We start from the raw sequence: 56,775 nt of genomic DNA, 5'->3' as shown, positions 1-56,775 counted from the left end.
AAGACTCTGTTCATGAGCATGGAGTTTGGCCAGTGGAGCGAGTGGAACGTGTGGGGCGACCTGGAGTGGCACCTGCTGCAACACCAGCCCCATGCCAGCCTGAAACACTTCATGGGTAAGCTCAACGAGTTTTACCGCAGTGAGCCAGCCCTGTTTTCCCAGGACTTTGACCAGGCTGGCTTTGAGTGGATTGACTGTAGCGACAACCGCCACAGCGTGGTGTCGTTTATTCGCCGCGATAAGGATAGCGACGACTTTGTGGTGGTGGTGTGCAACTTTACCCCTCAGCCCCACAGTCACTACCGGGTGGGCGTCCCTGAGCAGGGCTACTACAAGGAACTGTTCAATAGTGATGCCCGCGACTTTGGCGGCAGCAACATGGGCAACCTGGGGGGCAAGTGGTCCGATGACTGGGCCTTCCACAACCGGCCCTACTCGCTCGATTTGACCCTGCCACCCCTGGGGGTGATCGTGCTGAAGTGCGATCGCAAAGCATCCCAGCAGATGCTGACGGCTCAGTAGCGACAAGTCGCGGTAGCAGGCGAAACACCGATAGAAATCAAGGGTTTAACGCTTCGGCATAGGGGCAAACGGCCGTTTGCCCCTGCCCACATTCATGCCTCAACTCAGCAATGCCCTTGCGATCGGTCTGGAGGCGGCATCAGGCTTTCATCGCCTGCCTCAGTGTGCTAAGCGCAATGGCCATCGTCACAGTTTTGTACCCTTAGGTTTTCGAGGCCGTCGAGAATGAGATCTAGGCCGAACTCGAAGCTGTGGAGACCATCGTAGCGGCCCTCAATCACTTGGTAAGTGAGTTGGTTGAGGTAGGGGTACTGGTCGGCGGGGATATGGTCTACAAAACTCTTGGCCACCACCGGGTAGTCTGCGGGGTTGAGGGGAAAATTTAGCGCCTGAAGGGTAAATCCGTAGATGTGGCTATCGATCGCATTCCAGCCGTGATCAGCCATTTCGGAGGAAAAACCCGCCTCAACTAGGCAACCCAACGTGGCGTCAACATAGCGCAGCATAGCAGGACCAACATTAAGGCGCGACATCAGCACCAGGGCCGCCCAGGGATGCCGCAGCAGCACTGCGTAGGCCGAGATGGCTCGCCTCCGCATGGCCGTTTGCCAGTCGCTATCAAGCCGGGGTAACTCAATTTCGCTCACCACCCGATCGATCAAGCTGTCGATCAGGTCATCTTTGTTAGCGATGTGATTGTAGAGTGACATGGCCTTGACCCCTAGGGCCTCGGCTAGCTTGCGCATTGAGAGGGCTTCCAGGCCGCCCCGATCGGCGAGAACCATGGCCTCAGCTAAAATCCGCTCTCGGCTGAGGGGCCTGTCGGGGGCAGGGCTATTTATCTCAGACATGGATCTTCATCGGGCTGACGAATTTACTTGGACTAGAAACTCAGCCTTTGGGCGTGTCATCAATGGTGGCTAAAAGTCCGGTATATCAAGCTTTGCCATGCCCGACCCAAACGACAGGCTAGGGGCTGCAACCCTTGATTCCTATGCGTTTAGCGGCTAATTGACGACAGCCCCTAGCCTGATTTTCTTAATCTTTTTCACTTACACTGTAAGCTAAACTTACGGTGTAAGTCGCTCGATGCGCGGCGTTTTTTCCCGAATTGTTGCGTTTGGAGTAGGGCCATGACTGCCTCAAATACACCCACGGTCCAGAATGATGAGCCTTGCCGCCGTAGCCAGATGAGGGCGATCGCTCAGCAGGAGTACGGTGGGCCAGAGGTACTGAGCTTGCAAACGGTGCCCAAGCCCGTTCCTGGGGCTGGGGAGGTGCTGTTGCGGGTGCATGCCGCCGCCGTCGGTGCCGGGGACTGGCATCTGATGCGCGGTAAGCCGCTGTTCATTCGCCCCCTGTTTGGCGGCGTGTTGAAGCCCAGGATTAGAACTCTCGGGGCAGATGTGGCGGGCACTGTGGAGGCGATCGGCGCAGCAGTGACCCAGTTTCAGCCGGGGGATGCGGTGTTTGGCGACCTGTCGGAGTGCGGCTTTGGGGCCTTTGCGGAGTATGTCTGTGTGCCGGAGTTGGCCCTGGTACCCAAGCCGGAGACCGTTTCCTTTGAGATGGCGGCGGCGGTGGCGGGGTCGGGGCTGGCGGCGCTCCAGGGACTGCGGGACATGGGGCAGATTCAGCCGGGCCAGCGGGTGCTGGTCAACGGTGCTGGCGGCGGGGTGGGGTCGCTGGCGGTGCAGATAGCTAAGGGGTTTGGCGCGGCGGTGACGGCGGTGTGCAGTGCAAAGAAGCTGGCGATGGTGCGATCGCTCCACCCCGACCACATCCTGGACTATACCCATACCGATTTCACCCAGACCGACCAACGCTACGACCTGATCCTCGACACCGCCGCCTACCGGTCCCTCTGGAATTACCTACCGGCGCTGGCGCCGGGGGGCACCTACGTACTGGTGGGCGGCGGCGGTGCCCAATTTCTGCAGGGCATGGTGCTGGGGCCATTGCTCGGGAGGCGGCGCAATGGGCAAGGCCCAGCCAACGGCCAACGCCGGGTACGATGCCTCGCCACCCAGCCCAACCAGGCCGACCTGCTGACCCTGCGGGACTGGCTGGTGGCGGGAAAGATTGCCCCCCACATTGGCCAGCGCTACGACCTGAACGGGGTGCCTGAGGCGATTCGCCATCTGGAATCTGGGCAGGTGACTGGAAAAGCAGTGATTCGAATATTGCCCGCAGAATAATTTGTCCTGCGGAAGCCTCGCTAGATCTCGCCCCTGCAGTAGGTAGGTTATCGTTGTGGCAGACTTGGTCCCGTAGCCAGCTCACTGCTGGGGAACACCTGGCCAGCCGTTGCTCCAAGCCCGATCAAAAGCCGATATCGCTCCAGTAGCCCTAGGAGGATCGATGCCCCGTCGCTCCCTAGCCCCTCAGCCCCCGACTGTCTTACTTCTGGCTCTGGTCAGTCTCGCTGCAATTCTGTTCCTCCCAGCCCAAAGACAGGAGGGGCGAACTCAACAGATGGGTAGGGCTGGTTACAACTCGCCACCAGCGGTAGGCCAATGGAGGGAGGGCAGAACCGACGGATGGGATGAGCTACGGGACGCCAAATCGCAGCCGCTGGGCTTAGCCCAGGTCTCCGCTAGATCGGACATCGGCGATGAGGAGGAAACTCCGATATCGCTGTACGACCCAAGGCTGTGGGGGCAATTGCTCTGGTCTATTCTTCGAGAGCTGAAAGACCCACGGCTTTTAGGGCAATTGCTCTGGTTTATGGCTCGCTTGCTGATGCCGTTCTTCCTGTTCCTGGCGGTCTTAGGTGGGACGTTTGTGGGGGTGAAGCGCTGGCTGAAGCAGCAACGTCCCAAATGTGAGATCTGTGGTGTGCTGACCGATGTGTTTAGCTTCAAGGAGGCTAAGCCCTACCTGAATCCGGCCCAGCAGGTAGAAGTGGATCTAGAATCGGTTCTCTATAGCGTGGCCATTTGTCCCCAATGTACCCGTCGCAAAGTTTTTCGCTTTGCGGCCCCCAACCGTTTGGCTATCCGGTGCCCCCGCTGCCACTATAAGACCCTGGCGATCGCCCAACAAACCACCACCACCAAACCCACCGCCAGCCGCCCAGGGGAGGCCATCATCCACCGCACCTGCCATCACTGTGGACATACTGCCACCAGGACAGAGGTTCTGAGTCCGAACGATGAGCGTAAGAGCACCGGAGAATCCGCGTTTTTAGACAGCGATTGGGGCTTGGGGAGTCTGCGAGCGGGGTATCGCCATCCCAGCGAGGTAGAGCCCAGCCCCCCCGATTTCTGCGATGGCGAGAGCGAGATCCCCGTTGATGGCGACGACACCTGCAATTCCGATGGCGACGCCAACAGCTAGAAGAGGAGCGGGCCACTTGAAACATCTAGCCGCTAAACGCTCAAACCCCAGGGGTTACAGCCCCTTGCCTGTCGTTTGGGTCGGGCGTGGTAAGGCTTGATACACTAAGCTTCTGGCCACGATGGATGACAAACCTAAACCCTGGCAGCGGCGTCGTTACCAGCGCATGGCGGCGCTGGCGCGGCAGGTGACGCCATAATGGTTGAGCGAGTAGAGACAGGACCATGGTTCAGACCATCCAGCCCATCCAGGACCAGCGGATTCTCCAGAGCGATCGCATTGGGGAACAGTTTCAGTGGATGCGGCGGGGGGGGAACAACGCCCCTGGAGTAACGCCGTTTCGCCAGGGCATTCAGCCCGCTGCGGGCTAGGCCATGGCCGCAGACCCCTACGGCTGGCTAGACAAGTCTCTGGCGGCACTGCACCGCGCCCACCGCTACCGCTCGGTGCAGATCATCGACGGCATGGCTGGGCCAACTGTGCAGCGGCGGGGGCAGACCCTGGTGAACTTTGCCAGCAACGACTACCTGGGTTTGGCCAGCGACCCCAGGCTGGCCGAGGCCGCGATCGCCGCCATCGGCACCTACGGCACCGGCAGCTCGGGCTCGCGCTTGCTCAGTGGCCACCGCGAACTGCACCAGGAGCTGGAAACCGCGATCGCCAGGCTGAAGGGCACTGAGGATGCGATCGTCTTCAGCTCGGGCTACCTGGCCAATCTGGGGGCGATCGCGGCCCTGGTCGGCACCCCAGACCTAATTTTGGGCGATGCGTACAACCACTCCAGCCTGAAAGCGGGGGGCAAGGTGAGCGGGGCTACGACCCTGGACTATCGCCACGGCGATGGGGCTGACCTGGAAACTTTGCTGGCCAACCACCGCGATCGCTACCGTCGCTGCCTGATTACTACCGATAGCGTGTTTAGCATGGATGGTGACCTGTGCCCTCTACCCGAGATTCTTGACCTGGCCGCCACCTACGACGCCATGGTGCTGGTGGATGAGGCCCACGGGACAGGGGTATTTGGCTCCCGAGGTTCAGGGGCGATCGAGCATCTCGGCTGTGCCGGGCGGCCCCTGGTCACCGTCGGCACCCTGAGTAAAGCCCTGGGTAGCCTGGGGGGCTATGTTGCCGGGTCCGGATCTCTGATCGACTTTTTGCGCAACCGCGCCCCCAGCTGGATCTACACCACGGGGCTTTCTCCTGCCGACACGGCAGCAGCCCTGGCGGCCGTTCGCCTGATCGAAGCGGAACCCCAGCGCCGCACGGCCCTCTGGCACAACGTCAGCACCCTGCGCCAGAGCCTGTCTCAGGTTCTGAAGAATGGCAACACAACGACTCCGCTGCGCCTTCTCGCCTCAGAATCGCCCATTATCTGCTTAGAAACGTCGTCCGCCGCTGCCGCGATCGCCGCCAGCAGGCACCTCCAGGACGCAGGCGTGTGGGTTGCAGCCGTCCGTCCACCCACCGTTCCTACCAGCCGCCTGCGCATCACCCTGATGGCCACCCACAGCCGCGATCACCTGACCTGTCTTATCAATGGTCTACAAAGCTGGTGTCGTACCTAACGCTTTGAACCCCAGCGGCGCTGCTTTTGACGGGCGATGGTTTTGCGCTTGCGCTTTTCGATGGGGGTTTCAAAGTGGCGATTCTTGCGCATGTCCGAAAAAATTCCGGCCCTGGCCACCTTGCGCTTGAAGCGCCGTAGCGCCGACTCGATGTTTTCGTCTTCTCCCAATACAACCTGGGCCATTAATTACTCCTAAGAAACGTCGCTAACGCTGGCTAAGCATGCCGCGCCAGCCTAAAACGCTGGATATCGCGTTTGCGATACCCAGCTTACAGAAACTAGATGCTTCGGTGGGTAGCCGCAAAACCCCTGAGCGAGTCAGAGACTCTAGCGACGGTTGTTCCAACCGCCACCGCCACCACCGCCACCGCGCGATTCACGGGGGCGCGCCTTGTTGACCTTGAGGTCACGACCCATCCACTCGGCCCCGTCAAGGGCTTCGATAGCGGCGTCTTCGTCGGCTTCGCTTTCCATTTCTACAAAGGCAAAGCCGCGAGGACGACCGGTTTCGCGATCGGTGGGCATGCTCACCCGGCTAACGGCACCGTATTCGGCAAAGACCTCGGTGAGTTGGTCTTGGGTGGCGCTAAAGGCCAGGTTGCCTACGTAAATCGACATGGACACATCTCCAAGTAGAGAGAGAAAAAAGCAGAAAGTTATAGGAGATGTACTCAACTAAGGACGACGCCAAGCCGGTAATGCTACTAACAACTTGCTTGTCACACGATAGCACAGGCCCACCTTTTGGCTATGGCTGGGCGATGGCAGCACTACCCGAGCAATGTCGCCTAATCCTCTGGCAGCACCCATTTCGGCGGTTGAGACGCTCGCTCGATCATTTTGCGCCGCACCGCTTCGTCCGCCATTTCGAGCATCTTGTCGAGGGAGGTATCGGCAATAAATTTGGATGCCTCGACGGTGTACTTCAGGTTGGGACAGTCATCTCCCAGAACACAGCCGTCTTTGCAATCTACTGCGCAGTTAACCGCCATTGTTTTTGTTTAACCCCGTAATTCAGCGTCAGGCTACTCCTGGATTAGAAAAGCCCTTAAAAATTGTAACAACCTCAGTCCGGTCCTTAGGGAGGAAATTTTGCCGCAGAAAGAGCTGTAGATCGGGGTAGAGTCGTTGCAGGATGGGTCGTTCGCCGTTTATTTTTGCTCAATCGTTTCACCTCGCACTTCTACCCCATGACCCCACCCCCTTCCCGCTGGCCCCTGTGGCTACTGGCCGGTACACTGCTGCTGCTGCTGGTTCTGGCCGGTCTGTACTGGGTCAATCCCAGTCTGCTCGATCCCCTTTGCTCCTGGAGGACAGCCTCAGTCTAGGGTGTGTCGTTCACTCAGGCCAAAGGCCTTGTATTTCAAGCCCTGCCGCGCCCCTCCCCAACAGCAACAGGCTAGGGGCTGTAGCCGTTGATTTTAGGTTCTTCAAAGGCTGATTGATGTCAGCCTCTGGGGCCGCAACGCCACTGGATAAGCCCCACGAAGGTTTTTCCGGTAGCATCAGGGCAAGAAATGGAAGTTTACCGCTAGAGACTATGGCCAATCGTCGTTTTCGTCTGGTTTTGGGAGCTTCACTGTATTTGGTCCTGGGGGGCGGCTTTCGGGCCCCCCAGGCTGAGGCCGCCCTGACTTCGGCTCTAATGCAGGAACCGGGCTGGTCTAGCGCGGCCGTCGCCCAGGGGTTGCCCAGGCGGCTGCTGCGAGCGCCAGTCAGACTGGTGGCAGGCCTGACCCCAGCGCTGCTGCTGGCCAGCCTGAGTTTGGCGGGGGGAGCATTTATTGCCCTGACCTGGCTGCACATCTACCAGCAGCAGCGGCGGTGGCAGCGGGTCGAGCTGGCTCGCCAGGAGGTGAAGGCCTTCCGCGAGCGACCAGCGGTCAGGAACGTGCTCGACATCCTCGACTATGAGGAGTACCGCACCTTTTATATTTCCCACCCCGAGGATGGCCGTCTGCTGACTTTTGAGGCCCACGACGAACGCCTGCAGCGGGCCCTGCGCCCCCACGACGAGATGGTACGGATGCGCCGGGGGCTCAACGAGATCAAGCGCATGGCCCAGGAGCAGCGGGTCAAGCCTGCCGCCCTGGCCCTGGTGCAGCGCTACGAAAAAGAAGAGTTTGTCATTGAGTTGACCCTGCGGGACTGGTTCGACAGTTTTCTGGGGGGGCTGGAGTACTTTGAAATCATGATCGAGTCGGGCCTGGTGATGGCCGAGGAAATCAAACCTTTCGTCATCCACTGGATTCGGCTGATTGGCGATCGCCGCTACCGCCGTACCGGGGGCTCCGGCTTCTACGACCAGCTCTCCCACTACATCCACTGGTCGGGCTATGGGCGGGTGAAAGCCCTGTTCGAGCGCTATGGCTTCAAGGTGCTGCCGCCCCCCTACGCTGCCGACGACTTCAGCGCGCCCCGGTCGGCCCAGTACCGGGAAACCAACCGCTACGACACCTACCGCGCCCTGTGGCTGGCCAAGGCGGCCCACCTGGTCTACGAGGACCGCGACTACATTGCCGACATTGCCCGCCTGTGGTTGAGCAAGCGGGTGCCCGCCTGGCAGTTGCCCACCACACCCATCCAGAAGTATGCCGTAGAGACCCTTAAAGCCTGGCAGCAGGAGGGCCAGCGGACCACTCTGGGCGACCTGCGCAACAACTATGTCTACCTGGACATCCGCAAGACCAACACCCAGGCATTTCTATTTCGCAAGGACAACAACATTGTGCTGTCGTTTCGGGGCACTCAGCAGTTTGACGACTGGAAGACCAACCTGAAAATTCGCCTGAAGGCGTTTACAGTAGGGGCTGATCAGGAGTCGGTGCGCCCGGTGGGGCGGCTGCACCGGGGCTTTTTGGAGGCCTGGCAGAGTGTCGAGAAGCAGGTGATGTACTGGGTTAAGGAGTGGAACGCGCCCACCCAGGCAACCGTCGAGGCCGGAACGGCAACCATGCAGCTGTGGGTAACCGGCCACAGCCTGGGCGGGGCCCTGGCCGCAGTGGCCACAGTGGCCCTGGAAACCAGGGGCTATGCCGTCAGTGGACTGTACACCTTTGGGCAGCCCCGCGTGGCCGACTGGCGACTGGTCAGCTACATGAATGGCCGCATGGGCGAACGCATCTTCCGCTACGTCAACAACAACGACATCGTGCCGCTGATTCCGCCGCAGATCGTCCCCTGGGTGCCCACCCGGGTCTACGGCCACATGGGCCAGTTTCGCTACTTCAACGACTTTGGCACCCTGCGGCGGCAGTCCTTCCTGTTCCAGCGCTTTCCCGACCGGCTGTTTGGCGTCCTTCGCGCCATCCTCACCTCCGGCAGCCCCGACGCCATCGATGACCACAAAATGGAGTTTTACGTGGCCAATCTGCAAAAGGCGCTGGTCCGCGAACAGGAGGAGGCCAAACTGGAGATCGAGCAGAGCCTGAACGCTGGCGACTTTGTGGAAAGTATGAAGGGACGGATGCGGGCGCGGCGTGTGCCGGAGGGATGAAGGGGTAGGGGGTAGGGGGTAGGGGAGGCCTGGACTTGAAAAAACTTTTTCCCCTTCACCCCCCACCCCTTCACCCCCTACCCCCTACGGCAGCGGCACAAAGTCGAAGCCGGTACCCGAGCGATTGCCCGGCTGGACGCTGACCAGCAGCACGGTGGTGTTGCGATCGCCCGAGGGCAAAAAGCTAATGGCACCCGTGGAGCCATTGGCCGAAAACCCCTGAGCTGCCAGGGCCTGCCCCAGAGCCGAACGGCCCTGCTGCCCCTGGGCGGGGGCCACATTGCCCGCGGTGCGGGCGGAACTGAGCGCCTGAAAGGCATCGTAGCTGAGGGCCGTGCGCCAGTTAACGTCGCCACCCCAGAGGCTAGAGGAGGTCTGAGCGAAGGGCGGAGTCGATTTCAGCGGGTGCCAGGGCACAGTGACCACGGTGCCCGTCAGGCTAGCGCCGCCCTTTTGCAGGGCATCAATGCGGTAGAAGGCGTCGCCCGCCAGCACCGGCAGCTGGCCATTGTTGAGCTGGGCCACGGCGATCCCGGCGTCAAAGGTGGCCGAGTCGGGCAGCAGCACTACGGCATCGGCCCCGCTGCCCTGAAGTTCGGCGGTGGGGTTGCCCTGGGAAAGGTCTACCAGTTTGGCCACCTGCCCCCCCTCCAGTCCCAGGGTGGTGGAGAAGGCCTCCTGCAGCGATCGGCTGTAGGAACTCTGGGAGTTGTAGAAGACAATGGGCCGGCTCTGCCCCTGAGCCAGCATATGGCGGGCCAGGGTGGTGCCGGTGAACTGGTCACTGGGAATCACCCGAAATACAAAGTTGCTGCCGGTGCGGGCCAGGCTGGCCAGCTCGGTGGTGGTGCTGGTGGGGGCAATCATCGGCAGCCCCCCCTGCTGGTAGACGGGGGCGGCGGCCAGGGTAGTGGTGCTGGTGCCGTGGCCAATGACGCCGACCACGGCGGGGTCTTGCACGAGGGCGGTGGCGATCGCCGCCGCCTGACCCGCATCGTTGCGATCGTCGGCGATCAGCACCTTGACCGGGTTGCCCGCCTGGATCGCCTCATCCTGGGCCTGGGCCACGCCCCGCAGCAGCTCCCGGGCGGTGTTGGGGTTGTCACCAATGGGCACCACGGCGGCAATACCCAGGGCAGGGGTAGCGCCCAATCGGGCGTTGTTGAGATAGATCAGCGCCTCGGGGTCGTTGCGGACGGCCTGGCGGGCCGCTTCGAAGCGGGCGGCGGCGGTGGCGTAGTCACCACCGGCAAAGGCGGTGGCCCCGGCCTGCATATCGGCGTTGGGAGCGTCGGTAAAGAGCACCCGATCGCCCCAGCTCAGAGCATTGCTCACGTTACCGGGCTGGCTGGGGGCGTTGGTGGAGGGCACAGCGGCGTTGTCGCCGGGATTGGCTGTAGCATCCATGGGGGGATTGGGGGTGGTGCCCTGGGCCGGGGGCTGGGGGGTGCGATCGCGGAAGAAGGCGTTATAGCCCGTAAAGCCCAACGCGCCTAGGAAAAGCAGCGCTCCCGCCCCGGCAAGGATGGGGGCTAGCGACCCCTTGCCCTGTTTCAGCACCTGGCCGCAGATCTCGCACTTTTTGGCGGTGATGGCGTTTTCTTCGTAGCCGCACTTGGGGCAGGTGACGTGGTTGAAGCTGTCAGTCATGGCAAATGGGGGGATGGGTAGGGAGTGGGTGGGTGGAGGGAAGGTCCCAGGGTTCTTTTTTAGAACAAGCAGGGATTCTGGCGGACGCGCAGAAGAACCCTGGGATCTGTGGCAGCAACAGGTTGAAGCGGAGTGAATCAACTCAACGTTTCGACAGGGGTTGTTTTTACTCTGGGGTTGCCTCGCGCACGGTGCGCTGCACCCAACCTAAGATGCACTGAAAGCTCCTGAAAATTACCAGCGGTTGGGGGTAAACCGGTCATCGTTAAGAATGACAACGCTGTCGCCTGACTGGGTCAGCACAAAGAGTCAAGCCTCGGTCAGTTCGCCGAGCAAGCGCCAAACATCGTCAGCGGTGGTAGCCATGGGATGCCGGGAAGGTGGGTCTGATCTCCCATCGTAGCAAAGCTACAAAAGCAGCCGGTCCAGGGCCGGTTAAGACGTCACCATCGAGGTTTTGGGCCGGGCAAAGATCATGCGTCCAGCGGAGGTCTGGAGCGAGCCTGTGACGACCACCTCCAGCTCCTCGCCGATGTAGTCACGGCCTTCTTCGACCACTACCATGGTGCCGTCGTTGAGGTAGCCCACCCCCTGGGACGGCTCTTTGCCCTCTTTGAGAATCTTTAGATCGATGTCGTCGCCGGGCAGGTAGGCGGGGCGAATGGCCTGGGCCAGGTCGTTGATGTTGAGCACTTCCACGTCTTGAAAGCTGGCCACCTTGTTGAGGTTGTAGTCGTTGGTGAGCAGCATGGCGTTGAGTTCCTGGGCCAGCTTCACCAGCTTGGCGTCAACGGTGGGAATGTCGTCGTAGTCGACGGAGTTGATCAGCAGCCGGTTGGGGTAGGACTCGCGGATGCGGTTGAGCACGTCCAGGCCCCGCCTGCCGCGATCGCGCTTTTGGTCATTGCTGGCGTCGGCCACATGCTGAAGCTCCTGCAGCACAAACTGCGGCACCAGCAGCTGCCCCTCCAAAAAGCCGGTGCCCAGCAGACCTTCAATGCGGCCATCGATGATGCAGCTGGTGTCGAGCACCTTGGTTTTGCTGGGCTTGAGGGTGCCCTCGGCCACCAGGGTTGACTCCAGGGTGCTGGGGCTGATCAGGCGCAGCAGCGATCGCCCGTGGGTGTCGGCCAAATTCATGCCCGAGACCGCAAACAGCACGCTGCCCAGCACCGCCGTCATCGGCTTGATGAAGCCAAACTCGGCGGGAATCGGCAGCAGAAACAGAGGGGCCAGCATCAGGTTGGCGATCAGCAGGCCCAGCACCAGGCCCACGGCCCGGGTGAGAATGCGATCGGGGGGCAGCTCTTTGATCTGGCGCTCCAAACGGCGGTAGCTGGTCTGCATCACCAGGCCTAATCCGGTGCCAATCAGGCCGCCAAACACAGCGGTCACAGTGCCCAGGGCCTCGATATTAGTCACCTGCTGCAAAATCGGCTCCGGCAGCAGGTCAATACTGTAGAAGCCAATCCCCGCCCCAGCCAGGATGAATGAAAATACGATGAGTGCGTCTAGCATAGGTGATCGGCGGTTCGGGCTGGTGTTTTGCAGCGGCTAGAGGCTGAGTATCTTACCCCTATACAGTGTACTCCGCCCAGTTAAAAGCGCCAGATGAGGGGTAACTGGGCAAGAGGATTTGGCAAAAGTATACCGCTAATCCCCCTTTCCCTACCCGCCCGGCTGGCTCTGCAATAATGGGGGGGTTACTGCACTTGCATTCTCCATGTCTTTGCCCTTTTTGCGATCGGCGGTGGTTCAGCTGGCGGCCTATACGCCCCACGTTGAGGCGGCAGACGCCCCGTCCCCAGCCAGCCTCGACATTCTCGACACCAATGAGTGCCCCTACGATTTGCCCGAGGCACTCAAGGAAAAGCTGGCCTGGCACCTGCACCACGACATCGCGGCCAACCGCTACCCGGACGGCGGGCACGGGGCGCTGAAGGGGGCGATCGCCCAGTACGTGAGCGAAACCGCAGCCCCATCGACCTTTGGTGCCGACCACATCTCCGTCGGCAACGGCTCCGACGAGCTGATTCGATCGCTGCTGATTGCCACCTGCGCTGGTGGCGAAGGCTCAATCCTGGTGGCCGACCCCACATTTTCTATGTACGGTATTCTCGCCCGCACCCTGGGCATTGACGTAGTGACAGTAGGCCGCAGCGAGGACAGCTTTGAGGTCGATTTGGCTGCGGCGCAGCAGGCGATCGTGCAGCCCCAGGGAGCCCCGGTGCGCGCGGTGTTCATGGTGCATCCCAACTCGCCCACCGGCAACGCCCTTGCCGCCGCCGAACTGGTCTGGCTAGAATCCCTGCCCGCTGACATTCTGGTGGTGGTCGACGAAGCTTACTTTGAGTTCAGTCAGCAGACCACCGTGGCCCAGGTGCTCCATCGCTCCAACTGGGTCGTCCTGCGCACCTTCTCAAAGGCGTTTCGCCTGGCCGCTTTTCGGGTGGGCTACGCGGTGGCCAATCCAGCCCTGGCCCAGGCGTTGGAAAAAGTGCGGTTGCCCTACAACCTGCCCAGCCTCACCCAGGCCGCCGCCCAACTCGCCCTGGCCCACCGTCAGGAATTGCTGGCCGTGGTGCCCGAAATTCAGCAGCAGCGGCGAGAACTGGCGACGGCGATCGCCCAGCACACCCCCCTGCGCCTGTGGCCCAGCGACGCCAACTTTCTCTACGGACGCCCCCCCGCTCAGCCGGGACCACCCCAAAAGCAAGAACTGGAACGCTGGTTCAACCATCTGCGGCGGCAGGGAACCCTGGTGCGCCACACGGGGGGCGGCCTGCGAATTACCGTTGGCACTCCGGCAGAGAATCAGCGCACCCTGGCCCACATGCAGCAGTTGTAGATTTCTCCGTAGGGGCACGGCATGCCGTGCCCCTACACCAGGGCGCGGGCGCGACGGACGGTGTAAGGTAGCACCCCCACCAGCAGGGCAAAGGCCTCATCGGGCACCTGGTCGACAATGCTCTGATCGAAGTAGCTCTTGAACTGCTCCAAAATTAGCTGGGCGCGATCGATGGGCACCGGCTTGTCGGTAAAGTTTTGGGTCAGTCGCACCCACTGCAGGCGGATTTTAAGCGCTTTTTGCTGAGCCTCGGCCGACTCCGGGGCAATCAGCGACAGGCTACCCAGCGGAATCACCGCGCGACAGTCCGTATCGAGCCCTCCTCCTACGGCAGCTCCGGGACCGGCAAATTCGGTGTAAAACTCTTTGTGAATGATCAACCCGTTGCGACGGCGACTGTTGACGACCCAGAGTTCGCCCCCGCGAATTCTGGCCAGAATGTCATCGTCTTCTGACAGGCGCAAATCAGACTTAAAGAAAGGACTGGGGAGACGGCTCACAGAATTCAAAAGGGGATGTTGGCCTGTTTGAGGGACCTCAAATAGACCGGGAGAACGTAGGGGGTTTCCGGGGCCCGAACCTGAACTGTTCTGCTCAAAATTAGAGATCATCCCCGCCACATCATAGCGACAACGGCTCGACCGGCCAAAATCTGTACCCGTTTCTGCGGCCTATGGACTGTCGATTGGCCTTAGTGCCTCAGGTCTTCATTCTAGGGTAAACAGCTAACCGACCCGTTTGGAAGTATTTAGCTGTGCTGAAGCAGGGATGAATTTCTACTGCAAAAGTTTAAGGTTTGTATGAAGTTGTCCGGTTCAAGGCCAGGGGGCAAGCGGAGGGATTGTTTTGCGCAGCAGCAGCCGACGGGCCTGGAGCCCCACCCAGGAGGCAGGGGAATCCTCGGTTTGAAACAGACTGAACCCGGCTTTGTGATAGAGCGCCTGAGCCGCTACATTGTCCTCCATGACGTGGAGGTGCAGGTCGTAGACCCGCCACTGCTGCGCCAGCTGCTCGCAAGATTGCAGCAGGGCACTGGCCACACCCTGCCGCCGAAAGTCCGCTTCTACCGCCAGGTTTGAAATGTAGACGTGGCGATCGCCCTGCCAGGGCCAGGGCTGGCGCAGGGAGGCCTCGACCGTCCCGGCGATCGCGGTATCGTCTAACGGTGCCGCTGCGGTAGCCGCGATCGCCATCAGGCAGGCGTAGCGGGGCGACTGGGTCTTCAGCCGCTGTCTCAGGTCCTCTTGAATGCCGAGACGAATGAAGGGATACACCCAGTACCGCCAGCCCGAGCAGTCGTAGAAGCTGGAGGTGAGCACCTCAGTGAGCCGATCGATGTCCTGCAACCGGGCGGGGCGAATCAGCGGCTGGCCCGCGCCCACCGTCGGCAAGGGAGGTGAATTTGAGTCAATTTGTACCATAGGCCCCAGCAGCAGACTCCCAAAAACGACGCCCGACTTTAGTCAGCCCAGGCCCTGGGAGAGTCGCCCCTAGCAGTCAATATACCCTCCTCTCCCCGGTCAGCGGGTAGGATCGTGGGGGTGAGTTTTGCTCCACCGCCCATTTTTTAGCTTATTGGCCCATCTCGGCCCCACCGCCCATGGCGACTTCCCCGTTTCTAACCACCTTCGTCCGCCACCGCGATCCCCGGCTGCTGTGGCCCGCAGCGGCGGTGGCCTCGGTCGTGGCCCACGGGGTGGCCCTGGTGATGGTGCGCGCCCTGGCGATTCAAACTCCAACCCTGCCGGCGGGCGAAACGGCCCCGCTGCCGATTCAGCTGGTGGATTTGCCCCCCGACCTACCGGCTCCCGACGAGGCGGCGATCGGTACACCGGAGCCCGCCCCTGCCGAACCCGCCCCTGCTGAACCCGCTGCCCCGATCGCCAGTCCCAGGGCCGCAGAGGCCGTAACTCCGCCCGCCCCGCCCCGCCCGCCGCTGGCCCCCTTCTTGCCCCCAACCCAGCCCCAGGCTGCGCCCCCGGTGGCCCCTGTCCCCTCTGCGGTTGCCCCGGCTCCACCCCGCCCAGCGGCCCCAGCCCCAGCGGCTCCAGCTCCAGCTCCCCCGGCCCCAGCCCCCCCGACCCCTCCGACCCCTCCGGCTCCCCCCGCCGTAGAACCGCCGCCGCCCAACCCGTCGCCGCCCTCGCCGCCGCCCCCTGCGCCAGGTCCGTCAGGGGGGCAAGGGCAGGGGGGGCAGGTCGTACCCCTGGGCATTCGCCTCAATCCCAGCGGCCGCGATATTCCTGAAACAGCTCCGCAGCTGCTGGGCGCGGCGGCGATCGAGCTACAGCCCCTGGCCTCGGCCTGTGGCTTTGCCAATTTGGAGGCGCTGCTGACCGGAATAGTGGCGACATCCGTGCAGCTGCAGATTCGGGTGGAGACCAGCGGCGAAATTACTCAGGTGAGGCCGCTCCAGGGAACCGGCAGCAGTGCTGTAGACGATCTGGTCGGCTGTGTGATTCGGCAGCGGCTACGGCTGCAACCGGCCAGCTCGGCGGGGGTGGCGCAGCTGACCGATGCGTTTATCCTGGATGCCCGCATTCAGTTTTGAAATTCAGTTTCGAGGCAGTGGGTGCAGTCGTTGAAGCGTTTGATTTGCCACAGCTCGGTATTGAGGCGGTTGACGCCGGGCTGCTCCCAGCGATCGCGGTCCAGCCAAAATTCAAACCGGGCGGTGTGCCCCATCGCCAGTCCCCAGGCGCGATCGCTGCCCAGCAGCCCAGCGATCAGCTGCTGCAACAGCCAGTGGTGGCTGATCACCAGAATGCGATCGCCGTTGCCGTGCCGGGCCAGCACCTGGGCCAGGAACCGCTGCGCCCTGGCCCGCCCCTGCTCCGGGGTTTCGGCCCCAGGAATGGGCTGCCAGTCGAGGCTGGTTTCGAGCTGCTGGCACAGATCGGGGTAGCGATCGCAGGCCTCCGCCCAGGTCAAGCCATTGAAAAGGCCGGCGTCGTACTCGCTGAGTTCAGGGCTGATGTCCACCGCCACCCCAGCTTTGGCAATCAGATTAACGGAGTCGAATAGCCCTGATTCAGCAGAACCCTCCGAGGGCTTGGCGTGCAGGGCCGGAGTCGGGATGCCCAATCCCTGCCCCAGCGCAGTCAGCGTCTCCGTGGCTCGCCTGAGCGGGCTGGAATAGATATGGGTCGGGTGCCAGCCCGTGGCGGCCAGTTCCTGCCCTAGCCGCTGCGACTGCTGCCGCCCCAGGGCAGTTAGCCCGGTCGAGCTAATTCCTTCCATCCGGCCAGCGGCATTGCCTACAGACTGACCGTGACGCACCAGCAGCAACTTCAGCGGAGTCATGGCGGTGGCACAATCGGTACAGGAACGGCTGGGTACAGGAACGGCTGTGGCCCCGAGAGGCGGAACCCATATCCCAGAGTATGAGGGGTGACCGGCTGAGGCGGCTGACCCCAGCCCAAGCTTAATTAACGTAACCGATCTAGCGGTTTAAGCGGATTTCGTGGTGATTCATGGGCAAGCTCAAGACATAGGAAACAGCCCCAAAACTGTCTACCGGCCAGTCCAGAATGCTGGAACCATGCCAGAATGCGTAGGCAAATACCCCTGCTCTGTGGTTTGCGATTGATGACATTTTCGGTTCATTCGGCTTCACCCCTGCCCTGCCGCTGCGGCCTAGACGCCAGCGATCGCAAACGGCTGGGGCTATTCCTCAGCCTGGTGCTGGGGTTTGCGGTGGTGGAGTGGCTGGTGGGCAGCGCCAGCCATAGCCTGGCCCTTCAGTCGGATGCGGGGCATATGCTGACCGACGTGGGGGCGATCGCCCTGGCGCTGTCGGCCAGCTGGCTGACCCGGCTCACCCTGGCTCGACCGCGCCCAGGGCAGCCGCACCTGGAGGCGATCGCCGCCCTGATCAACGGTGTTGGGCTGCTAGCGATGGCGGGGCTGATCTCTCTGGAGGCCTGGCAGCATCTGGTGGCGCCCACCACTACCCTGGTCAGCGCGCCGATGGCGGGTACAGCCCTGGTGGGCCTGGGCATCAACGGCTTTGGTGTATGGCTGCTCCACGGCCAGGGCGACACCTCGTTGAACCGCCGGGGAGCGCTCTTGCACGTGATGGCTGACCTGGCCAGTTCGGTGGCAGTCGTGGTGGGGGCGCTGTGCATGGCCCTGTTTGAATGGGTGTGGGTCGATGGGGCCCTGAGCCTGGCGATCGCGCTGTTGATCGGCAGTAGTGCCCTCCCTCTGATCTACCAGAGCTGGGGCCAGATTGCCGCACCGCCCAACCCTGCAGAAGCCGACCTCAACCTCAGCCGGCTAGGCTTTTTAGAAACGGGCCGCACTGACCTGAGCACCCTGCTGGGCAACCCTCTGACTCTGCCTGCCACCGATAGGGCCAGAGCCATGGACCAACCTGCGCTCCTGAGCGACAAAACTGCGCCATATCGGCCATTCGATTCTAATATTCATACCTAGGTGGCGATCGCCGCATAGGCCGCGCTGCACTGTGTCTACGGGAGTCAAACCATGGGTACCTGGGTTAAGGAAACCGATGAAGCTTTTTATCTGATGCAGGGAAACCAGTGGATTTCCCGCATTCAGAAGCGCCCCTCCGCCTCCAACCCCAGGGAGCAGGTGCTCAACGTGGAAGGGATGCGAGATTGGTTTCTGCGATCAGATGCGCCCCTGGCCATGACGGTTTCGGTAGGAACCGGTGGCCCTGAACCCGTACAGGCCGGAAGTGGCGGTGAGGTCGCGCCGCCGCCCCCGCCGCCGCCGGAAGGGGTGGCACCGCCGGATGGAGAAACCCCACCCCCTGCGGGAGGCGGTGACCCCGAGGGGCCTGGTGCTGGCGGAGAGCCTGCCCCCGAACCGGCCAAGAACCTGACCCTGCGTGTCAAAAGCACCACCTTTTTTAAGCTGCAGCCCAAGCTGGCCAGCGAACTGACTGAGGCTGAGAAGGTGCTGGTTACCAACGGCACCACCTTTAACATTCAGTACTATCTCGACGTGGGCAAAAACCATTGGCAGGTGCAGCTGCTCGAACCCACCCTGGGCGATAAAACGAACCGCACCTGGTTTGTCTACACCCCCGATATTGACGTGCTGACCGGCGTCAGGCTGCGGGTGATCAGCGACACGTTATTTAAAACCGAGCCCAAGATCTCGTCGCAGCTGAGTGAGTCCCAGAAGGTGTTTGTCAAAAACGGCACTCAGCTCAGCCTGCTCTCCTTTAAACCAGCGGCGGGCGACCACTACGAGATCGAACTGGCCGATGCCATCGTCGGCGCCGAAGTCAATACCAAGTGGTATGTCTACAGCCCAGACACCAAGGTGGACGGCAACCGCCAAACCCTTGAAGTGACCGGCGACACAATTTTCAAAGCTCGCCCCGTGCAGTCCAGCCAACTGGCCAACGCCGACAAGGTGCTGGTCAAAAAGGGAAGTGTCTTCCTGCTCAACTCCTATGCTCAACCGGAGAACAACCACGTGCGGGTGGCGCTCCAGGGAGCCTTTCTGGGGCCCCAGAACCGCACAGCCTGGTACGCCTACATCCCCGATATCCAAATTTCGGGCACCGAAATTGGCAACCGCCCTGGCGACCAGGGGCCGGGGAACCCGAGCAATCCAGCCGATCGGGGGATAGCGCTGACGTTTCCTGGGTTTACGGGCACTTACTACTCTAACGACCCAATTCAGCCCAAAAACCGCTACGGGGTGCGCGGTAACTTCACCTGGGGTGAAGCGCTGCACGTCAACCGCAGCACCGGCAGATACCGCCGTCCGGCCAACTCTGCGGTTGTCTACAACATTTTGAAGGTGGCCGACGCAATGGAGGAAATTCGCAAGATGTACGGCGACAAGCCCCTCCGGATCAACTCCTGGTACCGCGACCCGGCCACCAATGCCGCCGTTGGTGGGGCCTCCATGTCTCGCCATATGTCCGGCGATGCGGTGGACTTTGTAGTGCCCGGTGTGCGCTGCTCCGATGTCTACGCGCGGCTAAACGGCTGGTGGGGCAACCGGGGTGGGCTGGCCAGTTCTTCTGTGTTTACCCACATCGATGTGCGGGGGTATCGAGCCCGCTGGAGCTACGGCTATTAGGCCAGGAGCATACCCCACTCAGCCCCCAGGAGCGAGCCTGCACCAGCACCGTCCTGGGGTCAGGAGGCTGATTCAGTTTTGGGTTGGGCTGGGGTTGGGCCTGGTGCTGAGCTTGGGGGGGCTGTTGCCATCGGGAGCGGCTCTGCCTCCGCCCAATTCAGCTGTGGGGCCAAATCTGGCCGATTTTCCCCTGGTGGTGTCCTACGACCTGGGCACTACTACCCTGGACCAGACGGGGGTAGACCCGGCCCTGGAGGCGATGCCGATCGCCCTGACGGGGGCGATCGCGCTTCCCCCTGGCACCGCCCCGGTTCCCTGGGTGGTTGTGCTGCACGGTCGCCACGCTGGCTGCCACTTTCAGCCCGAGGCCACCAGCCAGTGGCCCTGCGCTGGGGAACCCCGCTTTGACCTGGGCTTTGCCTACCTGGCCCAGGCCCTGGCCGAGGCGGGGTATGGTGTGCTGGTACCGAACCTGAACGCCGCCTTCAGCGAGACCTATGGGGCTAGCGCTGAAACTCGCAACGCCTTTGCCGACCAGCGCAGTGGCCAGATCATCGACAATCACCTGAATCGATTGGCGCTGGCCCACCGGGGCGAAGAACCTGGGTTTGGGCTGCCCCTGGCCGGACGGGTTGACCTGGCCCGACTGGCGCTGGTGGGACACTCCATGGGCGGTGGCGCGGCGGCCCGCCGCGCCCTGGAACGGCTGGGCAGCGAGTCGGCGGTAGCCCTCCAGGGGCGCATTGCGGCGGGGGGAGGACCCGTCTCGGCCCTGGTGCTGGTCAGCCCCACCCGCAGCCTCCCCATAGCTGAGCGGCCCGATGCGTACCAGCTGCCCGATGTCCCCACGGCGGTGATTGCCGGGGGCTGCGATCGCGACATTTTCGATCTCAGCAGCCTCTACTACGTTGAGATGGCCCGGTCGCAGCCCCGCACAACCCCGGTATTGGGGCTGCTGCTGCCGGGAGCCAACCACAATTTTTTCAACGCTACCGTGGCGGAGGACGACTACTACCGGCAGGCCAACCACGGTTCTCTGTGCAACCCGCAGCGATCGCGCGATCGCCTGTCGCGGGTGGCCCAGGAAACTTTTCTGGCCCAGTACACCGCAGCCTTCTTGCAGACAGTGTGGTCTCCCCCTGGGATCACTGCCCTGGCCACAGTGGGCCTGGCCCCCCAGCGCAGCTCTCCGGCGCAGCTGTTTGGCCAGGCCGTGCTCACCACGCTGGTAGCTCCCAATAGCCAGCGCCGCACTCTGCTGGAGGCCGATGGGGCCTCAACTCCAGTCCTTAGCCCTGGTCTCAGGGCTGCTTTCTGCCCGGCGATCGCGCCGTGCGAGTCGTCGCCACGGCCCCATCCCCATTTCCCAGCCCGGCTCACCCTGACCTGGGACACGGCTGCCGAGGGGCTAAAGGTTCCTCTGGACCCCGTCGATGTCAGCCGCTTTAGCAGTCTGGACCTGCGCCTTGCCCCCGATCCAGCCTGGGCACTACCCCAGGGGCAGCCCGCGTTTGCGGTGGTGCTGCGCGACGGTCAGGGGGGCGCGGCCCGGGTCGAAATTCCCTCCACGGTGCCTGCGCTGCGCCAGTTTGAGGCCGACCCTAGTTCTGGCGACACTGCGCTTGTGTACCCCAGCAGTCTGCGGATTCCCCTGGGGCAGTTTGCAGGGGTAGACCTGACAGCGTTGACCCGCGTGGAGTTGGTGTTTGACCAGGTGCCCCAGGGCCAGCTACACCTGACCAGTATTGAGGTGGTGGGGCAGAGGGATTTTGGCTTTTAGATGGGTGATTTTGGATTGGGGGTAGCCAAGACTTGATAGCGGTTCAAAAATCCACAATTCAACTAAATGCCCTCAAACTGTGGGTGCCGAAAGCTATACCCCGCCGCCTTGAGCTTCTGGTTTGACACCCGCACGTTGTAGGGGCGGGCGCTGGGCTGGGAGGGGTCCCACTGGACTGGGGCGAGGTGGTGGGCGGTGCAGACGCGATCGATCAGCTCACGCACGGTGGGGATTTCGTCCTGCACCAGGTTGTAGAGGCCGCTGAGGTGGTGGGCCTGGGCAAAGGCGATCGCCCCCACAATGTCGTCCAGGTGGACCCAGTTGCTGGCCTCGTGTCCAGCCCCAGGGCGGGTCTGACCGGCGGCGCGGCTGTAGATCTTGGCTAGCTCTCGTCCGGGGCCGTAGATGCCGCCGAGGCGAAAAATGCAGACCGCCCGATCGCCCGTGGCCGCATTCAGCAGGGTTTGCTCTGCCTCCGCCATGGTGCGGCCGTTGTCAGTGGCGGGTTTGGCAGGGTCGTCCTCTCGCACCCAGGCGCCTTCGTAGTTGCCGTAGACCGAGTAGGTGCTGGTAAAGATGATTTGCTTCAGGCTCGGTGCGCGATCGAGCGCCCCTACGACGGTTTTGGCGGTGTTGAGGTAGACCTCCCGGTAGTCGGCCTGGCGACCGGCTCCCACGCAGATCAGCAGGGTGTCCTGGTTTTGCAGGAGTGTCGCGATGCCCTCGGCGTCTGATCCGTTGACCACCTGAACAGCATCAGCTATTGCTCGCAAATCATGCACCCGATTGGGGCTGGTCGTCGTTGCCGTTACGCTGATACCCTGGGATTTCCACAGTTGCGCTACGGCTGTACCCACATAGCCACAGCCAAGAATTGCTGCTTTCATCGCTTAACCCTCTTAAGTGCTTCTAAAGCAGCGTTTTTCTTCGCTTCTTTCTTACTGTTACCTCGACCAGCACCATATTTGGTAGACTCCACCCATACTTCAAGGGTGAAGACCTTAGCATGATCGGGACCACTGGCTTCTAAAACACGATATTCAGGCAGCACAGAATTACCAATGTGGGCCTGTACGTACTCCTGAAATTCGCTGACTGGATCTGTTGCTCGAAAATCTAACGCCATATCGACTAGTGGCCTGAAGATATCTGCCACATACTTATAAGCTGCGTCTAAGCCAGCATCCAATCGATAAGCACCTACCATAGCTTCAAAAGCATCGGCTTGAACACTAGGATTATCGCGCTCATGCTGCGCCCCAGATCCCAACCTCAGCAGTGGTGGAATACCTAACTGAACTGACAAAGAGGCTAAAAAGGATTTACTCACCAGGCGATCGCCACGCTTCGACATTTCTCCTTCGCTCATGCTGGGGTAACGAGCAAACAACAAATCTCTAACGACCAGTTCTATAATGCTATCGCCCAAGAATTCCAAACGCTCATAATCAGAGTTTTCCATATTAAGGCCTTCGGTAGGATGCTCATAGGCGTAGCTGCTATGGGTAAGAGCTTGGCGCAGAAGTCGAGAATTACTAAAGTCAGGAATAGGCATACGTCTTAATGATCAAGCTTCAAGAAAGCTGACTGGAGGTTATGCTTAGATAGTTGTGCCTAAGGCCTTTAAACATAACCTCAAAAAGTTGAATCGTGAAAACCTAGGTTAAACCAGGGAGTGCATTACGGAGATTCTCAACAAAGAGTATTCCCTTAGGCAACAATCGTCGCAATTTTTGGCTCATGTTGCTTTTATAGCCAATGACAATGACCTGCCGACCCGGCTTTAGATATGGCCTAACCATTTTTTCAAAATCACCATCGTTGGTAATAAGAACAAGAATGTCAGGCTCTCGAAACCGACAAAGTTCCACAAAATCTTTCATCAGGTTCTTGTCTACTTCATTCTTGGCAATGGTAGGAATATCAACACATCGCCAGGATTGAGATTGAAGTTTCTGCTCTTTTTTTAGAGGGACGGAACGCCAATGATGGTAGGCGTATAAACAAGGTACATCACCCAAACTATTTACGAAATCGAGAATGGCGGTGCTGTGTTTGAAAAGATTGACGTTTTGGGCGTCAGCAAATACGGCAACAGTGGGCCGATGAACCATTTCGAGTGTCATATTTTACCCAAAAGATAAACATCAGATCACTCGGAGAGAAACAGGGCAGTGGTAGTTTCTTGCTCTTGAGCTCCAAACTCAAAGTTGTGCTCGAAAACGATACGAGACACTGGCAAAGAATTGGAACTAGAGCTACATAGCAATCACACAAAAGCACAACCTGACAGAAAGTCAAAAGTTAACTGATATAGCAAGTAGTCAAGGATTGAGCCGCTTGTTACATCGTGCAGACTTGCGATGGCTATGTAGACCTAGTTAGAAAACTAGCGATAACTCCTGTACATCCGAGTTTGTATAAAAGGTAACTCACCTACTTGCATCAGTCAAGTACCTAGGCTTATTAGTCTAAATATTGTTTCCTGCCGTCCTGTATCCTAAACCCAGTCCAGCTTCCCTGACTCCCTTGTACCTGACTCACCTATCGCTGAGGCACTTTCGCAACTATGGCGAGCAGCAGATCGACTTTGCCGCTCCCAAGACCATTCTGGTGGGGGAAAATGCCCAGGGCAAGTCGAACCTGCTGGAGGCGGTGGAGCTACTGGCCACGCTGAAATCGCACCGGACGGGGCGCGATCGCGATCTAGTGCAGCAGGATCAGCCGATGGCCCAAATCACCGCTGCGGTGCGTCGGGATCTGGGCATGGCCGATCTGTCTCTGGTGCTGCGGCAGGCGGGGCGGCGCACGGCCATTCTCAATGGCGAAAAGCTGCGCCGACAGCTCGACTTTTTGGGGGCGCTCAATGCGGTGCAGTTCTCCAGCCTTGACCTCGACCTGGTGCGGGGCGGGCCGGGGGAGCGGCGCACCTGGCTCGATACCTTGCTGGTGCAGCTGGAGCCGGTCTACGCCCACATTCTCAGTCAGTACAACCAGGTGCTGAAACAGCGCAACGCCCTGATTAAAAAGTCCTACACCGACGACGAGGGAGAAGCTGAACCCATCGACGCTACCGAGTTTGCCCTGTGGGATGCTCAGCTGGCGGCACTGGGCACTCGGGTAATTCGGCGACGGGCCAGGGCGATCGCCCGACTGGCCCCAATCGCCCACCAGTGGCACCAGGCCATCAGCGGCCAGCGGGAAGACTTACAGATTCACTACCAGCCCAACGTGCCGATGACGGAGGATGACCCCCAGGCGATCCAGGCCAGCTTTTTGGAAAAGATTAAGCTGCGGACCGTGGCCGAACAGCACCAGCGCACCAGCCTGGTTGGCCCCCACCGCGACGACATCGAGTTCGCCATCAACGACACCCCCAGCCGCCAGTACGGCTCCCAGGGGCAGCAGCGCACCCTGGTCCTGGCCCTCAAGCTGGCGGAACTGCACCTGATCGATGAGGTGATCGGCGAACCGCCCCTGCTGCTGCTCGACGATGTGCTGGCCGAGCTGGACCTGAATCGCCAAAATCAGCTGCTAGAGGCGATTCAAGACCGATTTCAAACCATTATTACCACCACCCACCTTGGCGCTTTCGGCAGTCAGTGGATGAGGTCATCGCAAATTTTGACGGTGAGTGCCGGACAAATTGAGAACTCCTAAACGGATCCAAGGCCTAGGGTACCGATTCGGTATGTCTAAAAATCTCGCAGTTGCCGCCCCAGGGTCTATAGATCCCTACCCACTCCCTTGCAGGACAGCGGTTTAAACCGATGATCGGCCAGTCCTTTCCGTGGGGTGAAGGGCGGCCAATGATTGCATTGCGCCCCAGTAGGGGCGACGCCCCTTCTCGACGGGGGTCTTGGGCCAGCGAAATGGCCCCGGCGGTAAGTCCGGCTTTCACCGACTGCCGTTGCTTGCGGACCCTTAGCCCCACTACGGTAGGAGTACTGTACCGGCGTTCTAGGGCATGGCATCAATTGTGGCCACAAGGCTTTTATTTCCACCTCTGCCACGCCCAACCCAAAGATCAGGCTGGTGCAGCGTCACGGCTAAAATTCTGGAGTTCTCGTAGATGGGATGAAACGCAGGGTCATCCAACGTCGGTAAGCCCTGTTGGGGGCAACTTCGTTTCACCCCATCTACAAATTTAGGAGTGACAGCCTCTAAAATCCCTGGCGAGAAATGATTTTCTCAATGTCGGCCTGGGTTTGATGTAGCAGGTTGTTGCGGCTATCGCCGGTATTGCTGAGGGAGGGCACCAGGTTGCGAGCCTGAAGTGCCATGTGAAGCTGTAGGTGAGCGACGTATTCGGAAAAGTCTTCGCGGGTTGCGGTCAGAGCCGGAGCGGTTTTGTCTGCCAGAGCCATGGGACTTCTCTAGATAAATACAGGTGATGTTTGTAACGTTTTTGAACGTAACATAGCCTCCAGGCGCTTTATGGAAACGTGCAACGAAGCTTAACGGTGCGTAACACCTGACACAATTCTCAGCAAAGTGCTGGGGGCACGTGCTTGGCCAGTCCACTCCAACATCTACTGAGGTATTTGCATTTACCCCGAAGACTGGGGACGAGTCGATAAAATATGCAACCATATCGAAACTGCCCCGCTCCGCAGCCTGAGGAGGCCGTAGGACGACGCTGAACGCTAGCCGCTAATACCCCTATGTCTGGTTCCTCCCCCACCGCCGACCCCCAGCCACCCATCCCCGAGCGCCTGGCCAAGCACACCGTCCGCTACGCCGACCACCACGCGGTGAACTGGGACGACCTGACGCCGATGATGCGCCACTACGTGGAGATGAAGGAGCAGTATCCCCACGCCCTGGTGCTGTACCGGGTGGGGGACTTTTTTGAGACGTTTTTTCAGGATGCGATCGCGATCGCCCGCGAGCTCGAACTCGTCCTCACCAGCAAAGACGCCGGTAAGGCCATTGGGCGGGTGCCCCTGGCGGGCATTCCCCACCACGCCCTCGATCGCTACTGCACCCTGCTGGTGGAAAAGGGCTATGCGATCGCCATCTGCGACCAGGTGGAAGACCCCGCCGTAGCCCAGGGCCTAGTCAAGCGCGAAGTCACCCGAGTGATCACCCCCGGCACCGTGATCGAAGAGGGCATGCTCAGCGCCAGCCAGAACAACTTTCTGGCCTCGGTGGTGGTGGCGGGGCACCACTGGGGACTGGCCCACGCCGATGTCTCCACCGGGGAATTCCTCACCACCCAGGGGGAAGACCTGGATCAGCTCGCGCAGGAATTGCTCAGGCTCCAGCCCGCCGAGGTGCTGTTTCCGGTGGATGCGCCTAATTTGGGGGCGATGCTGCGGCCTGGCGACCAGTCGGACCAATTGCCCGATTGCCTGCCCCGGCAGTTTTGCTACACCCTGCGCCCCCAAGGCCCCTATAGCCAGAGCGAGGCCCGTCAGCGGTTGCTGCAACGGTTTCGGCTGAGGTCACTGGAGGGCCTCGGCTGCGACCACCTGCCCCTGGCGGTGCGGGCGGCGGGGGGCCTGCTGCACTACGTCGAAGAAACCCAAAAGACCGTGCAGGCCCCGCTCCAGCCCCTCTGCACCTACACCCTGGCCGCCTACCTGGTGATCGACCACCAAACCCGCCGCAACCTGGAGATCACCCAGACCCAGCGCGACAGCACCTACAACGGCTCTTTGCTCTGGGCGCTGGACCGCACCGTCACTGCCATGGGCGGGCGTACCCTGCGCCGCTGGCTGCTGCAACCGCTGCTGGATGTCAAGGGGATCCAATCTCGCCAATCCACCATTCAAGAACTGCTGCGGGACGGCAACCTGCGCCAGATGCTCCAGCACAAGCTAAAGCAGATCTACGACCTGGAACGGCTGGCGGGTAGAGCTGGGTCGGGCACCGCCAACGCGCGGGACCTGGTGGCCCTGGCGGAGTCGTTTCTGCGGCTGCCGGAGCTGGCGGCCCTGGCGGAGCAGGCGAAATCCCCCTACTTGCAAGCGCTGCAGTACGTGCCGCCGGAGCTGGAGCAACTGGGGCAACTGCTGCGATCGCACCTGGTGGAAACCCCGCCCCTCTACCTCACCGAGGGCCACCTGATCCGCGATGGGGTGAACGGCCAACTCGACGACCTGCGCCAGCAAGCCAAGGACGACCAGAAGTGGATCGCGGAGTTGGAGCCCGCCGAACGGAAACGGACCGGCATCTCGACGCTCAAGGTGGGCTTTAACAAAGCCTTTGGCTACTACATCAGCCTCTCCCGCGCCAAGGCCGAACTGGCCCCCGACGACTACATCCGCAAACAGACCCTCACCAACGAGGAGCGCTACATCACCCCCGAACTGAAGGAGCGGGAGGCGCGGGTGTTCAACATCGAGTCTGAAATTAACGCCCTGGAGTACGAGATCTTTAACCAGCTGCGGGAAAAAGTGGGCGAACAGGTGGAGCTGATCCGCAAGGTGGCCGCCGCCGTGGCTGCCGCCGATGTGCTCTGCGGGCTGGCGGAGGTGGCCATCTTCCAGGGCTACTGCTGCCCGGAGATCGATGAGAGTCGGGCGATCGCCCTGGAAGCGGGCCGCCACCCTGTGGTAGAACAACTGCTGCCCGCCGGGTTCTTTGTGCCCAACTCCACGTTTATGGGCACGACTCCGGGCGATCGCCCCGCCACCGATCCCCAGGATTTGATCATCCTCACTGGCCCCAACGCCAGCGGCAAGAGCTGCTACCTGCGCCAGGTGGGGCTGATTCAGCTGATGGCCCAGATGGGCAGCTTTGTACCGGCGAAGGCGGCGCGGCTGGGGGTGTGCGATCGCATCTTCACCCGCGTCGGGGCCGTGGACGACCTGGCCAGCGGCCAGTCCACCTTCATGGTGGAGATGAACGAGACGGCGAATATCCTCAACCACGCCACCCCCCGCTCCCTGGTGCTGCTGGACGAGATTGGCCGGGGCACCGCCACCTTCGACGGGCTGGCGATCGCCTGGGCCGTGGCCGAGCACCTGGCGGTGGACATCGCCGCCCGCACCATTTTTGCCACCCACTACCACGAGCTCAACGAGCTGGCCGCTCTGGTGCCCAACGTCGCCAACTACCAGGTCACGGTCAAAGAACTGCCCGACCAGATCATCTTTCTGCACCAGGTGCAGCCCGGCGGGGCCGACAAGTCCTACGGCATCGAGGCGGGGCGACTGGCGGGGCTGCCCCCTTCGGTGATCCAGCGGGCCCGCGACGTGATGCGCGAGATTGAGCGCAACAGCACCATTGCCGTGGGCCTGCGGGGGGAAGTACCCAAGGCCAGTCGGCCCCGCCGCCGGGTTAAGGATGCCGCCGCCACCTACGCCCCCTCCGACCAGCTAGATTTGTTTGGTAAGCCGTGACCTGAAGTGACAAAATGTTTTCTCAACCCACCCGCAAGCGCTTTGGCCAGCACTGGCTCACCGACGAAAAGGTGCTCCACCGCATGCTGGAGGCCGCCGCCGTCACCCGGCAGGATACGGTGCTGGAGATTGGCCCCGGCACCGGGGCGCTGACTCGCTGGCTGCTGCCGTTGGCAAAGGCCGTGGTGGCGGTGGAAATCGATCGCGACCTGATTCGCAAGCTGAACAACCAGTTCGCTAAGCACGACAACTTTCGCCTGGTGCCCAGTGACATTCTGGAGCTAGATATCGCTGCCGCCTCGCGGGATAAGTACTTTGACTACGGCCTGCCCAACAAGGTGGTGGCCAACATTCCTTACTACATCACCGGACCCATTTTAGAGAAGCTGCTGGGCACCCTGGCCACCCCAAACCCGGAGCCCTACGACGCGATCGTGCTGCTGGTGCAGAAAGAAGTGGCCGAGCGACTCTACGCCAAGCCGGGGAAGAAGGCCTTTGGGGCGTTGTCGGTGCGGGTGCAGTACCTGGCGGACTGTGAGCTGGTCTGCCCGGTGCCGGCGCGGGCCTTTCAGCCGCCGCCCCAGGTGGACTCGGCGGTGGTGAAAATCACGCCGCGTCCCCCCGCTAAGCCATCCGATGACCTGGCCGGGTTCGATCGCCTGGTGAAGCTGGGCTTTGGCAGCAAGCGCAAGATGTTGCGCAACAACCTCAAGGGGGTGATCGATCGCGACGAGTTAGAAACGATCATGACCGACCTGGGCATTGAACCCACCGCCCGTGCCGAAGACCTCAGCGTTGAGCAGTGGGTGGCGCTGAGTAATACAATCCTGAAGCAGTCGTCACCCTCGGATTAGATGGTCTGTTGTGGCGCTAGCCAAAGGGGTGGTGGGTAGTGCCTACCCTACGACTCCCCTACGATTACTGGTGGGCGGTGCCCACCCTACGCCGGACCCTAGGGAATGGGTTAGGCAAGACGCCTGACCTCCGGCTACTCAACTATTCACTAAGGATCGCTCGATGCGCCTCTACACCCTGCTGGCTGCCGCCAAAATCAACCTCTATCTCGAAATTGTCGGCAGTCGCCCCGACGGCTTCCACGAGCTGATCATGGTGATGCAGAGCGTCAGTCTGTGCGATCGTATTACCGTTCGCAGCATTGGCGTCGATGCCATTCGGGTGCGCTGCGACCACCCCCTGGTGCCCGCCGACGAAACCAATCTGGCCTACAAAGCGGCGGCCCTGGTTTCCCAGCGCTGCCCTGGGATGATGGCCAAGCTGGGCGGCGTCGAAATCACCATCGAAAAGCAGATCCCGGTGGGGGCGGGGCTGGCCGGGGGGTCATCCAACGCCGCCGCCGTGCTGGTGGGGCTCGACCTGCTGTGGAACCTGGGCCTGACCCAGAGCGAACTACAAGAGCTGGGGGCCGAACTGGGGTCGGATGTGCCCTTTTGTGTGTCGGGGGGCAGTGTGATCGCCACGGGCCGGGGTGAACAGCTCGACCCGCTGCCCGGCATCGACAGTCTGCACCTGGTGCTGGCCAAGTATGAGTCCGAGTTTGTCTCTACCCCCTGGGCCTACCAGACCTACCGGGCCCAGTACGGCGACACCTACCTGAGCGATACCCAGAGTTGGCAGGAGCGGCAGTCGGCGGTGCGATCGGGGGCGATGGTGCAGGCGGTGGCCCAGCGGGATACCCAGGCCCTAGCCAGTCACCTCTGCAACGATTTTGAAAAAGTGGTGCTGCCCGCCCACCCCAAAACCGCAGCTTTAAGGGAAACTATGGCTGGACTGGGGGGCCTGGGCACGCTGATGTCGGGCTCTGGTCCCTCCGTGTTTACCCTGGTGGAGACCGCCGCCGAGGCCGAAACCCTGGCCGACCGGCTGCGATCGGCCCTGCCCGCCCCCGACCTGGGGGTGTGGACTGCCCGATTTAGCTCCAGCGGAGTGCAGCTCGAAAGCTAGCCGAAAGGCTGAGAATAGGGTGGCGGGGCTGAGTCCAGCCTTGAGAGACCAGAAGCAGCGCTAGAATAGGGAAACTGTTCTTAACCTATCGGTTCTGTCTATGTCGGTTTTAGCTGCGATCGCGGTCATTGCCCTGCTGGTAGCCGTCCACGAGGCGGGGCACTTCATGGCCGCTCGGCTACAGGGCATCCACGTCAACCGCTTTGCCATCGGCTTTGGCCCCATCCTGTGGAAATTCCAGGGGGCCGAAACCGAGTACTCCCTCAGGGCCATTCCCCTGGGCGGCTTTGTGGGCTTCCCCGACGACGACCCCGATAGCGAGATTCCAGCCAACGATCCCGACCTGCTGAAAAACCGCCCCATCCTCGATCGCGCCATTGTGATCAGCGCCGGGGTGATCGCCAACCTGGTGTTTGCCTACCTGGTGTTTGTGGCCCAGTTCAGCGCCGTCGGCATCCCCGAAACCTTCAACCCCCAGCCCGGCATCCTGGTGCCCCAGGTGATCTCCGACAGCTCCCCGGCGGGCCAGGCGGGCATTCGCTCCGGCGATGTGCTGGTGGCGGCCAACGGCGAACCCCTGGGAGCTGGGGAAGAGAGCATTCCTCCGTTCATTCAGCTGATCAAAGACAGCCCCAACCAGCCGGTGCGGCTCACCGTGCAGCGGGGCGATCGCGAGCTAGAGGTCTCGGTCACCCCTGAAATTGGCACCGATGGTTCGGCGGTGATTGGCGTACAGCTTCAGCCCAACGGCGACTTCGGCTACCGCCGCCCCAGCAACCCCATCGAAGTGTTTGGCCTGGCGGCCCAGCAGTTCCAGGACACCCTGGTGCGCACGGTGCGCGGCTTTGCCATGCTGATCACCAACTTTGGCGAAATGGCGGGCCAGGTGGCCGGGCCGGTCAAAATCGTTGAGCAGGGGGCGGGCCTGGCCCAGTCCAGCGCCGCCATGCTGTTTCCCTTTACCGCCATTATCAGCATCAACCTGGCAATCATCAACATTTTGCCCCTGCCTGCCCTCGATGGCGGTCAGTTGGCCTTTTTGCTAATTGAAGCCCTGCGCGGCGGCAAGCCCCTGCCCGATCGCATCCAAGAAAACGTCATGCAGACCGGCCTGGTGCTGCTGCTGGGCCTGGGCGTGTTTTTGATCGTGCGCGATACCACCCAGCTCGAAATCTTCCAAAACCTGCGCTAACCCGCCCATCTACCCCCTACCCATCCACCCCCCATCCCATCCATGCCCAACCAGCGGCGTGCCTCCAAAAAACAGCGGGCGCTAGAAATCCTCATTCGTCTCAAGCGGCTCTACCCCGAAGCCCCCTGCTCCCTCGACTTCAAAAACCCCCTGCAACTGATGATCGCCACCATGCTGGCGGCCCAGTGCACCGACGAGCGGGTGAATTTGGTCACGCCAGCCTTGTTTGCCGCCTATCCCGATGTCTACGCCTTTGCCGAGGCCGACATCGCCGATCTAGAGCAGCTAGTGAAATCCACCGGGTTCTATCGCAACAAGGCCAAGAACATTCGCGCTGCCTGCCAGCGAATCATTTCTGAGTATGGCGGTGAGGTGCCCCCCCGCATGGATGATCTCATTACCCTGCCAGGGGTGGCCCGCAAAACCGCCAACGTGGTACTGGCTCACGGCTTCGGCATCAACGGGGGGGTCACCGTCGATACCCACGTCAAGCGCATCACCAACCTGCTGGGGCTGACCCAGCACAGTGACCCAGTCAAAATCGAGCGCGACCTGATCAAGCTGCTGCCCCAGCCCGACTGGGAAAACTGGTCAATTCGCCTGGTGTACCACGGGCGGGCCGTCTGCAATGCCCGCAACCCCCAGTGTAGTCGGTGCGATCTGGCGGATCTCTGCCCCTCGGCCAAGGTGGTGCCGGTCGCCGCCCCGCTCGAAGCTCCGGCCCATCCGTGAGCATTCACCGGGGCCACTGTGCTAACACTGGTTTAGGTCGCCCTCAATCAGCGGAGGTGGTCTGATGCCTGACCTCTACGAAACAGACTTCCACGCCTGGACCCAAGCCCAGGCTAATTTTCTGCGCCAGGGAAAGATTGACCATCTGGATGTGGCCCATTTAATTGAGGAAATTGAGTCCTTGGGCAAGCAGCAAAAGCAGGAATTAAAAAATCGGCTGGGGGTGTTGATTGGCCATCTATTGAAATGGCAGTACCAGGCCGATCGCCGCAGCAAAAGCTGGAAATACATGATTCAGGAGCAGCGGCTACAAATTTTAGACTTGCTCGACCAAAACCCCAGCCTCAAAGCTTACCAAGACGAAGCGATTGCCAAGGGCTACCAGCTGGGCTTGCTGTTGGTGGGGCGAGAAACACCCCTCGATCCCAAAACCCTGCCGGAGCAGTGCCCCTTTACCCCGGAAGCGCTTTTCGGCGACAAATTTCCCGAAGATCTAGATGTCCTGTAGGGGATAGGAATACGGTGCTGAGGCGATCGCTGCCCTAGGAAGGCTTGGTCAGGCTGAGCAGGCCGACGCTCACCGTCACCAGCAGCACCCCCAGCCCCTGCACCACAGAAAGCTGCTCCTGCAGCACCCCCCAGGCCAGCACCGCCGTCAGGGCCGGGTTGGCGGCCCCAATCATGGCGGCGGCGGTGGCCCCCACGCTGCGAATGCCCAGGTTGTTGAGCACATGGCCGGTGAGGGTGGCGATCGCCGACAGCAGCCCCCCCACCCACAGCGCCGGCCACAGCAGCCCCGCCAGTTCCCCCGGCCACAGCAGCAGGCACGCCGCCGACAGCACCAGGGTGACTGCAAAGCTAATGGCCGTAAACGGCACCGGGTGAAAGGTTTCGAAGGCTTCCTGGGCAACCACGGTGTAGAAAGCGTACACTACCCCTGAGCCCAGCCCAAAGGCGACCCCCAGCCAGCTCTCAATGGCCGCTCCGGTCATGGGAATGGTCAGGGCGCTACCGACCAAAATCAGCCCTAAAATCGCCCAGCGGCTGAGGTTGGGGCGGTGGCCAAACCAGTACCAGGCCAGCAGCGCCGTGTAGACTGGGAAGGTGAAAAACAGCGTCAGCGCAATGCCCGCGGCAATGCGGCCCACCGACACGTACAACAGCGCCAGGTAGGCAAACATCAGCACGCCGCCTACCAGGGCCAGGTAGAGTTCGCGGCGATAGGTCACCGAGCCCAGGCGGCGCAGGTCAGTCCACAGGGGAGGATAAACCGGCGGCAGGAGCACCGCCATCAAGGGCACCCCCACTGCCATCCGCATAAACATCAGCAGAAATGAGTTGGGCAGCGTGGGGGCCACAAAGCCACCGGTTTCCACCAGACCCAGCAGATCAGAGGGGGTAAACAACACCCGCGTAATCAAATTTTGGGCCCCAAAGAAAACCGTCGCCAGCAAAATTAAGACATAGCCGAGCATGGATTCCCCCTGGTGTATGTGAGGGAGGCCCTGGGTCGTGCACTCCATTTCAAACGCATTCTACGGTAGTCGATAGCTGGCCACCCGCACCACCAGATCCCCCCCCTGGGGGTCGTGGGTAAAGACAAAGCTGCCCGCCTTGGTTTCGTGGCCCGAGAGAAAATCAATCTGCTGCTCGCCCGTCTCGTCGTCAGATCCTTCCAGGTTGAGTTCGGCGGTGACCTGCACCATACGGGCAATGCGGCCACCGGTATTGGTAATGGCAAAGGGCACGTAGTAGCGGCCATCGGTGACCCGCACCGCCTCGGATACCGCCACCGCGAAGGCGGGCGGGCGGTCCTGGTTGGTTTGCCAGTCGAACAAAATCAGTCCGACCAGCCCCAGCAAAATCACTGAGGCGGCCATGAAGGTCACCCACTCGGCGGCGGACCGCTGGGTAAAGCGACCGGCGGCGGACGTCACCTCGGGGGATTGTTCGGAGGGGTGGGCGGAGGGGTTGGGCAGATCCATATCAAATTAGGATACGTCCTGCGGCCCCCCCAATGGAGGCGGGCAGGCCCAAAACTAGCACATCGCTGAGCCATTCCGACCAGGGGTCGCTGGGGTTGAGCTGCTGAAACAGCACCAGCATCACCACCGAGGCCACCAGGGCCACCAGGTAGGCCACCAGGGTTTCCGTGACGGGGCTAAACAGCAGCCCCCGCTGCCGCCGTTCGGCGCGATCGGTAAAGCCTGAGGCAAACACAATGGCGTAGGAGAGGCCCAGGGAGGCGGCCATAATCAGCAGCAGCCACAGGGGCGGCAGGGAGGCCGCCAGCAGGGGCACTTCTTCGGTGGGAGCAATGCTGAAGGCGATCAGCACCGCGCCGATCAGGGCGGCGTCGAAATCGACCAGGGCATCGCGCAGGTTGGCCAGGGTAGGCGAGGTGAGCCGTCGCGACAGGGGCGTGGTGGTGCGGCGATCGCGCCCCCGCTTGCCCTGCAACGTCGATCGCGCCAGGGCCACCCCCAGGGCAAAGGGCACCGCCTCAAACACCACCTTGCCCAGCACCTCCGCCAGGGGTGTAGCCAGGGTAATGCGGCGCAGTAGTCCCAGGGCCAGAGCCGCACACACCACCCCTATGGCAACCGCCTCAATGCTTTCGAGCAGGGCTTCCACAGGATGCAGGCGGAGGGTTTGGCGAAACCCTTCAACCTGGGTGAGCAGCCCTACCCCAACCAGGGTGGCCGCCAGCACCACTAGCAGCCAGTGGGGGTCGGTGGCGGCCCCAATGGACCACACTTCTACGGTGTAAAGCAGGGGAATGCCAAACAAAAAGCCCCCCACCGCGCCCTGTAAAATGGCCTGAAATTCGCTCAGCCAGATGTTGGCCTCGCCTTGGGGACTGGAATTATCGATGGAGGCAGCCATCGTGGAGATCTCGGTTTCAGGCCGGTGGATAGGACTCTACCTACAGCATATCAAGGGCTGCGCCGATCGCACTGGGCTGCCTGAGGGCGTCTTCACCCCTGCCTCAACGTCGAAACCTTAGGAAAATCTCTAGTATTGCTGGGGTTCAACAAAATGCCCGTTAGCGTGAACGGGACAGCGTCCACAACTCCATGAAAACCCCTAGTGCATTGCAAGGATGGTTCTATGACCCAGGCAAAATCAGGCGACAGCGTTGCCATTCACTACACCGGTCGGCTTGAAGACGGCACCGTGTTTGACTCCTCGCGCGATCGCGGTCCGCTGGAGTTTGCCATCGGCAACGGCGAGGTAATTCCAGGCTTTGAGGCGGCGGTGGTGGGCATGACCCCCGGCGACGCCAAAACCGAAGTAATTCCAGCGGAAAAGGCCTACGGTCCCCACCGCGAAGAAATGGTAATGGTGGTTGAGCGCCACCATATTCCGGCCGACATCCCGCTCGATGTCGGTCAGCAACTGCAAATTCAGGGGCCCCAGGGCCAGATTGTGCCGGTGATGGTGACCGATCTCTCGGAGGCCGATGTCACCCTCGATGCCAATCATCCCTTAGCAGGAGAAACCTTGATCTTCGACATTGAGCTGGTGGAGATTCAGGCCTAGGGTAGCGTCCTTGGCTTTGGCTACAAGCCCGATTCCATCGGCGTTGTCCTGTTCAATCTAAAGCATTAGGTTAGGGGTTTTGAACGACAAACTGTTCGCACAAAACCCCTGACTTGAAGCCCATATCTATCTGAAGGCCCATTTTACGATGGCCATTTTGCCTATCCCCCTCCACCCCAGGGGGATGGTTTTTGCAGGGGGTAAAGATTTATCATGCCCAAGGCCTTTACTCAGGAGCCCCATGGCCTACGAATTACCCCCCCTTCCCTACGCCTACGATGCTCTTGACCCCTATATTTCCAAGAGCACGCTGGAATTTCACCACGATAAGCACCACGCCGCCTACGTGAGCAAGTACAACGACGCCGTCAAAGGCACCGACCTCGACAGCAAACCGATTGAGGAAGTGATCAAGGCGATCGCAGGCGATAGCTCCCAGCAGGGTCTGTTCAATAACGGTGCCCAGGCCTGGAACCACACCTTCTACTGGAACTCGATGAAGCCCGGCGGTGGCGGCATGCCCTCTGGCGATCTGGCCAGCAAAATTGACGCCGACTTCGGCAGCTTTGACAAGTTTGCCGAAGCGTTTAAGACGGCTGGGGCCACCCAGTTTGGCAGCGGCTGGGCCTGGCTGGTGCTCGACAACGGCACCCTCAAGGTGACTAAAACCCTCAACGCCGACAACCCCCTCACCGCCGGGCAGGTGCCCCTGCTGACCATGGACGTGTGGGAGCACGCCTACTACCTTGACTACCAGAACAAGCGTCCCGACTACATCGAGACCTTCCTCAAAAATGTCGTGAACTGGGATTTTGCCGCCAGCAACCTCGCCGCGGCTTAACCGGACGGCACCAACAGTCGTGCTCCGCGACTCATAGAGGTGGGCCTCAGCTCACCTCTTTTTTAATTTATAGCGATGGCCATTGCGCTGAGGACATTGGCCTCAGCCAAAGGCAAAAAACTGGGACGGCGCAGTGGCGTATAACCATCGCTGCAGGAGCATGGGTCATGTCCTAACGGTTCTGGCGATGGCTATAAGTACAAGGCCGAAGGTCCAATGTTGCCCCATACTCCTTGCAAACCCATACCCTTCCCCTATGCTGTTTACCGACCCAGACTACCCCCATGTGGTGCTGTCGTTTACCTACCGGGGATTTCACCTTGAGCTTGACCAGAGCACCCACCACGGGGTGCCGATGTATGCGGTTTGGGCGACCCACGATCGCGGCTGTGCCGTAGCCGTACCCGGCGCTGTCAGCCGCACCGAGGCCATCTACCGAGCCAAGCGCTGGGTGGACGATCGGCTCAGGCGAGCGAACGTGGACGATAGTAAGCGGTAGCCTGGGCTAGCCAGCGCTCGATTTCGGCCGCGGGCTGGGGTTTGCCAAACCAGTAGCCCTGACCACAGTCACAGCCCATCCGTTTGAGCGCGTTGACCTGCTCTGCGGTTTCAATCCCCTCGGCGATCGCCCTGAAGCCCAGCTGCCGCCCCAGGTTAATGATGGTGTGCACAATCCGTTCGTGGCTGAGGCTGGTTTCCATCTGGCTGACAAAGGAGCGATCGATCTTGAGCGTATTGATAGGGAACCGGTACAGATAACTCAGCGATGAATAGCCGGTGCCAAAGTCGTCAATGCTGAGGGCAATACCGCGCTGACGCAGGCTGTTGAGCACCACAATAGTGTCGTCAATGTTGTCAATCAGCATGCTTTCGGTAATTTCTAACACCAGGCTGCGTGGCGACAGCCCCACCCTGTGCAGCACCTCATCCACCCGCTCCAGTAGCTCCTTGCTGTGCAGCTGCAGGGCCGATAGGTTAACGCTGACGGTCAGCGCCAGTGCCCGTGGGTAGGCGCGCTGCCAGGTGGCCATTTGGCGGCAGGCCAGTTCCAGCAACCAGTGACTCAGAGGCACAATCAGCCCGGTTTCTTCCGCCACCGAAATAAACTCGCCCGGCATCACCAGGCCCCGCTCCGGGTGCTGCCACCGCACCAGCGCCTCAAACCCTCTCACCTCCGCCGTCGGTAGGTCAATGATGGGCTGGTAGTAGAGCACAAACTCTTCCGGGCTGTGTAGCAGGGCGCGGCGCAGTTCGGTTTCCAGGGTCAGTCGGGCGATCGCGCGATCGTGCATACCGCTGTCAAACACCCGATAGCCGTCCCGCCCGCTGGCCTTAGCTCGGTACATGGCCGTATCGGCGTCGCGAATCAGTTCCAAGGCCGACTGGTAGCGGGTATTGCCCATCACCAGCCCCAGGCTGACCGTGGCAAACATCTGGTGGCTGCTGAGCTGGAAGGGCTGGCGCAGCATATCCACAATTTGCTCCGCTATGGCCTTAGCCTGCTCAAAGGTATCGATCTCCTCCAGCAGCACCATAAACTCGTCGCCCCCCAGCCGCACCGCCAGGTCCCTCGAACGCAGCACGGCCATCAGCCGACTGGCCACCTCCATCAGCAGCTCATCGCCAATCAGGTGGCCCAGGCTGTCGTTGACCACCTTAAAGTGATCGATGTCTAAAAACAGCAGGGCAAACCGGTAGCCGTCATCCTGGCAGATGCGGGCCAGGGCGGCCTCCAGCCGATCTTGCAGCTGCTTGCGGTTGGGCAGTCCGGTCAGGCTATCGTGGCAGGCGTCGTGCTCGAGCTGGCGGCGCATTCTCACCTGGTCGGTGACATCGCGGGAAGCGGTTTGAATCTGCACCACCGCCCCAGCCGCATCCACAATTGGTCGCGTAAAGGTCTCGAGCCAGATGTAGTAGCCCCGGTGATGGCGCATGCGGCAGACCACGGGCTTCGGGGCCTGGGGCTGCCCTGCGTAGGGTGGATAAAAATGCGGATGCCCCTGGGGTACATCGTCCGGGTGCATCAGGCTGTCGGGGTGGAGGCCCAGCAGCGCCTCGGGCTGATAGCCCAGCAGCCACTCCACCGAGGGGCTGACGTAGCGGTAGGTGCCGTCCAGATTGTGCAGGCAGATTAAATCGCTCATATTTTCGGCCATCAGGCGAAACAGAGCGGCCTGCTGCTGAATTTCACCGTTAGCCCGCTCGACATCTGCCTTGGAGCGTTGCAAATCGCTAAACGACGCCTCCAGTCGGGTGGCCATCTGGTTAAAGGCTTGGGCCAGGCCATCGAGTTCCCGCAGCCCGGTGGGGCCAATTTTCTGCTTCAGGTTGCCGCTGGCGATCGCCCTGGTGGCCGCGCTAAAGGCCTTTAGCGGTCGCGTAATCCAGCGGCTGGTGTACAAACCAGAGACAATTGCTGCCGCCAGCGCCAGCCCGCAGAGGGCAATCGTATTGCGACGACTGGCTTTGATGGCCGACATGAAATCATCTTCGGGCATGATTACCACAATCAGCCAGTTGAGATCCTCGCTCTCATTCAGGGTAGACACCTGCATAAACTGGCGCTTGCCGTTGAGCATAAACTCAATCTGCTGCGGCTGGACGGTAGACCAATCGCCCCTGGACTGGTTGAGCAGCAGTTGGGCGCTGGCCCGAATCAGCGGATTGGGACTAAGGACGGCATAGGAGCGCCGGGGGCGGCCATCGACCACCTCGTAGGCGGGCGTGTCGGTTGAACTGGCTACCAGCAGGCCCGATCGCTCCAGTACAAAGGCCTGGCCGTGCTCACTAATGTCCGTTGTCCGTAAAAAGTTGCTGATGTGGTCCAGGAAAAAGTTATTGCCCAGCACGCCTAGCAGTTCACCGCTGCCGCTATACACCGGCCTGGAGCTCGAAAGCGCCAGCACAGGCAGGGCATGGTAGGGAAACACCTCGCCCCACACCGGTCCCCCGGCCCGCACCGCCGTCCGGTACCAGGGACGTTCCACGGTGTTCCAGTTGGGGGTGGAGTTGACCAGCTCAACGGGCTCCCCCGTAGCGGCATCGAGCTGCCAAAACTGAATGTAATCATTTCGGGAAGGGCCGCCCACCATGGCCTGTTGGGCCCGTTGGCCCAGGGTCGTATAGCCGACGAATTCGCCGTTGGCCTGGCCCCAAAACATGGAGTCAATGTGGCCAAACTGCTCCGACTGCCGTCTGAAGTGGCGCACAAGCTCTTCGTCGTTAGTCGGATCGAGCTGGCCTAGGGCAAGGGCATCGTAGTTGAGCTGATTGACCAGATGGGAGGTCGCCAGCAGGTCCCTCAGCTTGTAATCAAGGTGGTGGGACACCGAGGCGCTCAGTTGGCTGGCGACCTGGTTGACGGCCAGCTGCCCCTGGCGCATGGACAGCCACCCGGTCAGCCCTACCGCCACCGACACCTGCAGCACAAAGGGTACGACAACCAGCAGCCGCAGCGACATCCGGCTGGCCAGGTTGCGATGTAAGAACAGGAAAAAGCGATACCCCATGTAGCCGGCAATACGATCTTTTGATTAGTATTCCTGCTGGGGCTGCAAACTAAGCCTCCGACACGACAATTCATACAACGGTCATAGATTTGTTGCGCTCTATGTCACAGCGATCGCTAGGGGGCTGTAATCGCTGGTTTAGGGCTTCAATGGTTAATGGATGGCAGCCTCTAGCCCAAGCGGGCGGCCACAAACGACTCCAGCCGGTCCATGCCCTCCAGAATAGTGTCCATTCCCGTTGCGTAGGAAATGCGAATGGTACCCTCAGAGCCGAAGGCAATGCCGGGAATAGCCGCCACGTATTTCTCATCCAGCAGCTGGGTACAGAAGTCGAGGGAGGGCAGCCCGATCGCACCGATGTCGATGTAGAGATAAAACGCCCCCTCCGGTTCGCCGCAGCTAAGGCCCTTGATCGCGCGACAGCGATCGATGATCGCCTGTCGCCGTTCGGCAAAGGCTTTCCCCATGGTGGCAATGCAGTCCTGGGGGCCTTCCAGGGCCGCGATCGCGCCGTACTGGGCAAAGGTACAGACATTGGAGGTGCTGTGGCTCTGGATCGTGCTGACCGCCTTGATCAACTCCGTCGGCCCAGCCAGGTAGCCCACCCGCCAGCCCGTCATCGAGTAGGCCTTGGCAAAGCCGTTGCTAATAATCGTGTGCTCAAAGGCCTCCGGCGACACCGCCCCAATGCTCAGGTGGGTAGCACCATCGTAGAGAATTTTTTCGTAGATTTCGTCGGACACCACCCAGATATCGGCCTCCACCACCACCGCCGCCAGGGCGGCAATTTCGGCCGGGGAGTAGACCATGCCCGTGGGGTTGGAGGGGCTGTTGAGAATAAATAGCTTGGTTTTGGGCGTGATCGCCTGGCGCAGCTGGTCGGGAGTGATGCGGTAGTGCTGCTCCGCCGTGGTGGGCACAATCACCGGGGTACCGCCCGCCAGGGTCACCATCTCTGGATAGCTCAGCCAGTAGGGGGCGGGGATAATCACCTCGTCGCCCGGTTCAATTAGGGCCATCATCAGGCCGTAGAGGGAATGCTTACCGCCATTGGTGACAATCACGTTGTCAGTGCCATAGCAGAGGCCGTTGTCCTGCTGAAGCTTGTGGGCGATCGCCTGCCGCAGCGCTGGTTCACCCGCCGCCGGGCCGTAGCGCGTTTTGCCCGCATCGAGGGCCGCTTTGGCCGCCGCTTTGATGTGGTCGGGAGTATCGAAGTCGGGTTCTCCGGCGCTAAAGCTACAGACTGGCAGCCCCTCGGCTTTCATGGCCTTGGCTCGGGCCGAAATGGCCAGAGTCATCGAAGGGGCTACGCGGGTTACACGATTTGCCAGAGCTAATGGGGGCACGACCACACCTCAACGAACATGGGCTACAGGCTGACCCCAAACAGGACGTCAGGAGACCAGGCCTCTCATCTCAGCTCAGGCCTGCTGGCAGCCCCAAGCTCAACTACACAACCACATTCCCCATAGATTAGATCGTTTGGTCAGTTCTGACTATTGCACTGCCAGGTTTTTCCACGTTCGCAGACATTTGCCCAATCACTCACGGCACGGCCAAGGCGATCGCCCTGGTCGCCCAACGATGCCAATCAGCCTCCCTCCCTTAAAGATTCTGTAAACTGCCCCCCCGGTCCCAGCGGCACCCGATGGCCTCTGCCACCGTTGCTCGGCTATCTCAACCTGTCTCAGGCCGGGCCATCTGGCGACTCGGCAGCGGTTGGCGACAACCCATAAAGCCGTACCGGGGACTACTAATTTTTGGAGATCCGCAGATTTACGGATAAAGATTTTCCTGACTGATAGGGCCCAGGTTTGTAACTAGGACTTAGAAGCGCTAACAAGGCCATGTCCTATGCACCCTTCCTCCAACCGTTCCTTGATGACTCATGTGGCCTATGCCGTTAGCCTGGGCCTGATGGTGGCATCTCCTCCCCTAGGATTGATCGCCACCCGCCAATTTCACCGACCGTCTTCCCCCCGGGTTGCCACCCGCGCTGAGGACGACCGGGGCAGCGGTCGGCTCAGTCGAGTTCCAGCCATTCCTGGTCCCCTGAGCTTTCGCGGCAGTGGTCGGGTCACCCCCTTGCCCCCACCGCCAGGCTCAGCTCGACCAGAGGCTGTGGTCTACCGTGGCAGCGGTAGAATTCAGTCCCTTCACACCACCTAGGCTCTGCTGGCGAACCCCAGGGGAGCCCTGGCCGGGTGCCCTGGTGCCTCAGAGCGATCACTCTAAAAAAACTAGTATTTAGTAACTTGCTGGGGCGCGAGGGCGGAAACTTGCAATGCAAGTCAGAGGCCCAAGTTACCCTCTCTGGAAACTTATCCCTGGGTTTTCCAGCCTAACTGGGCCCAATCTACCGCTAAGTTGCCAGAACCCAGTACTAAGCTTTATCAACTCGCAAGAATTTATCTCAAATTTACAAGCTTACAGATTCTGCCCAGGCATTTAGATTAAGCTGTATTGCATATTTCCGGCGATTTTCAACGGTTTCGCGCCCTTAGCAGCGTGGGTCGCGCTACCGCCTGTTGTTTTGAGTTTTCCAAGTCCGATGGCTGAACCCATGGTCTCTACGCCCTTATCTCCCCTAGCGGCAGAAGACGAAGCACTCATTCGCCGCCTTAGCCCCAGTGCCATCGACCAGATACTGCTGTATATCGCCTTTAGCGCGATGCGCACGGGTGGGCATCGCCACGGGGCCTTCCTGGATGCCGCCGCTACCGCCGCCAAGTGCGCCATCTATATGACCTACCTGGAGCAGGGCGAAAACCTGCGCATGACTGGTCATCTGCACCACATCGAACCCAAGCGGGTTAAGGCCATTGTCGAAGAAATGCGCCAGGCCCTGACCGAGGGCAAGCTGCTGAAAATGTTGGGATCCCAGGAGCCGCGCTACCTGATTCAATTCCCCTACATGTGGCTGCGGCGCTACCCCTGGCAGGCGGGGCAGTCGAGGGTTTCCGGTACCTCCCTCACCAGCGAAGAGAAGGCCATTTTAGAAAGCAAGCTCCCCACCCCCTGTCCCGACGCTCGGATCATCAATTCCTTTCAGTTTCTGGAACTGATCGAAATCCTGCACGAAAAGTCGCAGGATGACCTGCCAGAGGATCACCGCGTGCCGCTGAGTGAGGCTCTGGCCGAGCACATTCGGCGACGACTGATCTACTCAGGCACCGTAGCCCGCATTGATGCCTCCTGGGGAGCCTCCTACTACGGACTGGTGCGGGCCTCCTACGCCCCGGTGGATAGCCAGGAGCGCATGTACGCCATGGTGGACGATACGGCGCAGTATTTTCGGATGATGCGCGAGTGGGCCAACGGCATTCCTGGCACAATGCGGGTTTTAGAAGAACTGGATATTCCCGCCGCCGACCGGGAAGCCGCCTTCAAAGAGCTGGACGAAGTTATCCGCACCTGGGCCGACCGGTACCATAAGCCCGGTGGTGAACCCACGCTTCTGCAGATGGTGATTGGCCACCACTGGAAGTAGTCAGCCCGAAGTAGTCAGCCCTGAGAATGGCGGTACCCGGCTTCGCCCCGGTACCCGCCCGCTGCGGTTGAGCGACCTATCGCCGCCGTACAGTGCGGCCAAAGCTGGGGAGTTCAACCGCAGCAATGGACTTGATCTTTTTCTGCGATCGCAGCGGGTAGACCAGCGGCGAGGGCGAGGCCTTGGCACTGGCGCTGGCCGTCAGGTAGGACGGCAGGGAAGGCGCGACCGATGCGGGGGCTGTTACAGCGGCTCTGGCTGCGATCGGAGCTTGAACCACCGGGGCCTGATGCACCGGGGGCAGGGGCTCTGGCTCGACTGGCGGCGCGGTCGGCGCGGCTGGAGGAGCGATCGGTTCGCCCCAAGGGGAGGGCTCAGTAAATAGAGATTCAGGGGCCGCAGGTTCGGGCATCGCAGGCTCAGGGGTCGCAGGCTTCTCCCAGGGGTCGGAGGCTGCGGCCTCAGAGGCTACAGGCTCCTCCAGCCACGGATCGGGGGCGGGCCGGGAGGCCTGGGGGACCGCCGGAGCTGGAGCGGGCATGGGTTCGGGTTCTGGGGGGAACGGCACGGGGGCCGCAGGGCTGGGTGTCTCAGCCAGGTCTAGCAGAGGCAACGGCGCCTCAGACCGATCGCGCTGAGGTGCGGCCGGCTGAACCGGAGTTGGGCCTACCCCCCGCAGGCCCCGCAGCAGGTGGGTGAGGCTGGGGTTGTCGGCCAGCGACCCAGAGCGGGCTGACCAGGGCTGAATCTGCGGCGATCGCGGCAGGGCTACCGGGGCTCCGGGCTCCTCGGCGGCTGAGGGACCCAACAGCTGCCCCTGCACCACGCTGGGGCTGGTTGCAGCGGCTCCGGGAGCCATATTCAAGCACTTTTCCAGGGCGGCCTTGAACTGCAGGGTATACCGCTGCTGGCGGTGCAGTCGCGCCTTCAGGTCGCGGCAGGTTTCCTCCGCCTGGTGCAGGGCGGTATTTTTTTCGCTAAAGCGCTGCTGTAGCAGGGTACATTCGCGCTCTAGCTGGGCCACTCGCTGCTGACTCACCTCCAGTTCGGCCTGGAGGGTTTCATTGTGAATAGTGGTTCGCCTGAGGCCGTCGTTGGCAATATCCAGCTCGCTGAGCAGCTGGGCGATCTGCTGCTGTACGGGGCCAGGGGTGGCCTCCAGCGGCAGGGAGCCCCGATGGGGCTGGGCCTGATTGCGCTCAATCTCGGCCTGGAGGGCCACCTGCGATCGCTCCAGGTCCTCCTCTAGCTCGGTGACCCGTAGCAACAGGGCATCGTTGCACTGGTTTAGATCTTGAATGAGCTGCACCAGATCTTCGGGCGCAGGCTCAACCGAGTTTACTGATGCGCCAACCTGGGCCGCCGCCATCAGATCGTTCCCTTGCAGCGAGGGTCGGTGGGGCTCGGGCGGTGTTGCGACGGTGGCTTCATTCTCTAAATTTTCTAGCTCTAAATGCTCTAGATGGCTTGGCTCCCAACCCTCAGGTCCCAGACCCTCGGCTGCCAACACATCTGCCAGGGGCAGCTGTCCAGGCAGGGGCACCGTTTCCCAATCACCGGCCTGGTCCCCAACCTGAGCCAGAGGCTGGGCATCAGCCGCCGCCCCGTCGTCAGTGACGAAGTGAAGGTCTTGGGGCTCTGGGGAAGCACTCGAAGCCGTAGTGTCAGTCATAATGGTGCCTGATCCTGGTCGCGTAGTCTCACACTCAACACTCAACCACCTGAGGGGCTGTTGACCCCAAGAGTAGCTAATTTTGCCAACTAATTCACTTTTTTATCGCTGATTTAATGACAAAGGGCGCATATTTATGCTTTTAGTCTATCCTTTACTATTTCTTTTTCTTCACCCCCTATGGTCATAGACAGACCGCCGCACTGAAATAGGGCATGGCAGCAGCCCTGGCAACCCCGCAATTTGTCTGGCGATCTATCCGCAAGCACCCCTCTGTCTCCCCACTCAAACACCATGACCTCGGTTGGGCCATTCTGCGAACCATCAGCCCTTGCGATCGCCACCCTCAGCTATGGCCCCGACTACGATCGCTGCCAGCTCCTGGTGGAGAGCATCAGCCGTTTTAGCCAAACGCCGGTGCAGCACTACCTGATTGTGGACCAGCGCGACTGCGCTCAATTTCAATCGCTGGCCAATGCCACCACCACGATTGTGGCGGTCGAGTCCTTGCTCCCCGGCTGGATTCATCGCCTTTCCCTGATTGGAAAAGCCTGGTTCAGCTTCAAATCACCGCCCATTCGCAACTGGATTTTGCAGCAGATCGTGAAGCTCAGCTTTGCGGAATCTGCCCCTGCACCCAATATTGTTTTTATCGACTCAGATGTAGCCTTTGTTCGCCCCTTTGACCTGGCGGCGTTCAGTCGCCAGGGGCAGCTGCGGCTGTTTCGAACGCCCCCAGCCCACATCCCCGACTTTGCTCCACTCTACGCCGCCGCCTACCATCTGCTGGGGCTGGAGGAAGGGCAAGCTGGGACTGTGCAGCCCAACTACATCGGCAATTTGATCAGCTGGCGACGGGGCAATGTTAAGGCCCTACGCGATCGCCTGGAGTGCCGCTGGGGCCGCCCCTGGATCGAGACCCTGGCCCGATCGCGCACCCTGTCTGAGTACCTTCTCTACGGAGTCTTTGTCGAGCAGGTGCTGGGCGATGCCGCAGGGCATTTCTACGACTGTACGCCCCTGTGCCACGAGTACTGGCGACCCCAGTCTCTGAATAACCAGCAGCTAGACGATTTTTTTGCGGCGCTTCAGCCTGGCCACATGGCTGTCATGGTGTCGGCTAAGGCGGGCATGCATCCCAGTCGCTATCGGCCCTACCTGTTTCACGGTCAGGTCATGGATACTCCCCTGGGCAATAGCCAACTGGCGGCGGAGTGAGCCTGGCAGAAAGTTTCCGGGAACCCGGTGCCCGCTCTTGATAGACATAGAGGGAGCGGGAAACCTTGGCTTAAACCAGCGCGATCGCCCCTCCTGCTGCGCCTCAAGTCCTGCACTGTCCCCCCGGTCAGAGGCACCTAAACCGTCGACTGATTGTCTACCATAGGGGGCGGGGGTGAAGCTGGCAGCACTGTCGTTTTGAGATGAAACAGCGTTAATTCATGAGCAGATCAGGGTTTCGTACCGTTCTTCTGGTGGCCGCCGCCGGTTTGGCCCTAGCCACCACGGTTACCTGCAGTCAATCTACCGAACTGGCCACCGCTCCAACCGCCGAGCCTGCAGCCGTAGCCGCCCCCGAGCGCGATCCGCAGACCCTGCGACTGCTCTACAGCCGCTCTGCCGTTACCCTCAACCCCCATCTGGCGACCGGCTTTCAGGATTTTGAGGCGGCCCGCATTGTCTACGAGCCCCTGGCCAGCTACAACCAGGCGGGGGAGCTAGTGCCCTTTCTGGCCGACGACATTCCCTCCCTGGAGAACGGCGGCGTTGCGGCCGATGGCACCTCCGTCACCTGGACCCTGCGCCCCGACGTCACCTGGTCTGACGGCGAACCCTTCACCGCCGACGATGTGGTGTTTACCTTTGAGTTTATTCGCAACCCGGTGGTGGCGGCGGCCACGGCCCAGTACTACGAAGGAGTAGAGCGGGTTGAGGCGATTGACAACTACACGGTCAAAATCACCTTCGCCACCCCCAACCCAGCCTGGTCGGTGCCGTTCACCGGGCAAATCGGCCTGATTTTGCCCCGCCACATTTTTGAAGAGCACAACGGCCCCAACGCCAGAGATGCCCTGGCCAATCTCCAACCCGTCGGCACCGGCCCTTACCAGGCCGTGGGGTTTGAGAGCGGCACCGTGATCTACGAGCCCAACCCCAGCTACTGGGGCGGACGGCCTGGGTTTCAGCGGGTAGAGCTGGTGGGCGGCCTGGCCCCCTACGCCGCCGCCCGCGAGGTGCTGCAAACCAATGAGGCCGATTTTGCCCACAACCTGCAGGTGGAGGCCGAGGCCCTCAGCCAGCTTGAGACCGACGCCAGTGGTCATGTGAGCCATCTGTTTGGCTCCCAGGTAGAGCGGATTATGCTGAATTTTGCTCACCCCTTTGCCCGCACCGAAGAGGGGGAACGATCGAGCCCTCAAATTCCGCACCCCTACTTCAGCGACCTGCGGGTGCGCCAGGCCATCAACCTGGCGATCGATCGCGACACCATTGCCAAAACCCTCTACGGCACCGCCGGAAAACCCACCGCTCAGCTGCTGGTAGCCCCCCTCGACTACCAGTCTGAGGCGATCGCCTACACCTATGACCTGGAGCGGGCCAAGGCCCTGCTGGATGAAGCGGGATGGGTAGACACCAACGGTGACGGCCTGCGCGAAAAAGATGGGATGGCCCTGGAGGTCCTGTTTCAGGCGGCGGTGAACCCGGTGCGCCAAAAGACCCAGGCTATTGTCAGCGAGAGCCTCACCGAGCTGGGGGTAGACGTGCAAATTGCGCGGGTGCGGATGGATGAATTTTTCTCCGCTGACCCCAAGGATACCGGCAGTCTGAATCACTTTTTTGCCGACATGCAGGTGTATTCCATCGGCAACGAGAGCCCCGACCCCAGCACCTATATGGGCTGGTGGACCTGTGCCAAAATGGCCTCCCAGGCCAACCAGTGGCAGGAGCCCAACAACGCCCGCTACTGCAATCCCGAGTACGATCGCCTCTGGGCCGAAGCCCGACAGGAACTCGACCCCGATCGCCGCGCCGAGCTATTTCAGCAGATGAATGAACTGCTGGCGGCGGATGTGGCGGTGATTCCAGTGGTGCATCGGGCCATGACCAATGCGGTCAGCGATCGCCTCACCAATGTCGAGTTCACCCCCTGGGACGCCAGCACCTGGGCGATCAAAGACTGGCGTCCTCTCCCCAGCGATTCCTGAGGGTTTTTGGGGCGGTAGCGTGCTCTCAGGTGCCCCCCAATCTTTTGTGGCAATTTTGTCGTTTTCTGAGCCAGCCGGGGCAGAATGGTAACTTGTAGCAAGCGACCAATCCTATGACTTCAGAACCCGCAGCCCCCAGCTCGGTGGTATCTCCCCTAGCCGCGATCGCCCTCAAGGTAGCTGGCGCGATCGCCATTTTGTCAGCTCTGTTAGACTTTTTCATTCTGCTCATTCCCCCCAACCTGACCAATGTGCAGTGGCAGCTGGCAACCACAACTCAGCTGGTCGATCGCGGCATTGTTCCCCTGATTGGGATTGCCCTGCTGCTGGTGGGGCTCTGGGTCGATAACTCCGTTGGCCGCACCCCTCAGCGCAAGAGCCTGACCAGCGATCTGCGGTTTTGGGCCTGTGCTCTGGCCAGCCTGCTGGGGCTCGTCTACTTGCTGCTCATTCTGCTGCACCTCAACGCGGTGAGGCTGTCCAGCCAGCAGGCCTTGGCCCAGGTCAGCACCGAAGCTGGCGAAGCCGCCGCCCAGCTTCAGCAGCGCCTGTCCGCCGAACTCACTCAGCAGCAATCCCAGCTAGGGGCCATCCTCAACAATGAAGATCTCCTGGCTCAGGCGATCGAAGGCGGACAGCTGCCCCCCGACATTCAGCAGTATCGCAACAACCCCGAAGGGCTGAGCCAGTTTCTTCAGCAGCGGGCCGACCAGGCGCAGCAGCAAATTGAAACCGAAATTGGCACCCGCCGGGTTGCCGCTGAGCGCCAGGTTAGGGTCGAAGCCTGGCGATCGGGTATTCGCATTTCTGTGATCAGCCTCCTGCTGGCCGCGGGCTTCTCCATCGTCGGCTGGCTGGGACTCAGACGGCTGCTCTCGCTGACGCGATCGGCCTAGGGCAGCGTCAAGGCTAAAAATTGGGGCTCTTGTGAATTGGGTAAACCGTAGTGAAACCCAGCAGCAGTAAGCCTGACTGGGTTACGCTCGCTCCGCTCCACCCAGCCTACAAGAACTGTCAGCGGCTAATCGGTGACGGCCCCTAACCCAAAGCCTGCATCATCGCCTGTTGGGCCACCGCCTGGTAAATGTCTTTTAGATGCCCCATCACCACCGGGGCATCCTCTGGCGGTAGCGGCATTTTGCCCAGCACATCCAGCACCGTTGTCTCGGTCGGGGTAATCACCACCAGCTCTGAGTCCAGGGGTTGATCATAGGCCCAAAACCGCTGTAAGTCAGGGCTGCTAGCCACCGCTTTAGGGGCAATGTCCGTTTCAGGCTCATCGGCCAGGGGAACGGTGGCCTGGGCTGTACTGCTCTGCCGCCGCTGCCGCAGGGCGTCCAGGATACTGTCGCGGCTGCGGCCCCGTAGCTGAAACAGCACAAAGGGATCTTCCCGAAAGAAATCGCCCAGCTGGTAATACACCGCCGCAATATGTTTGCAGGGGTTTTTAGGGTCGGGGCAGCTGCACTTCGAGTGGACTTCTGACAGGTTGAAGGGATACAGGCTGAGCCCATTAGCCGTAAAGACCGCTTCGATTTCAGCCGGCATCTCACCAGCCAGGAGTTGCGCTGAATAAATCGCCTGCTCCGATAGCGAGTCAATGACGTAGTTCCAGTCTTCGTCGCTAAAGGCATCGAGCCAGATAGAGAGTTTGTAAGGTTCTTCGGCGGTCCCCTGAACCAGGGCCGTCACCTTCGACCCCTTGTACTCCAGGCTGAGGATATGGCCCTCGCGGGCGTAGATACGTCCCCGCTCCAGCCGCTTTTTGAACCGGTAGGTATTGAGCAACTCAACCCAGCGCTGCACCCACCAGGCTTCGTCTTCAAGGGCGTAGGCTGGCGCAGAGGAAGACTGGTAAGAGGTCATAGCACAGGAAACCCAGGAATAATGGAGCTAGGGTAGTTGATCGCAAGTCTGGATGGCGCAGTCCCTTCGCTGGGTAGCCACCTGTAGCTAAACAGTCCGCCGATAGACGACAACCAGACAGCGGGATCGGAACGCTAACTATCTTTAGTTTATCGCTCCAATGGCGTGAGCCCCGAGAAACGACAGGGTTCCCCAGGGCTCACGTCGCTTGTCTATCGCTCAGTCAGAGTGACCTAACGGCCAATGCCGTGGTATTGGAAGCCAGCCCGAACCAAAGTCTCCCGGTCGAGGAAGTTGCGGCCGTCAATCAGGATTGGGCTGTTCATGCGCTGGGCCATATCGGCATAGTCCAGCTCCTGAAACTGCTGCCAGTCGGTCACCAGCACCAGGGCATCGCAGTGATCGGCCAGATGGGTGGCATCGGTTTCAACAATAACCCCGGTTAGCCCGTGGCGCAGCCCGCTCTGGGACACAATCGGGTCGTAGGCTTTGACCTTGGCCCCCAGGCGATTGAGCTGCTCGATCAGAATCAACGATGGCGCATCGCGCAGATCGTCGGTGTCCGGCTTAAAGGTTAGCCCCAGCAGGCCCACGGTTTTGCCCTTGAGAATTTTCAGCACCTGCTGAAGCTTCTCCAGGGTAATCTGGCGCTGGCGGTTGTTGACATCAACGGCCGCCTTGAGCAACTGAGCCTCGTAGCCGTAGTCGTCAGCGGTGTGAATCAGGGCCGCCACGTCCTTAGGAAAACAGGAACCACCCCAGCCAATGCCCGCCTGCAAGAACTTTTTGCCAATCCGAGAATCCAGACCAATGCCCTGGGCCACCTGGGTGACATCGGCACCGACGCGATCGCAGATATTGGCCACTTCGTTGATAAAGCTGATCTTGGTCGCCAAAAAGGCGTTAGAAGCATACTTCACCATTTCCGCCGAGCTGAGGTCGGTCACCAGCACTGGCACCGGGGCTGCGCCAGGATCTTCGGCAAACTGTCGCTCAACGATGGGGGTGTACAGCTCTTTCATCAGGGCAATAGCGCGGGGGCTGTTGCTGCCCAGCACAATGCGATCGGGGTTGAAGGTGTCGTACACCGCCGAGCCCTCCCGCAAAAACTCAGGATTGCTGACCACATCAAAGTCGGCCACCACCTCAGGGTGAGTGGTTTCAGGAATACCACCGGCCGGTACTGGGACAAGCTGGCGCTCGGCCACCCCATCGAGCACAATCATGCGGACCCAGTCGCCAGAGCCAATGGGCACCGTAGACTTATTCACAATCACTTTGTAACCGCCGTTGAGATGGGTGCCAATGCCCTTAGCCACGGCTTCTACATAGCGAGTATCGCTTTCGCCAGTGGGCAGGGCTGGCGTCCCCACGGCGATAAACAGCACATCCCCATGCTCAACCCCAGCCTTCAGATCGGTTGAGAACTGGAGATGGCCCGCCGCCATCGACGACTTCATCAGCTCAGACAGACCAGGTTCAAAGATGGGCGACTGCCCGGACTGCATGAGCTTAACTTTTTCCTCATTGACATCAATACAAACAACATCGTGGCCCACGTGAGCCAGACACACGCCAGTCACCAGACCGACATAACCAGTGCCAATCACACATACCCGCATAGGAAATACTCCTTAACTTAAACTTATGTCCTATCAATAGTTCCCTGGCAGACGAACCAGGCTTGAACCCATTAGGGATAACTAGGTGGTCACAGGCCACAGCTAAACTGTGGCCAATTTACCCTATCAGCCCGCCATAGAATGTACGGTCGATTGCAGGTCCGCAGTTGTTCCTTGCCGGGTTAAGCGATCGCGGAAATCGTCGATGGTCAGCTTCAGTCCATCCTGCAGGGGCACCGTTGGGCTCCAGTCCAGAAAAGTTTTTGCCCGGGTAATATCGGGCTTACGCCGCTGGGGGTCATCCTGGGGCAACGGCTTATAAATCAGCTCAGCGTCAGGGTTGACCATCGACTGCACCGCCTGGGCCAGCTGCAAAATCGTGTACTCATCGGGATTGCCAAGGTTTACCGGGCCAATGTAGTCACCATTCATCAGCCGCATCAGCCCTTCTACCAGGTCCGAGACATAGCAAAAACTGCGGGTCTGCGCACCGCTACCGTAAACCGTAAGGGGATTGCCCTGGAGCGCCTGCACGACAAAGTTGCTCACCACGCGGCCATCGTTTTCCAGCATCCGGGGACCGTAGGTGTTGAAAATGCGCGCTACCCGAATATCGACATTGTTTTGGCGGTGGTAGTCAAAGGCCAGAGTTTCGGCAACGCGTTTGCCTTCGTCGTAGCAACTGCGAATGCCAATGGGATTGACATTGCCCCGGTAGTCTTCGGTCTGGGGATGCACCTCAGGGTCGCCGTAGACCTCGGAGGTTGAGGCCAGCAAAAACCGAGCTTTAACCCGTTTCGCCAAGCCCAGCATATTGAGGGTGCCCATCACGTTGGTTTTGATGGTCTTAACCGGGTTGTACTGGTAGTGCACGGGTGAAGCCGGACAGGCCAGATGATAAATTTGGTCTACCTCAAGCCGAATGGGCTCTGTAACATCGTGGCGAATGACCTCAAAGTAGGGGTGGTCGAGCCAGTGAAGCAGATTGTGCCGATGGCCGGTGTAGAAGTTATCCAGGCAGATAACTTCGTGGCCAGCGGTCAGCAGGCGGTCAATTAAGTGGGAGCCAATAAATCCAGCTCCACCGGTGACTAAAATTCTCATAGGTAATTTAACCAGAGCAATACTTCGTATAGACGACGAGGTGCAGTCCCCTATCTAACTTTACTTTTCCCAGGCCGGGCCAGCCTGAGATCAGTCAGATTCAGCCTCACTTTTAATCAGTTCCCTAATACTTCATGAAGTTTATGCCCGGTACTGGCATTGCGATGCGTCTGACCAGCGACCTGCCCCCCTGTAGCAGCGGTGGTTCTTACCGATGAATACTCCCTGCCACTTGTTTGTTTACGGCACGCTAAAACCTGGGGAAAGGGCATTTGAGCCGTTCTGTGCTCCTCACCTGGTGGCCAGCCAGCAGGCCCTGGCAATGGGTCGACTCTACCATTTGCCCCTGGGTTATCCGGCCATGACGCGGGAAGCGGGCTGGGTACAGGGAGTACTGCTGACGTTTCCCAGCGCCGCCTGCCTGCAACCCATTGACGCCTTTGAAGACTATGACCCCGATCGCCCCGCAGCCAGCGAATACCAGCGCGATCGCCACCCGGTGTTTACACCGCAGCGGCAACCCCTGTGCACCGCCTGGATTTACACCATGACCCGCGATCGCGTCATTGCTCTAGATGGGCAATGGTTACCCGATGGATACTGGACTGACGCCAACCCACGATGAACTGAATCCCAAGCGAAAAGGCTCCGTCAAACCTGACGGAGCCTTTTCGCTTAGCAATCTAGCAAGCTAGAGAGTTGCCAGAATCAACCTAGAACCGGAAGGTGGCCCGGAGAGCACCCCAGAAGCCGGTGGTGTCGCCACCAGCAGCATCGCGGGTGTCGCCGTAGAACAGCGAGGGGGTCACGGTCAGGAACTGGTTGAAGGGGATCTCGTAGTAGCCTTCCACGAAGAAGGGCTTGTTGCCAACAGACGGAGCTTCACCAACATAGACACCCAGTTGGGTACCTTCAGCCAGGAAGTTGTTGAATCCAGCACCAGCACTCCAGCTAAAGGTGTCGCCACCTTCGAAGCTGGTGAATGCCCCGTGGCCAGCCAGGAAGAACCCACCGAAGTCAAGGTTAACCAGACCAGCAAAGGTATCGGTAGAACCGGGAACACCGATGGCAACGCCATCACTGTGCAGGTAGGTAGCAGCGGCATTGAAGAAGCCATCGGTCAGCAGGTTGAGCTGAGCGATGTAGCTCTGGTTAGCCGCAGCGAAGAGACCCACACCAGGACTGGTCGCACCGGCGTTGCCAGCGGTGTAGCCAGCGTCCAGAATCAGGCTGTCGGTGAAGGCAATGCTGACGCCCAGACCAGCGCCGTTGGAAGAGCTGCCGCCGAAGTCGTAGAAGAGAGGACCACTGGGATCAAACACACCAGGACCATCGTAGGGCAGGATTGTGCTGGTAACCCAGTCATCGGCTGCCAATCCGCGAGCAGCAGCGGTCACAGTGACGCGGTTGCCGAGGGGGAAGCTGTAGTAGAAGTCATCGACGGTGACGTTATAGTCAGCACCACCAGCATTGGCAAGACCAAAGCCGGTAGCAGCATCGCCCTGGCCAGACTGCAGACGAATCCGCAGGCGGTCGTTGCCGGTGAAGCTGGAGTCAAAGTTCAGGCGAGCCCGAGCAGCAACGCTGGTGCTGGTGTCGGTGGGCAGAGTGTCAAAAGGGGTCACCAAGTGGAAGTCAGCCTGACCACGCAGTTTGGTGGTGGTGGAGAACTGCTGGGCACGCAGGGTAGCGGTCTCAGCTTCCAGGGCGTCAACGCGACCGCGCAGGGTAGCTAGCTCAGCCTGGAACTCTTCTTGCAGACGACGAATGGTGGCCAGGTCGTCGGGGTTGATGCCGGACTGGGCGATCAGGGTGGCGATCACGTCCAAGCAAGCATTCAAACCGGCGGCGAACTCGAAGCGGGTGAGGCTGCGCTGACCGCGGAAGGTGCGGTCGGGGTAACCCTGAATACAGCCGTAGTTCTCAACCAGACTTTGCAGCGCCTGGAAGGCCCAGTCGGAGGGCAGTACGTCGGTCAGTTCTGAAACGCTGGTGATTTGAGCCAGCTGGATGGGCTCTTGATCGAAGTTGCTGACCTGGGTGGTGACAGCGGATTCAGCCGCGATCGCAGAGCCAGAGACGGCGACAGCCGCGCCCAGAGCAGCGGGCACAGCTAGCAGAGATTGCCAAAATAGTTTAGCCATTCGATATTTTCTCCTCACACCTTATATAAGGCTTAATGTGTACCTGCCAGCGGTTTGGCCGAAGCCATTCCTATGAATACGGCACAGACTCGACCCATGAATAGGTCAAAGTAGATGAGCCTCACGTACATCCAAAACCGATAGTAGCAGATATGCTCTGTGCCGGCTAGATGAGTTTTGGCTAAAGTCGCCAATGTTGACTCACCGGCACAAAGACGAGCACTGCTGTCCTAAGGTTCCCAAGATTTACGAGGGCTCAACACCTGCGCTGGAGGGCTGCATTGAGGAGAAAATTGAAATTTTCCGTGGGCTATGGACTCCGTAAATTAATGAACTAGGTCAACCCCTGGGCCAATCCTTATGGGCCAATCCTTAAATCGGGGGCTGGGGCTGTTTGAGCTCCAGCCCCCGTAAATGGTCAAAACCCAGTCCCTAGAACTGGGTTGGAATCGGTCCTAGAACCGGAAGGTGGCTCGAATCGCGCCCCAGAAGCCAGTGTTGTCGGTAACGCCAGCCAGCTTGGCATCGCCGTAGATCAGCGACGGAGTGACCCGCAGGAAGCGGCTAACCGGGACATCCCAGTAGCCTTCCACGACGAAGGGATTGTCGGTATAGGTAGCCAGCTGGGGCAGCTGACCGCCATAGACGCCAAACTGCGACCCTTCGACCAGGAAGTTGTTGAAGCCGACCCCGGCGTTCCAGCTGAAGTCGTCACCGCCGTTAAAGCTCTGGAAAGCCCCATGACCAGCAATGAAGAACCCGCCGAAGTCAAGCTTCAGCAGGCCAGCAAAGGTATCGGTGGCTCCGGCGGGAGCGGCAACGCCAGTGTTGTTGAGGGCAAAGATCGAGGAGCGATCGTTGTGCATGTAGGTGACGGCGGCATTAAAGAAACCGTCGGGAATGAAGCTGAGCTGGGCGATGTAGCTCTGGTTGGCAGCGGCAAAAAGACCCACGGCAGGGTTGGTAGCCCCGGCATTGCCAGCGGTGTAGCCCGCATCCAGCACTATGCTGTCGGTCAGGGCAAAGCTGATGCCGAGACCAGCGCCGTTGGAGCTGCTGCCGCCACTGCCGTAGAACTGGGGACCGCCCGCATCCAGTACGGAGGGACCGTCGAAGGGCACGATGGTGCTGGTTACCCAGTCATCGCCGGACAGGCCCCGAGCAGCGGCGGTAACGGTGATGCGGTTACCCAAGGGGAAGCTGTAGTAGAAGTCGTCCACGGTGACGTTAAACCCGGCGGGGCTGCTGGCATTGGACAAACCGCTCAGGGGTTGA

52 protein-coding genes (2 of these 52 cut by a window edge) are annotated in these 56,775 nt (G+C 60.6%); 28 read left to right on the top strand and 24 right to left on the bottom strand.

Annotated elements, in window-relative coordinates; all coding sequences use genetic code 11:
• Positions 1 to 522, top strand: partial view of a 1,4-alpha-glucan branching enzyme gene (gene glgB / locus NF78_RS12710; RefSeq protein WP_035986866.1) — the 3' end only. It extends 1,776 nt beyond the left edge of the window; the window shows 522 of its 2,298 coding nt (coding positions 1,777-2,298); its start codon lies beyond the left edge, outside the window; it ends in the stop codon at positions 520 to 522.
• A 167-nt stretch (positions 523 to 689) separates the two neighbouring features.
• On the opposite strand, the gene NF78_RS12705 is transcribed toward glgB, so the two are convergent.
• On the bottom strand, positions 690 to 1,373 hold the full coding sequence (locus NF78_RS12705) for a TetR/AcrR family transcriptional regulator (protein WP_081972601.1): 684 nt from the start codon (positions 1,371 to 1,373) through the stop codon (positions 690 to 692).
• A 282-nt stretch (positions 1,374 to 1,655) separates the two neighbouring features.
• Between NF78_RS12705 and NF78_RS12700 the strand changes: the two genes are divergently transcribed.
• The 4 genes from NF78_RS12700 (at position 1,656) to bioF (ending at position 5,426) form a co-directional block, all read left to right on the top strand.
• Entirely contained in the window at positions 1,656 to 2,720 is a 1,065-nt protein-coding gene (locus tag NF78_RS12700; protein WP_225885287.1) for an NAD(P)-dependent alcohol dehydrogenase, read from the top strand.
• A gap of 529 nt (positions 2,721 to 3,249) precedes the next feature.
• Positions 3,250 to 3,861, top strand: a complete 612-nt coding sequence (locus NF78_RS12695; RefSeq protein ID WP_035986863.1) for a hypothetical protein — start codon at positions 3,250 to 3,252, stop codon at positions 3,859 to 3,861.
• A 224-nt stretch (positions 3,862 to 4,085) separates the two neighbouring features.
• Positions 4,086 to 4,232 (top strand): hypothetical protein, encoded by a 147-nt coding sequence (locus NF78_RS31135; RefSeq protein WP_156119750.1) that lies wholly within the window; start codon positions 4,086 to 4,088, stop codon positions 4,230 to 4,232.
• A 3-nt stretch (positions 4,233 to 4,235) separates the two neighbouring features.
• Complete coding sequence (gene bioF, locus NF78_RS12690) at positions 4,236 to 5,426, top strand: 8-amino-7-oxononanoate synthase (protein WP_035986860.1); 1,191 nt, start codon at positions 4,236 to 4,238, stop codon at positions 5,424 to 5,426.
• On the opposite strand, the gene rpsU is transcribed toward bioF, so the two are convergent.
• The 3 genes from rpsU to NF78_RS12675 all read right to left on the bottom strand — a co-directional run bounded on the left by rpsU (position 5,423) and on the right by NF78_RS12675 (position 6,420).
• On the bottom strand, positions 5,423 to 5,611 hold the full coding sequence (gene rpsU / locus NF78_RS12685) for a 30S ribosomal protein S21 (RefSeq protein ID WP_017299199.1): 189 nt from the start codon (positions 5,609 to 5,611) through the stop codon (positions 5,423 to 5,425). The genes bioF and rpsU overlap by 4 nt on opposite strands.
• Positions 5,612 to 5,755: 144 nt before the next feature.
• Entirely contained in the window at positions 5,756 to 6,046 is a 291-nt protein-coding gene (locus NF78_RS12680) for an RNA recognition motif domain-containing protein (protein WP_035986857.1), read from the bottom strand.
• Positions 6,047 to 6,216: 170 nt separating this feature from the next.
• Complete coding sequence (locus NF78_RS12675) at positions 6,217 to 6,420, bottom strand: hypothetical protein (protein WP_035986855.1); 204 nt, start codon at positions 6,418 to 6,420, stop codon at positions 6,217 to 6,219.
• 198 nt (positions 6,421 to 6,618) lie between these two features.
• Here NF78_RS12675 and NF78_RS31130 point away from each other — a divergent pair, with 198 nt between their 5' ends.
• On the top strand, positions 6,619 to 6,756 hold the full coding sequence (locus NF78_RS31130) for a hypothetical protein (protein WP_156119749.1): 138 nt from the start codon (positions 6,619 to 6,621) through the stop codon (positions 6,754 to 6,756).
• A 212-nt stretch (positions 6,757 to 6,968) separates the two neighbouring features.
• Positions 6,969 to 8,924, top strand: coding sequence for a lipase family protein (locus NF78_RS12670; protein WP_035986853.1), 1,956 nt, complete (start codon positions 6,969 to 6,971; stop codon positions 8,922 to 8,924).
• 84 nt (positions 8,925 to 9,008) lie between these two features.
• Here the strand turns inward: NF78_RS12670 and NF78_RS12665 are convergent, their stop codons facing one another.
• Positions 9,009 to 10,574, bottom strand: coding sequence for an ABC transporter substrate-binding protein (locus NF78_RS12665; RefSeq protein WP_052050290.1), 1,566 nt, complete (start codon positions 10,572 to 10,574; stop codon positions 9,009 to 9,011).
• A gap of 435 nt (positions 10,575 to 11,009) precedes the next feature.
• Positions 11,010 to 12,092, bottom strand: a complete 1,083-nt coding sequence (locus NF78_RS12660; RefSeq protein ID WP_035986851.1) for a PIN/TRAM domain-containing protein — start codon at positions 12,090 to 12,092, stop codon at positions 11,010 to 11,012.
• 205 nt (positions 12,093 to 12,297) lie between these two features.
• On the opposite strand from NF78_RS12660, the gene NF78_RS12655 reads away from it, so the two are divergent.
• Positions 12,298 to 13,422, top strand: a complete 1,125-nt coding sequence (locus NF78_RS12655) for a histidinol-phosphate transaminase (protein ID WP_035986850.1) — start codon at positions 12,298 to 12,300, stop codon at positions 13,420 to 13,422.
• A gap of 32 nt (positions 13,423 to 13,454) precedes the next feature.
• Here NF78_RS12655 and NF78_RS12650 read toward each other — a convergent pair whose 3' ends face one another.
• Positions 13,455 to 13,922, bottom strand: coding sequence for a hypothetical protein (locus NF78_RS12650; protein ID WP_225885286.1), 468 nt, complete (start codon positions 13,920 to 13,922; stop codon positions 13,455 to 13,457).
• A 315-nt stretch (positions 13,923 to 14,237) separates the two neighbouring features.
• Positions 14,238 to 14,843, bottom strand: a complete 606-nt coding sequence (locus NF78_RS12645) for a GNAT family N-acetyltransferase (RefSeq protein WP_072016061.1) — start codon at positions 14,841 to 14,843, stop codon at positions 14,238 to 14,240.
• Positions 14,844 to 15,022: 179 nt separating this feature from the next.
• On the opposite strand from NF78_RS12645, the gene NF78_RS28230 reads away from it, so the two are divergent.
• The gene (locus tag NF78_RS28230) at positions 15,023 to 15,973 is read left to right on the top strand and encodes a hypothetical protein (RefSeq protein WP_052050288.1); all 951 of its coding nucleotides are present in this window, start codon (positions 15,023 to 15,025) and stop codon (positions 15,971 to 15,973) included.
• On the opposite strand, the gene NF78_RS12635 is transcribed toward NF78_RS28230, so the two are convergent.
• Positions 15,964 to 16,725, bottom strand: a complete 762-nt coding sequence (locus NF78_RS12635) for a histidine phosphatase family protein (RefSeq protein WP_052050286.1) — start codon at positions 16,723 to 16,725, stop codon at positions 15,964 to 15,966. The two genes, NF78_RS28230 and NF78_RS12635, sit on opposite strands and share 10 nt — an antisense overlap.
• Positions 16,726 to 17,010: 285 nt before the next feature.
• Between NF78_RS12635 and NF78_RS12630 the strand changes: the two genes are divergently transcribed.
• From NF78_RS12630 to NF78_RS12620, 3 genes are all read left to right on the top strand, one after another.
• A complete protein-coding gene (locus NF78_RS12630) occupies positions 17,011 to 17,859 on the top strand; it encodes a cation diffusion facilitator family transporter (RefSeq protein ID WP_052050283.1) in 849 nt (282 codons plus the stop codon).
• A 51-nt stretch (positions 17,860 to 17,910) separates the two neighbouring features.
• Entirely contained in the window at positions 17,911 to 19,488 is a 1,578-nt protein-coding gene (locus NF78_RS12625) for a D-Ala-D-Ala carboxypeptidase family metallohydrolase (RefSeq protein WP_035986842.1), read from the top strand.
• 163 nt (positions 19,489 to 19,651) lie between these two features.
• The gene (locus NF78_RS12620; RefSeq protein WP_156119748.1) at positions 19,652 to 21,268 is read left to right on the top strand and encodes an alpha/beta hydrolase family protein; all 1,617 of its coding nucleotides are present in this window, start codon (positions 19,652 to 19,654) and stop codon (positions 21,266 to 21,268) included.
• Positions 21,269 to 21,330: 62 nt separating this feature from the next.
• On the opposite strand, the gene NF78_RS12615 is transcribed toward NF78_RS12620, so the two are convergent.
• From NF78_RS12615 to NF78_RS12605, 3 genes are all read right to left on the bottom strand, one after another.
• Entirely contained in the window at positions 21,331 to 22,155 is an 825-nt protein-coding gene (locus NF78_RS12615) for an SDR family oxidoreductase (protein WP_035986837.1), read from the bottom strand.
• Positions 22,152 to 22,823 (bottom strand): ribonuclease III, encoded by a 672-nt coding sequence (gene rnc / locus NF78_RS12610; RefSeq protein WP_035986835.1) that lies wholly within the window; start codon positions 22,821 to 22,823, stop codon positions 22,152 to 22,154. The genes NF78_RS12615 and rnc overlap by 4 nt, the downstream gene beginning before the upstream one ends.
• A gap of 103 nt (positions 22,824 to 22,926) precedes the next feature.
• Positions 22,927 to 23,394 (bottom strand): NYN domain-containing protein, encoded by a 468-nt coding sequence (locus NF78_RS12605; protein WP_035986832.1) that lies wholly within the window; start codon positions 23,392 to 23,394, stop codon positions 22,927 to 22,929.
• Between the two features lie 403 nt (positions 23,395 to 23,797).
• Here NF78_RS12605 and recF point away from each other — a divergent pair, with 403 nt between their 5' ends.
• Entirely contained in the window at positions 23,798 to 24,928 is a 1,131-nt protein-coding gene (gene recF / locus NF78_RS12600) for a DNA replication/repair protein RecF (RefSeq protein ID WP_035986830.1), read from the top strand.
• Between the two features lie 503 nt (positions 24,929 to 25,431).
• Here the strand turns inward: recF and NF78_RS12595 are convergent.
• On the bottom strand, positions 25,432 to 25,635 hold the full coding sequence (locus NF78_RS12595) for a hypothetical protein (RefSeq protein ID WP_035986827.1): 204 nt from the start codon (positions 25,633 to 25,635) through the stop codon (positions 25,432 to 25,434).
• A gap of 297 nt (positions 25,636 to 25,932) precedes the next feature.
• Between NF78_RS12595 and mutS the strand changes: the two genes are divergently transcribed.
• The 6 genes from mutS (at position 25,933) to NF78_RS12565 (ending at position 33,011) form a co-directional block, all read left to right on the top strand.
• Positions 25,933 to 28,617 carry a DNA mismatch repair protein MutS gene (gene mutS / locus NF78_RS12590; RefSeq protein ID WP_035986825.1) on the top strand — a complete coding sequence of 895 codons (2,685 nt, stop codon included), beginning with the start codon at positions 25,933 to 25,935 and terminating at the stop codon, positions 28,615 to 28,617.
• A gap of 14 nt (positions 28,618 to 28,631) precedes the next feature.
• Positions 28,632 to 29,471, top strand: a complete 840-nt coding sequence (gene rsmA / locus NF78_RS12585) for a 16S rRNA (adenine(1518)-N(6)/adenine(1519)-N(6))-dimethyltransferase RsmA (protein WP_035986823.1) — start codon at positions 28,632 to 28,634, stop codon at positions 29,469 to 29,471.
• 163 nt (positions 29,472 to 29,634) lie between these two features.
• Positions 29,635 to 30,579: a 4-(cytidine 5'-diphospho)-2-C-methyl-D-erythritol kinase gene (ispE, locus tag NF78_RS12580; protein WP_035986821.1), complete on the top strand. Its 945-nt coding sequence runs from the start codon at positions 29,635 to 29,637 to the stop codon at positions 30,577 to 30,579.
• A 100-nt stretch (positions 30,580 to 30,679) separates the two neighbouring features.
• Positions 30,680 to 31,771, top strand: a complete 1,092-nt coding sequence (rseP, locus tag NF78_RS12575) for an RIP metalloprotease RseP (RefSeq protein WP_035986819.1) — start codon at positions 30,680 to 30,682, stop codon at positions 31,769 to 31,771.
• Between the two features lie 42 nt (positions 31,772 to 31,813).
• Entirely contained in the window at positions 31,814 to 32,503 is a 690-nt protein-coding gene (gene nth / locus NF78_RS12570) for an endonuclease III (protein WP_035986817.1), read from the top strand.
• A gap of 64 nt (positions 32,504 to 32,567) precedes the next feature.
• Positions 32,568 to 33,011, top strand: coding sequence for a DUF29 domain-containing protein (locus NF78_RS12565; protein WP_035986815.1), 444 nt, complete (start codon positions 32,568 to 32,570; stop codon positions 33,009 to 33,011).
• 34 nt (positions 33,012 to 33,045) lie between these two features.
• Here the strand turns inward: NF78_RS12565 and NF78_RS12560 are convergent, their stop codons facing one another.
• The 3 genes from NF78_RS12560 to NF78_RS12550 are packed head-to-tail and all read right to left on the bottom strand — an operon-like array spanning position 33,046 to position 35,389.
• Complete coding sequence (locus tag NF78_RS12560) at positions 33,046 to 33,978, bottom strand: DMT family transporter (protein WP_035986813.1); 933 nt, start codon at positions 33,976 to 33,978, stop codon at positions 33,046 to 33,048.
• Between the two features lie 60 nt (positions 33,979 to 34,038).
• The gene (locus NF78_RS12555; protein WP_081972598.1) at positions 34,039 to 34,488 is read right to left on the bottom strand and encodes a TIGR02588 family protein; all 450 of its coding nucleotides are present in this window, start codon (positions 34,486 to 34,488) and stop codon (positions 34,039 to 34,041) included.
• A gap of 1 nt (position 34,489) precedes the next feature.
• On the bottom strand, positions 34,490 to 35,389 hold the full coding sequence (locus NF78_RS12550; protein WP_052050277.1) for a TIGR02587 family membrane protein: 900 nt from the start codon (positions 35,387 to 35,389) through the stop codon (positions 34,490 to 34,492).
• Positions 35,390 to 35,614: 225 nt separating this feature from the next.
• Here NF78_RS12550 and NF78_RS12545 point away from each other — a divergent pair, with 225 nt between their 5' ends.
• The 3 genes from NF78_RS12545 to NF78_RS12535 all read left to right on the top strand — a co-directional run bounded on the left by NF78_RS12545 (position 35,615) and on the right by NF78_RS12535 (position 37,386).
• Positions 35,615 to 36,046, top strand: coding sequence for an FKBP-type peptidyl-prolyl cis-trans isomerase (locus NF78_RS12545; RefSeq protein ID WP_035986811.1), 432 nt, complete (start codon positions 35,615 to 35,617; stop codon positions 36,044 to 36,046).
• A 241-nt stretch (positions 36,047 to 36,287) separates the two neighbouring features.
• Positions 36,288 to 36,887, top strand: a complete 600-nt coding sequence (locus tag NF78_RS12540) for a superoxide dismutase (RefSeq protein ID WP_035986808.1) — start codon at positions 36,288 to 36,290, stop codon at positions 36,885 to 36,887.
• Between the two features lie 256 nt (positions 36,888 to 37,143).
• Complete coding sequence (locus NF78_RS12535; RefSeq protein WP_035986807.1) at positions 37,144 to 37,386, top strand: hypothetical protein; 243 nt, start codon at positions 37,144 to 37,146, stop codon at positions 37,384 to 37,386.
• Here the strand turns inward: NF78_RS12535 and NF78_RS12530 are convergent.
• Together NF78_RS12530 and NF78_RS12525 are read right to left on the bottom strand one after the other, a co-directional pair.
• Positions 37,352 to 40,396: an EAL domain-containing protein gene (locus NF78_RS12530; protein ID WP_072016060.1), complete on the bottom strand. Its 3,045-nt coding sequence runs from the start codon at positions 40,394 to 40,396 to the stop codon at positions 37,352 to 37,354. The two genes, NF78_RS12535 and NF78_RS12530, sit on opposite strands and share 35 nt — an antisense overlap.
• A gap of 170 nt (positions 40,397 to 40,566) precedes the next feature.
• Positions 40,567 to 41,697 (bottom strand): pyridoxal phosphate-dependent aminotransferase, encoded by a 1,131-nt coding sequence (locus NF78_RS12525; protein WP_052050275.1) that lies wholly within the window; start codon positions 41,695 to 41,697, stop codon positions 40,567 to 40,569.
• 556 nt (positions 41,698 to 42,253) lie between these two features.
• Here NF78_RS12525 and NF78_RS31125 point away from each other — a divergent pair.
• Positions 42,254 to 42,568 carry a hypothetical protein gene (locus NF78_RS31125; protein ID WP_156119747.1) on the top strand — a complete coding sequence of 105 codons (315 nt, stop codon included), beginning with the start codon at positions 42,254 to 42,256 and terminating at the stop codon, positions 42,566 to 42,568.
• 382 nt (positions 42,569 to 42,950) lie between these two features.
• Complete coding sequence (gene hetR / locus NF78_RS12520; protein ID WP_263970588.1) at positions 42,951 to 43,889, top strand: heterocyst differentiation master regulator HetR; 939 nt, start codon at positions 42,951 to 42,953, stop codon at positions 43,887 to 43,889.
• Between the two features lie 76 nt (positions 43,890 to 43,965).
• On the opposite strand, the gene NF78_RS12515 is transcribed toward hetR, so the two are convergent.
• Positions 43,966 to 45,561, bottom strand: a complete 1,596-nt coding sequence (locus NF78_RS12515) for a hypothetical protein (protein ID WP_035986805.1) — start codon at positions 45,559 to 45,561, stop codon at positions 43,966 to 43,968.
• Between the two features lie 294 nt (positions 45,562 to 45,855).
• Between NF78_RS12515 and NF78_RS12510 the strand changes: the two genes are divergently transcribed.
• The 3 genes from NF78_RS12510 (at position 45,856) to NF78_RS12500 (ending at position 49,660) form a co-directional block, all read left to right on the top strand.
• Positions 45,856 to 46,779, top strand: coding sequence for a DUF6492 family protein (locus tag NF78_RS12510; protein ID WP_052050272.1), 924 nt, complete (start codon positions 45,856 to 45,858; stop codon positions 46,777 to 46,779).
• A 221-nt stretch (positions 46,780 to 47,000) separates the two neighbouring features.
• Entirely contained in the window at positions 47,001 to 48,764 is a 1,764-nt protein-coding gene (locus NF78_RS12505; protein ID WP_035986804.1) for a peptide ABC transporter substrate-binding protein, read from the top strand.
• Positions 48,765 to 48,877: 113 nt separating this feature from the next.
• A complete protein-coding gene (locus tag NF78_RS12500; protein ID WP_035986802.1) occupies positions 48,878 to 49,660 on the top strand; it encodes an HpsJ family protein in 783 nt (260 codons plus the stop codon).
• A 142-nt stretch (positions 49,661 to 49,802) separates the two neighbouring features.
• Here NF78_RS12500 and NF78_RS12495 read toward each other — a convergent pair whose 3' ends face one another.
• From NF78_RS12495 to NF78_RS12485, 3 genes are all read right to left on the bottom strand, one after another.
• A complete protein-coding gene (locus tag NF78_RS12495; RefSeq protein WP_035986799.1) occupies positions 49,803 to 50,630 on the bottom strand; it encodes an SWIM zinc finger family protein in 828 nt (275 codons plus the stop codon).
• Positions 50,631 to 50,863: 233 nt separating this feature from the next.
• Positions 50,864 to 52,252, bottom strand: a complete 1,389-nt coding sequence (locus tag NF78_RS12490) for a UDP-glucose dehydrogenase family protein (protein WP_035986797.1) — start codon at positions 52,250 to 52,252, stop codon at positions 50,864 to 50,866.
• A gap of 126 nt (positions 52,253 to 52,378) precedes the next feature.
• A complete protein-coding gene (locus NF78_RS12485; RefSeq protein ID WP_035986796.1) occupies positions 52,379 to 53,356 on the bottom strand; it encodes a UDP-glucuronic acid decarboxylase family protein in 978 nt (325 codons plus the stop codon).
• Positions 53,357 to 53,570: 214 nt separating this feature from the next.
• Between NF78_RS12485 and NF78_RS12480 the strand changes: the two genes are divergently transcribed.
• Positions 53,571 to 53,981, top strand: a complete 411-nt coding sequence (locus NF78_RS12480; RefSeq protein WP_035986794.1) for a gamma-glutamylcyclotransferase — start codon at positions 53,571 to 53,573, stop codon at positions 53,979 to 53,981.
• 88 nt (positions 53,982 to 54,069) lie between these two features.
• On the opposite strand, the gene NF78_RS12475 is transcribed toward NF78_RS12480, so the two are convergent.
• Both NF78_RS12475 and NF78_RS12470 read right to left on the bottom strand, forming a co-directional pair.
• The gene (locus tag NF78_RS12475) at positions 54,070 to 55,500 is read right to left on the bottom strand and encodes an iron uptake porin (RefSeq protein WP_035986792.1); all 1,431 of its coding nucleotides are present in this window, start codon (positions 55,498 to 55,500) and stop codon (positions 54,070 to 54,072) included.
• 455 nt (positions 55,501 to 55,955) lie between these two features.
• Positions 55,956 to 56,775: the 3' portion of an iron uptake porin gene (locus NF78_RS12470; protein ID WP_035986790.1), read on the bottom strand. The gene runs 650 nt beyond the window's last position; only the last 820 of its 1,470 coding nucleotides appear in the window; its start codon lies beyond the right edge, outside the window; it ends in the stop codon at positions 55,956 to 55,958.

Origin of the sequence: Leptolyngbya sp. KIOST-1, assembly GCF_000763385.1 — a bacterium.
Lineage (GTDB): Bacteria > Cyanobacteriota > Cyanobacteriia > Phormidesmidales > Phormidesmidaceae > Nodosilinea.
Note: the sequence above shows the minus strand (reverse complement) of the source record. Positions and strands in the feature narration are given on the sequence as shown.

Coding starts and splice junctions, on each gene's coding strand:
- NF78_RS12705 (WP_081972601.1), bottom strand. CDS start 1,373: ATGTCTGAGATAAATAGCCCTGCCCCCGACAGGCCCCTCAGCCGAGAG.
- NF78_RS12700 (WP_225885287.1), top strand. CDS start 1,656: ATGACTGCCTCAAATACACCCACGGTCCAGAATGATGAGCCTTGCCGC.
- NF78_RS12695 (WP_035986863.1), top strand. CDS start 3,250: ATGGCTCGCTTGCTGATGCCGTTCTTCCTGTTCCTGGCGGTCTTAGGT.
- NF78_RS31135 (WP_156119750.1), top strand. CDS start 4,086: ATGGTTCAGACCATCCAGCCCATCCAGGACCAGCGGATTCTCCAGAGC.
- bioF (WP_035986860.1), top strand. CDS start 4,236: ATGGCCGCAGACCCCTACGGCTGGCTAGACAAGTCTCTGGCGGCACTG.
- rpsU (WP_017299199.1), bottom strand. CDS start 5,611: ATGGCCCAGGTTGTATTGGGAGAAGACGAAAACATCGAGTCGGCGCTA.
- NF78_RS12680 (WP_035986857.1), bottom strand. CDS start 6,046: ATGTCGATTTACGTAGGCAACCTGGCCTTTAGCGCCACCCAAGACCAA.
- NF78_RS12675 (WP_035986855.1), bottom strand. CDS start 6,420: ATGGCGGTTAACTGCGCAGTAGATTGCAAAGACGGCTGTGTTCTGGGA.
- NF78_RS31130 (WP_156119749.1), top strand. CDS start 6,619: ATGACCCCACCCCCTTCCCGCTGGCCCCTGTGGCTACTGGCCGGTACA.
- NF78_RS12670 (WP_035986853.1), top strand. CDS start 6,969: ATGGCCAATCGTCGTTTTCGTCTGGTTTTGGGAGCTTCACTGTATTTG.
- NF78_RS12665 (WP_052050290.1), bottom strand. CDS start 10,574: ATGACTGACAGCTTCAACCACGTCACCTGCCCCAAGTGCGGCTACGAA.
- NF78_RS12660 (WP_035986851.1), bottom strand. CDS start 12,092: ATGCTAGACGCACTCATCGTATTTTCATTCATCCTGGCTGGGGCGGGG.
- NF78_RS12655 (WP_035986850.1), top strand. CDS start 12,298: ATGTCTTTGCCCTTTTTGCGATCGGCGGTGGTTCAGCTGGCGGCCTAT.
- NF78_RS12645 (WP_072016061.1), bottom strand. CDS start 14,843: ATGGTACAAATTGACTCAAATTCACCTCCCTTGCCGACGGTGGGCGCG.
- NF78_RS28230 (WP_052050288.1), top strand. CDS start 15,023: ATGGCGACTTCCCCGTTTCTAACCACCTTCGTCCGCCACCGCGATCCC.
- NF78_RS12635 (WP_052050286.1), bottom strand. CDS start 16,725: ATGACTCCGCTGAAGTTGCTGCTGGTGCGTCACGGTCAGTCTGTAGGC.
- NF78_RS12630 (WP_052050283.1), top strand. CDS start 17,011: ATGACATTTTCGGTTCATTCGGCTTCACCCCTGCCCTGCCGCTGCGGC.
- NF78_RS12625 (WP_035986842.1), top strand. CDS start 17,911: ATGGGTACCTGGGTTAAGGAAACCGATGAAGCTTTTTATCTGATGCAG.
- NF78_RS12615 (WP_035986837.1), bottom strand. CDS start 22,155: ATGAAAGCAGCAATTCTTGGCTGTGGCTATGTGGGTACAGCCGTAGCG.
- rnc (WP_035986835.1), bottom strand. CDS start 22,823: ATGCCTATTCCTGACTTTAGTAATTCTCGACTTCTGCGCCAAGCTCTT.
- NF78_RS12605 (WP_035986832.1), bottom strand. CDS start 23,394: ATGACACTCGAAATGGTTCATCGGCCCACTGTTGCCGTATTTGCTGAC.
- NF78_RS12595 (WP_035986827.1), bottom strand. CDS start 25,635: ATGGCTCTGGCAGACAAAACCGCTCCGGCTCTGACCGCAACCCGCGAA.
- mutS (WP_035986825.1), top strand. CDS start 25,933: ATGTCTGGTTCCTCCCCCACCGCCGACCCCCAGCCACCCATCCCCGAG.
- rsmA (WP_035986823.1), top strand. CDS start 28,632: ATGTTTTCTCAACCCACCCGCAAGCGCTTTGGCCAGCACTGGCTCACC.
- ispE (WP_035986821.1), top strand. CDS start 29,635: ATGCGCCTCTACACCCTGCTGGCTGCCGCCAAAATCAACCTCTATCTC.
- rseP (WP_035986819.1), top strand. CDS start 30,680: ATGTCGGTTTTAGCTGCGATCGCGGTCATTGCCCTGCTGGTAGCCGTC.
- nth (WP_035986817.1), top strand. CDS start 31,814: ATGCCCAACCAGCGGCGTGCCTCCAAAAAACAGCGGGCGCTAGAAATC.
- NF78_RS12565 (WP_035986815.1), top strand. CDS start 32,568: ATGCCTGACCTCTACGAAACAGACTTCCACGCCTGGACCCAAGCCCAG.
- NF78_RS12560 (WP_035986813.1), bottom strand. CDS start 33,978: ATGCTCGGCTATGTCTTAATTTTGCTGGCGACGGTTTTCTTTGGGGCC.
- NF78_RS12555 (WP_081972598.1), bottom strand. CDS start 34,488: ATGGATCTGCCCAACCCCTCCGCCCACCCCTCCGAACAATCCCCCGAG.
- NF78_RS12550 (WP_052050277.1), bottom strand. CDS start 35,389: ATGGCTGCCTCCATCGATAATTCCAGTCCCCAAGGCGAGGCCAACATC.
- NF78_RS12545 (WP_035986811.1), top strand. CDS start 35,615: ATGACCCAGGCAAAATCAGGCGACAGCGTTGCCATTCACTACACCGGT.
- NF78_RS12540 (WP_035986808.1), top strand. CDS start 36,288: ATGGCCTACGAATTACCCCCCCTTCCCTACGCCTACGATGCTCTTGAC.
- NF78_RS12535 (WP_035986807.1), top strand. CDS start 37,144: ATGCTGTTTACCGACCCAGACTACCCCCATGTGGTGCTGTCGTTTACC.
- NF78_RS12530 (WP_072016060.1), bottom strand. CDS start 40,396: ATGGGGTATCGCTTTTTCCTGTTCTTACATCGCAACCTGGCCAGCCGG.
- NF78_RS12525 (WP_052050275.1), bottom strand. CDS start 41,697: ATGACTCTGGCCATTTCGGCCCGAGCCAAGGCCATGAAAGCCGAGGGG.
- NF78_RS31125 (WP_156119747.1), top strand. CDS start 42,254: ATGCACCCTTCCTCCAACCGTTCCTTGATGACTCATGTGGCCTATGCC.
- hetR (WP_263970588.1), top strand. CDS start 42,951: ATGGCTGAACCCATGGTCTCTACGCCCTTATCTCCCCTAGCGGCAGAA.
- NF78_RS12515 (WP_035986805.1), bottom strand. CDS start 45,561: ATGACTGACACTACGGCTTCGAGTGCTTCCCCAGAGCCCCAAGACCTT.
- NF78_RS12510 (WP_052050272.1), top strand. CDS start 45,856: ATGACCTCGGTTGGGCCATTCTGCGAACCATCAGCCCTTGCGATCGCC.
- NF78_RS12505 (WP_035986804.1), top strand. CDS start 47,001: ATGAGCAGATCAGGGTTTCGTACCGTTCTTCTGGTGGCCGCCGCCGGT.
- NF78_RS12500 (WP_035986802.1), top strand. CDS start 48,878: ATGACTTCAGAACCCGCAGCCCCCAGCTCGGTGGTATCTCCCCTAGCC.
- NF78_RS12495 (WP_035986799.1), bottom strand. CDS start 50,630: ATGACCTCTTACCAGTCTTCCTCTGCGCCAGCCTACGCCCTTGAAGAC.
- NF78_RS12490 (WP_035986797.1), bottom strand. CDS start 52,252: ATGCGGGTATGTGTGATTGGCACTGGTTATGTCGGTCTGGTGACTGGC.
- NF78_RS12485 (WP_035986796.1), bottom strand. CDS start 53,356: ATGAGAATTTTAGTCACCGGTGGAGCTGGATTTATTGGCTCCCACTTA.
- NF78_RS12480 (WP_035986794.1), top strand. CDS start 53,571: ATGAATACTCCCTGCCACTTGTTTGTTTACGGCACGCTAAAACCTGGG.
- NF78_RS12475 (WP_035986792.1), bottom strand. CDS start 55,500: ATGGCTAAACTATTTTGGCAATCTCTGCTAGCTGTGCCCGCTGCTCTG.